Here is a 57,505-nt window from a genome sequence, read left to right as displayed (position 1 = left end):
TGATCGCCTGCCCAAGGTGATTGATGTCGCAATCGACTATCTACGCCCGGCACGGGCGGTCGACGTCTATGCCCGGGCCCAGGTGGCGCGCAGCGGGCGACGCGTCGCCAATGTCCGCGTCGAGGCCTGGCAAGGCCGCCGCGGCGCCCCGGTGGCCACACTGCACGGGCATTTCATGATCACCCCGGCCAGCAAAGGCACACGCTGAACCTGCGGCGCTGTGTCCACTGGTCTGATGGGCTGCGTGCACTAGCTTAAAGGCCATGAACACGCTTGGTCCCGTCATCGCCTATTACGACGCGCTGTGCCCGATGTGCCGGCGTGAAATGTCGCATTATTCCAAGTTCGGTGAGGAATATATCCGGCTGGAAGACTGCAATGCGCCGGACCTGGCCGAGGATGTCGATCGCGAGGCGGCCCTGGCAGCGATGCATGTCCGGCTACCCTCCGGCGAGATTGTCACCGGTGTGGCCGCCTTCATCGCTATCTGGGAACGGCTTCCGGGCTGGAAATACCTGGCCATGCTGACCCGACCGGCAATCATCCGCATTCCGCTGGATTTCATCTATCGCAAGCTTGCCCCGCTGCGCCCGCGTGACAACTGCCGAGACGGTGTCTGCAGCGTCGATTAAGACGCTTGCACCGCCAAGCCCTTACGCGCTAGCTGCGAGGCATGGACAAGCCCCTGACCCGGCTCGAGGTGCTCAATCGCGCCTGGCCGCTCATCTTCGCCAATGCAAGCGTTCCCCTGGCCGGTGTCATCGATACCTTCGTGCTGGGTCTGTCCGGTGATGCCAGCGATCTGGGCGGCGTGGCCCTGGGCGGAACGATTTTCTCCGTCTTCTACTGGAGCTTCTACTTCCTGCGCATGGGCACGACCGGGCTGACCGCGCAGGCGGATGGCGCCGGCAAGCTGGCCGAGACCCAGCGCATATTGATGCGCGCCATGGCGATCGCGGCTGTGCTCGGCTTCGCCGTTTTTCTGCTGCGCGACCTGATTGCCTGGGGCGGGTTTGCGATCCTGCAGGGCGAGGCCCAGGTCGAGAGCAAGGGGGCCGATTATCTCCTGGCCCGCGTCTGGGGCGCGCCCGGTGCACTCGCCGCCTTCGCCATTTCCGGCTGGCTGATCGGGCTCGGCCGTAATGGCGCAACGCTTGCCATGTATGCTGGCTTTTCCGCCATCAATATTATCCTCGATCTCTGGTTCGTGCTCGGCCTGGGCATGGGCCCCGGCGGCGTCGGCGCCGCTACGGCGATCGCCGAATGGGGGGCATTGCTGATCGGGATCGGCTTTGTCCTGCACCAGGTCCGGCGTCAAAACGGTCTGGCCGAGGGCGCGCTGGACCGCCAACGCCTGCTCGACCCGCAGGCCCTGGCGGAGATGTTCCACGTCAATTTCAACCTGATGATCCGCACCTGGACGCTGGTCATCGGCTTTACCTGGTTTGCCAATGCCGGCGCGCGCCAGGGCACGACAGCCCTGGCCGGCAATCATGTGCTGTTGCAGGTCATCACGCTATGGGCCTTTGTCCTCGACGCCTTCGCCTTTGTCGCCGAGACCGAAGCCGGGCGGGCCGTTGGCCGCAAATCCCTGGCGGCGCTGCGCCGGGCCGTCCGCATGACCGGTGAACCCATGTTTGCCGCCGGAGCGGTGTTTGCCGTGCTCACCTTCCTGTTCGGCGAGGCCGCTCTGACCCTGGTGATTGCCGATGAAAGCGCCCGTCAGGCCGCGATCACCTATTTGCCCTGGTGTGCCCTGGTGCCGCTTCTGGGCGCGGGGGCCTGGCTGCTCGACGGCGTGTTTATCGGCGCCACCTCGGGCAAGATCCTGCGCAATGCCGGCATCGCCTCGCTGGTCGTCTACCTGGTCGCGGATATGCTGTTGACCCCCAGCTTTGCCAATCACGGCGTCTGGGCGGCCTTCCTGATCTATTATATCGCCCGGGGCGCAGCGCTCGCGGTCGGCTATCCGGCACTCGAGCGCCGGGCCAGAGCCGTCAGCGCCTAGCCGGCACCGACAGCCTCGCCGATGCTGGCAAACCCGTCCGCCTTCAGCCGCTCGACCAGGCCGGTCTTGATCTGCTGGATCACGCCCGGGCCTTCATAGACAAGCGCTGTGTAGAGCTGGACCGCATTGGCACCGGCACGGATTTTCCAATAGGCGGTTTCCGCATCACTGACCCCGCCGACACCGATGATAGCCAGATCCGGACCGGCCGAGCGGAAATGCCGGATCAGCTCGGTCGAGCGTTCGAAGACCGGCGGTCCGGAGAGACCTCCGCCCTGCCCCATATGTTCGCTCTGCAGGCTTTCCGGGCGCTGGATGGTGGTATTGCTGACGATTATCCCGTCGAGTTTGAAGCGCTGGATCGCCGCCGTGATGTCGGCCGCGTCGGCATCCGCGATATCCGGTGCCACCTTGAGAAACAGCGGCGCTTTCGAGCGGACTGCGCTGACCGCTTCGAGCAGGCCATCAAGGGCCCCGCTATCCTGCAATTGACGCAGGCCCGGCGTGTTCGGTGAAGAGATATTGACGGTGAAGAACTGGGCCAGGTCCTTCAGCCGGTCGAGGCAGGCGACATAGTCGGCGACCCGGTCCTCGCTATCCAGATTGGCCCCCAGATTGACGCCCACCACACCGCCGCGGCTCGCCCGCGCCGCCAGCCGACGCTCGAATACATCCAGCCCCTCATTGGGGAAGCCCATGCGATTGATGATTGCCCGGTCTTCGGTCAGCCGGAAGACCCGCGGCCGCGGCTTGCCATCCTGGGCGCGCGGCGTCACCGCACCGCACTCGACGAAACCGAAACCGGCCGCGAGCATGGCGTCGGGTGCTTCGGCATTCTTGTCGAACCCGGCAGCGAGGCCGACCGGATTGTTCAGGGGAATGCCCGCCAGAGAGGTCGCCAACACCGCATCATCAGCACCGAACTGGCGCGGACCGAGGCCCCATTTCAGTCCGCGAATGGTCCAGCGGTGCGCCGCTTCCGGTTCCAGAGTGTGCAGCCAGCGCGCAGCGTGATCGTGGATCATGACGACTCCTTTGACGCGCGGGCGATCTCGTCGGGCAGGACCCAGTCGCCGTTTTCATCGCGCAGGATATGGCGCACGCCGCGCACGGCGCTGGCCGGGATATCGCCATAGACATGCGGGAATAGCGCGCCGCCACGGGAGACTTCCCATTTCACCGTATCACCCAGCACTGCAAGGTCGATTTCGGCCAGGACCAGGCGCGGATGCTCGCCATAATGCTTGAGTAATGTGCCTTCGACCTGGGCCGCTGCGGAAAGGTGGATAAAGCCGTCGGCAATATCATGCGGATCGCCCTTGAAGACGCCAGCGGTCATCACCTCAGCCCAGCGCTCGGGCGTTGCGAGTCGGAATGCAGTCATATCGGTCATGAGCAGCGGCGTATCCGCCTGAGGGCCTCGGCGCAAGCCCGACTCGCGCCGGGACGCATTTTCAGATAGCCTCACACACGCTGAGGGTTTGTTTGATGTTTACACACGCCGAAATCTGGCGGGGCATCGATCGCCTCGCTGCCTATGCCGAGACCAGCCCGTCCGGCCTGGCGCGACGGGCCGGGCTGGATGCGACCACATTCAACCCGTCCAAGCGGACATCCGCGGATGGCAGCAAACCGCGCTGGCCATCAACAGAGAGCCTGTCCAAGGCCCTGGCTGCCGCCAATCTCGACTTTCTCGGCTTTGCTGCGCTGGTACGGGACCGCGCCTCCCGGCCCGGCGCCTTGCGGTCTCTGGATCTGGCCGAGGCCGGAAACGGGACCGCATTCGGCTCTGACGGTTTGCCAGAAGGCTCCGGCTGGAGCTATGTGCCCTTCCCCGACTTCCCGCTCAAATCCGCCTTCGCCCTGAAAGTACCGGATGACCGCCTGGCACCGGTTTACCGGGCCGGAGACCGGCTTGTCATCGACCGCGCCCAAGCGGTACGGCCCGGCGACCGGGTCATGGTGGAAACCCGTACAGGCGGGCTGACCGCACATATTCTGCACGAGCAGACGGTGCAGCAGGTCTGGCTCAAACCGCTTGGAGAGGACGGACCGCTACAACGGATTGCGCTGGATCAAGTCACCTGGATGGCGCGGATCATCTGGGCCAGCCAATAAAAGCTAGCGGCGCATCCGGTCATCGGCCCAGGCCGTCGCCTGGCGCCGGTCATCAATCATGGCCCGCAGCACTTCTGCCTCGCCCTGAATACCGGTCTCAAAGGCATCGCGTGCCTCGATCTGCAAGCAGATCGCGACCTGTTCGCGCGCCATCTCGTAATAGGCCGGCTCGTCCAGGGCCAGAAGCGCTATCGCAAGAAAGAAACGCGGCGCCGGATTGTCCGGATCCATGGCGATGGCATGAGTGTAGAAGCCGATGCCCGCCTCAACCGAAGCATCGAGCGCATTCATGCCGCGCTGACCACCCCGGCGGGCCACCTCCAAATGCCAGGCCCCCAGCATGCCAATCGCCCAGGCATTGTCCGGCTCGGCGGCGACAGCCTCCTCGATGAGACGTTTGCCACGATGCGGCATGCGCTGCACATAAGCGCGAAAGCCGCTCATATACCGCCCGCGAAACCCGAGCGCACCGGCCAGCCGAAGCCGGGCCTCGACATGGTCGGCGTCGAGATCGTGGGCATATTCGGCCAGGTCCAGTGCCCGCCGGGCGAGAGCTTCACGATCGGGATGGTCCGGCTCGACCATGAGCTGGGCGATCAGCGACCCCGCAGCAAAGGCATAGCCATCGGCTCCACCAGCACGCTGGGCATGACCGGCCGCTTCCTGCCACAAACCCTGCTCATAAGCCGACCGCGCGGCGGGCATATCGGCCTGGGCCGGCGCCGCGAGAAGACAAAGCAAGAAAAACCCGATCAATCGCATGGTTTCAATCTAGGGCAGGATGAAGACGCCGCAAAGCGTGTGGCGCGACTTTTCTCGCGCGACCCCGGAATAAATCACGCCGCAGCGCATGTCGGAGCGCGGCAAGGTCCAGGGCCAAGAGCACGGCCGAAACGCATCAGCCGGTTGCCACACCAAGGGCAGCAACCGGCTGTTTGATCGCGTCTGGCGATGGGCGACGGCCCATTGAGGGCTTATTCACCGGGGTATTGGAAGACCGTCTCCAGCGGAGCCTTGAAGACCTGGGCGATCTTGAAGGCCACCTCGAGCGAGGGCGAATACTTGCCCTGCTCGATGGCCAGTATGGTCTGGCGCGTCACACCGACCCGCCGGGCCAGATCCGCCTGGGTCATCTCGTCCGCCTCGAAGCGAAGGCGGCGGATGTCATTGGTGATAGCTGTCGGCTTGCCCATGGCCTACACGCCCCGGCGATAATCGATCAGCTTGGAGATGCTCTTGACGCCTTCGCTGGCGACCAACCCGGCCAGGATCGCATTGGCGACCAAAACATTGGGATAGTCCGCCATGGCCAGGCCCATACCCAGCAGCGCAAACACCGCCAGGGCAAACCCGCCGCGCTGATCGCCACGCATATCGATCATCTTGTCGCGCTCATCCTGCTCGTCACTTTCCCGGCCCATGATGATGGCGGTGACGATGCTGGAGGCAATCATCAGCGCAATGAAAACACCAACGGCAAGGAACATCTTGTCATTGGTCGAAGCCAGCGCGGCGCCGGGCTCAAAACCGGCCATCAGCTCACCGCCAACCGTGGAGAAATACCAGCCATAGACCACGACCAGCGCCGCCAAGACCACGAGATTGATCCGTTCCAAAAAGCTCATGTCTGAATTCCTTGTCTTCGTGTATGTTATTTTTGACATGACCCGATGTAGGAAATCCTCGACCTGGTGTCAAATATTTTTAACGGGGGATTCTGACCCTAGCGGTTCCACCTGACGCGGATATTGAAGCTGGGCACGTTGTCGACATCGACATCGGCATAATCCAGCGCTGTCCCGTCGACATCGAAAACCTCGGTGAAGGCTTCGCGCGAACGTCCCGTGCGAACATTAAGGCGCAGATGCACCTCGTCGCGCAGCTCATACTCGGTCCACAGCGAGACGAAGGTACCGTTTTCGCGCTCGATCGTATTATTGAGCACAGGGCTGGCATCCGGCGTCCGTACGCCGTCAAAGATCTCGCGCTCTTCGCGGACCGTCTCGGGCAGGCGGGTCCAGAAACCGGTGCGCCAGCGATCAGAGTGGCGCCACTCGCCATTGATGCGCGCTTCCAGGCCGCGGTCTTCATGACGGATCTGGGTCAGCCAGTAGTGCGTTGACGGCGCATCCTTCTCCAGCTCGAGACCCAGAACGTATTTGCCGCCGGCGAACTCCTGACGCAGGCCGATCTCGATGGTGTAATCCTGGTGACCTGAGGTCTCGCGCACAAAGCCCTGCAGCGGGTCAATGCGCTCGGACTGGCGAACCACGGCGATCCCGTCGACAAAGAGGTCGCCCATGCCCAGCCGGCCAAGATCGAATTCGAAGGCGCTTTCCAGCGTATCGATCGTCTCCGCGCTGATATTGGCAGAGGTCACATCGCCGCCGGTCGTGAGAACACGTGAGATCGGGTTTTCAATCTCACGGCGCTGGGCGGCGAGGCGGATCAGGCCACGCTCGCCGAAACGGTGTTCCAGCTCGGCGCGATAGGTCCAATCCCGCTCCGGCTCCAGCGTCGCAGCGCCGGCCGTGTTGAGCGCGTTGTCCAGATTGGTCTCGGCCAGGAACAGGCCCAGCGGCAATTGCCCGACCTCACGCTCTGCGGACAGGCGCAGCACCCAGTCCATCGGCAGGTTCCAGGTCAGGTCCGCGCGCGGCACCACATCGGTCAGCGACAGCTCGCCCGGGGCATTGGAGGAATTCAGGCTGAACTGCTCGATCCGGCCACCAAAATGGGCGGATATGTCCGGCCGCGGCGTCCAGGTCACGACGGCCAGGCCAGCGGTCCGGGTTTCTTCCACCGACGCGGTTGAGCCATCGACATCCTGCACCACGCCGTCAATCGTCGCCGAGGAGGTGCCGTCCAGCGTATTCACCGCCCAGGTAGCGCCGCCTTCAACGGTCCAGGCCTCGTTCAGGCGCCAGCGCACCGTCGCCCGCGTCGCGGTTTCTGCGGTTTCATTACCGGAGGTGGAACGGCTGATCGAACCATCTTCCCGCAGGCTGGCGGAATTCTCATTCTCGCCTTCGCGGCGCGTGATGACCGCTCGCAGATCCATATTGTCGCCCAGCGGGGCGCTATATTCAGCGCCGAAACTGACATCGGTATTCTCGTACTCATTGGTTTCCTGCAGTGCGGCACCGCTTTCGACCTCTTCAGCGGTGGGGCGCTGGGAATTGGCGTAACGGTCAAAGGCACCGGACAGGATAAGCGTTTGCCCCCCCGCAAACGGGAGGGTGGCCGAGCCCTGGGCCTCACGTCTCGACATGGTGGTATTGCGATCTGGCGTGAGACGGGCGGTCGGATTGTCGGCATTGGCCGAGCGCACATCCTCATAGGCAATCAGTGCTTCGTCATAGACTTCCAGATTGCCTTCCAGGGAGAAGCGGCTGTTGGTGACGGAACCGCCCAGGCCGAGCTGGATTTCATCACCGCCATTCTCGCGCGGCTCGATCTCGATACGGCCATTGATGCGGCGCGCGGTCTGATCGCGCAGCACGAGATTCAACAATAGCGGATAGCCCTGCATGTCGACATCGCGGGCACCGGCCTCGATCAGCTCCAGCCGCACCACGTCTTCGACCCGGATTGTATTCAGGCGCGCGCCCAGCGAGCCGGAGCGCGGCGGCGGGCGGCGGCCATTGATCAGGACATTGCCCTGGGCGCCGGAAAGACCACGCACCTGATCGCCTTCATTGACCTGGAAGCCGGGCAGGCGGCGGACCAGATCATTGGCATTCTGGGGCAGGAATTCTGCAAAGGCTGACGGCAGATACACCTCGACGCCAATTTCCGCTCCGTCCATTGCGGCGTAAGCCTGGGCCGGGGAAGACAGAACCATAACGGACGACGCGATAAACGAAATCGCGACGCCCGCGCGAGCGCGGGATCGAGCCATAAACACGGAACTCCTAAACTTGTCCGAGGGGCGCCCTCATACGCCCCGGCGGTTACTGACACATTACGCATAGGGAACGCAAATGGATCAGCGGGGCGGGATCTAGAGCGGGCGAGAGAAATTGGGAGTTCACGACTGCGTGAACTCCTGTCTTCTCTGCCGCCGCCGGGATCACCTAGTCCAGCAGTTCTCCGGACAGCCCTTTTTCCACCAAGGCAATGGTCTCGTTGAGCCCGTAGATCGCCGCAAAAGACCCGAAACGCGGGCCCTGGCTCTGGCCGAGCAGGACTTCGTAGAGCGCCTTGAACCAGTCGCGCAGGTTTTCAAACTCCTGCGACTTGCCGGCCGAGAAGACCTCGGTCTGGATCACTTCCGGATCGCGCTCATCCGCATCGAGCGCTTTGAGACGGCTGACGAGGTCTTCCATCGCCGCGCGTTCCATATCGGTGGGCGCGCGGAACGCCTTGGTCGGCTCGACGAAATCGGTGAAATACTGCACCGCAAACTGCGCCAGATGGTCCAGAACCGGATGCGTCTCCGGCGTCGCGCCGTCGACATAGCGGCCGATAAAGCCCCACATCACGTCGGTATTGTGAGCGCTCGCTGCGGAGGCCAGGTTGAGCATGAGGGCAAAGGAGATCGGCGAACCGGCCTCCGGCGGATTGCCGCCATGGATGTGCCAAGCCGGGTTTTCCAGCTGCTTGGCTTCATCCTGACCGGCATAGGCGCCCAGGTGCTGAAGATACTCGTCTACGGCGCGCGGGATGACGTCGAAATAGAGTTTCTTGGCCTGCCGCGGCTTGACGAAATTATAGTAGCTCAAGCTTTCCTGCGGGGCATATTTCAGCCAGTCCTCGACGGACAGGCCATTACCCTTGGACTTGGAGATCTTCTCGCCCTTTTCGTCGAGGAAAAGCTCGTAGACGAACTGGGTCGGCGGCTCCATGCCGAGGATCCGGCAGATGCGCGAATAGATCGGCGCATTGGCCTGGTGATCCTTGCCGAACATTTCAAAATCAACGCCCAGCGCGGCCCAGCGCATGCCGAAATCCGGCTTCCACTGCAGTTTCACATTCCCGCCCGTTACCGGCAGGGTGGTCTCGGTGCCGTCGGCATCGTCGAAGGTGATCGTGCCCGCCTTGGCGTCGACCGACTTCATCGGCACGTACAGCACATGACCGGTCTTGGGCGAGATCGGCAGGAAGGGCGAATAGGTCGCCTGGCGTTCCTCGCCCAACGTCGGCAGCATCACCTTCATGATGTCGTCGAACTTCTCCGCCGCCTTCAGCAGCATCGCGTCGAATGCGCCGGAGGTGTAGAGCTCGGTCGCCGACTTGAACTCGTAGGAGAAGCCGAAACTGTCCAGGAAGGCACACAGGCGCGCATTATTATGCGCGGCGAAGCTGTCATGGGTGCCGAACGGATCGGGCACCTGGGTCAGCGGCTTTTGCAGATAGCCCTGCAGCATGTCCTGCTGCGGCAGGTTTTCGGGAACCTTGCGCATCCCGTCCATGTCGTCGGAGACGCAAATCAGATGCGTCTCATAAGCGCCACCGGTGAGCTCCTGGAACGCACGCAGCACCATGGAGGTGCGCACAACCTCGCCGAACGTGCCCATATGCGGCAGGCCGGACGGGCCATAGCCGGTCTCGAACACAACCGGGCCATCCTTGCGGCCAAGCTTGTCCAGACGCTTTTTCAGCAGGCGCGCTTGTTCGAACGGCCAGGCTTTCGCGTTTTGGGCAATCTCGGCAGACATGGGCAGAGGCTTTCTTCTCAAGGGGAAATGATGGACTGGCAGGTAGAGGGGATGGGGCGGGGCGTCAAGCGAAGGCGCCCGGCTGCAGAGGTATAGGTGCGCCACCGCTGCCCGGCCGGCAGCCCGCAGGTTATAATATATTAGATCGGCGAGGATTATGGTTAAGCAATTACGGAACTGCTCCACATAGTCTGCGTATGCAACTGATCCACAGTTTCAGCGGAGCTCCTCATGCTGTCCACTTTCTCCCTGCGTTCCAAGTTGATCACTCTTGTTTTGGCCGTGACCGCCAGTGCCATCTTGCTGGTGGCTGCATCAGCCTTCTTTATCATCGTCCGGTCAGTCGACGAGCGCGTCGCATCTGCGCAGGAACTGAACCTGCGGGTCGCAGCGACCACTATTCAGGCCGCCATGCCGGAGCTAGATGCAAGTTACGGACGCGATGGGAATATCCAGGCATTGCGTGCCCCCGGAATTCCCGACTTTGCTTCGCATGACCTGATCGACAGTGTCGCCCGCCAGACGGGTGAGACCGCCACAGTCTTCGTCTGGGATCCGGCCGAGCGTGACTTCTTCCGCCGCACCACGACCATCCAGCGGGCGGACGGGACCCGGGCCGTCGGCACACCGCTTGGAGCAGGCGCCGTTTATGATGCGATGATGCGGCGCGACGGTTTTCGCGGCCAGGCCACCATTCTCGGTATCGATTATTTCACGGTCTATCAGCCCATTCTTTCGACCAGCGGCGAGCCGATCGGGATCCTCTATGTCGGCGTGAAAAAGGCCGAGGTTCTGGCTGTCCGGAATAATCTTGCCGTGCTGATCGGCTCAGTGTCCCTGCTGGCCATGCTGGTCATCGCCGTTGCGGCATGGTTCGTAACCAGCCGCCTTCTCAACCCGCTCGACAAGGTGACCCAAGCGGTGGACGAGCTGGCCAGCGGTTCACGCAATATGGAGATCGACTTCGCCCAGCGCCAGGATGAGATTGGCCGGATCGGTTGCGCATTGACGCGGCTCGACACGGAACTGGCGTCCGCCGATGCCGTGCGCCAGGACGAAGCCGAGGCTAAGGCCACGGAGATTGCGCGCGCCCAACGCCTTGCCGAGGAAGTCGGTCAGTTCGAACGCATCGCCGAAGACGCTCTCGGCAGTTTCAAGTCTGTCACCGCCAATGTTCTGGATCAGATCACCCGTACCCGTGACACGGCATCGGATGGCCGTGAACGCAGCCAATCCATGCGTGACGCCGCGCGCAGTGCCAGCGCCGAGGTTGAATCCATGGCCGCCTCGGCGGAGGAGCTGAACGCCTCGATCAGCGAGGTGCGCAATGCCGCATCTCGCGTGGCAGAACTCAGCGAGGGTGCCGCAGAACGTACTCAGAGCAGCCAAGCCATCATGAGTGAGATGTCGGGTGCGCTGGCAGACATGACCGAGATCATTGGCGGGATTAACGGTGTCGCCGAACAGACCAATCTGCTCGCGCTCAATGCCACGATCGAGGCCGCACGGGCAGGCGAAGCCGGAAAGGGCTTCGCTGTCGTTGCCTCCGAGGTCAAACAGCTCGCAGAACAGACGACCAAGCTGACTGAGACCATCGCCGAGCATATTTCCGGGTTCGAGAACCGGGTGGAACAGGCCAGTCAGGGTGCTGATGCGATTGTCGATGAAATCAGCCAGATCACCGACGCCTCCATGCAGACCGCCGGCGCTATCGAGCAGCAGATCGCAGCTGTCTCCGAGATCAGCCGCTCCGCCCAAGCCGCGGCGCGTAGCACTCAAACAGTCGACGCCGACAGCGAAGCGGTGTCAGGCGGTGCCGAGGCGACGCTACAGGCCTCAGCCGAGGTTGCCGAACTCTCCCAGGAGCTGAACACCCGCTCCGGCGAGCTGTCGGATCGCATCTGCACCTTCATCAAGGCGGTGCAAGCCGCCTGAGGGCGACACCCCAATGGTTGTGGCCGGCAGCGCAAGCGGGGCCGGCCACAACCGTCACCCAAAAGACACACTGATGCGGGATAGAACCACACCGTGTCGTTTTCGCCTTGCGAGCGAATGAGAGCCCTGTCATCCTGATCTTTCTGTTTAACCCGCCCGCTTGGGCGCGAACCTGTGAGTGAATCCGATGCGCGTACAGCCGTGCACATTCGACCTCTACCCGGCAGCCATTTGGCTGACTGGCTTCGCGCGAGCGGAGGGTAACGTCTTCATCCGGTAAAGCTGCCGACACAGCCCCGGTTGAACCGCCCTCCCGAGCACCAGCTCCGGAGGGTTTTTTTGTTCCCGCCGCCGACCCTCTCCCCCTCACGGACGGCCGGAACACCGAGCGGGAGAGATCGTGATCCCCCCAAACGCGATCTCTCCCCACTCGGCCTTCGAAGCACAACACACGAGTAGGAAAGGTCCCCGGTCGAATAAGCGGCCGGGGATGCATGTGATGACGAGTAATTTTGAAGCGGTCGAAACCTCGACCGGACTGATCAAGGCCTGGATCAAGGGCGTGCCGGTGGAAGACGCAGCCATTGAACAGCTGCGCAATGTCGCCGGCCTGCCCTTTGTGCACAGCCATGTCGCCGCCATGCCGGATGTCCATTTCGGACGCGGTGCGACGGTGGGATCAGTGATCCCGACCAAGGGTGCGATCATCCCGGCTGCGGTCGGGGTCGATATCGGCTGCGGGATGATGGCGATGCGGACCAGCCTGACGGCGTCGCAATTGCCGGACACTCTCAAGCCGGCCCGCGATGCCATCGAAGCGGCGGTGCCGGTCGGCAACGGCAAGGGCGGCGATCATCGTATGAACCCGGCCTCGACCGAGACGCGTCTGAAGGCTTCCGGCCTGATGGACCGGCTCGATGGGATCAAGGCCAAGCACAAGAAGATCGGCACCCACAAGGTAGACGGTCAGCTTGGAACGCTCGGTGGCGGCAACCACTTCATCGAGATCTGTCTCGATGAGGCGGACCGCGTCTGGATCATGCTCCATTCCGGCTCGCGCGGGACGGGGAATATGATCGGGACCTATTTCATCTCGCGAGCGCGGGAGGAATTGGCCAAGCGGGTCCTGGATTTCCACGTCCCGGACAAGGATCTCGCCTTCTTCATCGAGGGTGAGCCGCTGTTCGACGACTATGTCGAAGCCGTGGGCTGGGCCCAGGATTATGCCCGGGAGAACCGCGAGGCGATGATGGAGCGCGTACTCAAGGCGCTGCGCAAGACGCTGGGCCGGTTCAAGACCGACAAGGCGGCCGTGAACTGTCACCACAATTATGTGGAGCAGGAGCATCATTTCGGGGCCGATGTCTGGCTCACCCGGAAAGGGGCGGTCTCCGCCCGCGAGGGCGAGCTGGGCATTATCCCGGGGTCGATGGGCGCGCGGTCCTTCATTGTCCGCGGCAAGGGCGCGGCGGAGAGCTTTTGCTCCTGCTCGCACGGTGCTGGCCGGACAATGTCCCGGACGACGGCCAAGCAGAGCTTCACCCTCGCCGATCACCGCAAGGCGACGGTGGGTGTGGAATGCCGGAAAGATGCCGGCGTCATCGATGAAACGCCGATGGCCTACAAGGACATCGACGCGGTGATGGCGGCTCAAAAAGACCTGGTCGAGGTGGTTCACACCTTGAAACAGGTGGTTTGCGTAAAGGGTTAGGGGCTTGGCCCCTGACCCGGCACGCGGGAGAACGACGATGCGCAACGACATGAACAAGGTCCTGGTCGAACGCCCCCGCCGCGGCTGGCGTACGCGCAAGCTGGCGCGTGGCAAGATCAAGCAGGCTGGGGAGGATTATCCCCAGCGCATCGGCGTGCGCAAACAGCGCAAGACCAATGGGACCGAGACCAAATATCTCAATGAGAACCTCGCCCCGCTCAAACGCTTCCTGGCCAAACAGGTCGGGCGCCCCTGGAGCACGGTCTATTCGGAGCTGCGCGAGAACGTGTCGCCGAGCAATGCGGTACAGATGCATACTCTCGAACATGTCGAGGATTTCGTCGCCAAACCGTCGATCGGCAAACAGGGCGAATGGATCTGGCCGCGCCGCTTTGCCTGGAGCCAGGGGCCGAAGACCGGACAGCTCTACATTCACCCCGGCGACGGCCTGGTGAAACGCTGGAAGCAACGCAACTGAAGTTTCTGCATATCACCGCGACGGAGTCGCGGCACCGGTGCGTTGAAGACGTGAAGGCACCCCGAACCGCCTTCACCTCGAGTATCCAGACGAAGCACTGGCCTGATTGTCCCCCCTCCCCCCAGGACAGGCCAGACAAGCGGGGAGACCGATTTCTCCCGAACCCCCGGTCTCCCCGCAACACTCGAACCGGACTGCGGGGATGTAAATCAACCAAACATTGATAAATGCACTCGCGCACCGGCATACTCTGCTGAGATCAGGAGACGGGCAGATGCTGCGCGGCGTATTCACCGGATTGGCCCTGCTGGCCGGTTTAGCGACAGGCTCGGGAGCGCGGTCGGAACTGCCACGCCCGACAACACACGACTATGTGTCCTGTCTGCAGGATCCGGAAGAGACCGTCTGTCTTCTTGAACTGGCAACGCGCAATACAACCCGGTCCATTCTGCAGGACAGCGAGCTCAATCGGCATCCGGACATCATCGGCCGCATTCAGGAGCGCCGCGGTACGGTTCCGGAGGTAGCCCCCATGCCCGGAGCCGAGGCACTGAACGAACCCAGACGGCTGGAATATGCCGCGCTTGATGCTGCCCAGGCCCTGATCGATAGCGGCGCCACTCCTGAAACCGCCCTGGAACCGGTGCGGCAGACAGCACAGGGCCGCGCCTCCCGTAGCCTCATGTTCGGGCAGGTTTACTTGAACTCCGGCGCCGAAATCCGCGCTCGCGTCTATCGCAGACTGGTCTTGCGTCATGCTGTCTATGAGGAGGATGCGGCGTTCACTCGTCCGTCTCAGGCGCACGCTCTCGCGGCCCTGCACGCCTGGGAAGGCGAACTGCAGCAAAGCAGCGACTTCAACGAACTTCATAACGGGCAATTATCCGCAGCCAACCTGTTCCCGTTCTACGCCCGGCTAGGCGATGAACAGAGCGCCCGGCGGGTCTATCACTTGGCACACGGCCCGCGCCTTTCGCTCGAGCGACGCATGATGCTGGAGTTCACACTTGGCAATCAGCAAGTAGCGCTGGACCTTCTCAATAGCGCCGATCTCGACGAACGGGAGCGGTTCGACGCTATTGTCGGGCTGCGCGAGCGGGCCATCCGGGGCGATGATGATGAGTTAAAGCGATGGGCGCTCACCGTTTCACTCGAAGACTGCGAAACGCTGCCGCCCCTCAGCCTTGACGATTTCGACGCGCTGGCACCCGCTGGCGATGACGCAGCGCTCGCCACCCTCGCGCACTGCTATTACAGCCAAGCCCAGGCACATCATCGCGATAGTCGCGGTTTTGCCCTCCAGGCCCTGGCGATGCTGGACCGGATTGGTGCTGCGGCTGAGGCAGACGCGCTGCTTGCGCGCTGGCAAGGCTATGCACAAGGCGAAGCAGCCGGCGAAGCCTGCCCGGGTGAGCGTGGCCAGCCAGGCCGCAATGGCCGGCCGGATCGCCCTGGTCAGTGTGCGATCCGGATTTATCAAACCATGCTTGCCCACCGAGACCGGCAGGTCGAAGCCTGGGATGTCGGTCATTATCAATTTGACATGGCCTTGCGCTATGACCTGTCAGCCGGGCGCGGCCTGCGCAATCTGGAGCTCTACCAGCCCTTCGCCCGTAGCCAGGGCGAGATCGATATCGCTCTGAACAGCTGTGTAAGCGAATACATCGGGATGAGAACCCTCAACCTGGATTTGGCGGAGATCTGCGCCCGCCGCTTGATCGACATGTCGGGCAATCGCGCCCTGAGCGAACACGAACAATATCTGGACTCGATCGGCGCGCTGGATCCACCGCGGCGGCAGAGTGGCCCCTACCGCGCCGCTGAAACCGCCATCGCTCTGGCCGGCGCAGCCGCGCGGCAAGGCCAGCAAGATCTGGCCGAGGAGATGCTGGCAGCGGCCCTCGAAATCTGGCGCAACCAACCGGTTTCGGCCCCACCTATCGGTGCGAGATTTGGCATCAAGCACGTGATTGTGGCGAGGCTAGAGACGGAAGACTAACCCGCCTCCTCATCATCAAAGATCTCTTCAATCTTCAGCTCGAACAAGCGTCCGATCTTGAAGGCGAGCGGTAAGGACGGGTCGTAGCGGCCCTTTTCCAGGGCATTGATGGTCTGACGCGAGACGTCGAGCTTTTCGGCCAGGGCTTGCTGGCTCCAGCCGCGCTCGCCGCGCAATTCCTTGAGCCGGTTATTCATCGCATGCGCCATTCCTGCCAGAGCGAGGCGGCGCTGTGGACGACGGCGGCGACAGGCAGCAACAGGGCGGTATTGACCGGTTCCATCTGGCCGTAGATCTCGGCGACGCCGGTGACCGCAGCCACAAATAACACCACCAGCGCAGCCACCGCAGTGGCGCGGACCTGCATCTGCGCCACCATCTCGTCGAGATGGCGGACATAGCGGATCGTCTCATAGCCCCACAGGGCCAGCGGCAGACAGGTCAGCGCTACCAGTGGCCAGGTCGCACCCGCCGACCAGTTATTGATCGACGGGTCGAGGATCTTGTCGATGGCGACGACAAGGCCGGTAAAGGTCAGGATGAGCACGACGGCCCGCCAGTGATAACGGCGGCTGGCGGGGTTGAGCTGTGTCCAGGTCATTCACTTGTCTCTTTGCCGAATCCCTTGGTGATCAACACCATAATCCGCGCTGCGGCGAGAACGGCAATAATGAAACTGGCCAGGACCAGACCTTTGAGCTCGAAGCTGAGGCTGGCGACGAAGTCACGCAGCGGGTCGAGCCAGGCAATCCCGCCGGACGCGAAGGCCCAGATGCCGAAGAAGACGACCGCAAACACGGCCAGGGATTTCAGGGTCGGGATATCATCATACTTTTCCATTTCAGGCCTCCTTGGTGGCTTTCTTGCGCCCGAACAGACGGGCAAACAGGGCTTTGCGATTGGCGAACATGCTCCAGCCGCCGATGATGGCGAGAGCCCAGATCAGGCCTTCGGTTGCCAGCGCGGCTATGGTGAGGGCGATCGTCTTGGTGGCGATGTCATCCGTTGTCTGGAAGGTCGCCACGACCCCGGCCCAGGCGCCGATGCAGACCAGTACGGCCAGGCTGAGCACGAGTTTGCGGACTTGTTTTCCCATCAGTTCATCTCCTCTTCGATGAGATTGTCGAGTTCAGTGCGGGTGAAGGTGCGGCCATTGCTGACCACGCGGTCGAGCTGGCGCAGGTTTTCAAGGTCGAGGCGCGGGTCGGCGTTGAAGAAGGCAAGGTCGGCCTCAAAACCCGCCTCGATCCGGCCTGTGGTTTCGCCCAGGCCCATGCCCTGGGCATTGCCGCTCGTGGCAAGCTCGAGGATGCGCCAGGGGTCGAGCCCGGCATCGGCGTGAAGCTGCAGCTCCTGCCAGTAGATCGAGCCGCCGCCCGGTCCATCCGTGCCGACCATCAAGGGCACTCCTGCCGCATCAAGATGGCGGACGAAGGCGAAGAGCTGCTGCATCGCGGCATCGGCGCGGGCATAGTCCTCATCGGTCCAGCCGACACCAGACGCGCCGAGGAAACTCATGGTAGCCGCTAGCGCCTCCGGATGGACGTAAAAGCGGTCATCGGGGCCGTAGAGCTCATTGAAAGCATCGCGCCGGTAGACGAGGAAATTGACCAACAGTGTCAGGTCCACCTCGATCTGACGCTCGGCCAGCTCGCGAAACAGATTCTGCATCAGCGGACCGTCGAAATCGGCGAGCTCGAACCATTGATAGTAGAATTTCGAGTTGGGACCGCGGCTGGCGAGGTATTGCTCGCGAGCCCCCGGCTCAAGCAGGTCGGCACTTGTGGGCAGGGCATGCAGCAGACCATCCACTCCGATCTCCACCGCGCGCATCCAGCTGACCTGGTCGAGATGAGCGATGACCTCGAGGCCATGCGCATCAGCGGCGCGCACCCCCTCGGCCAGCTCCTCCTCTGTGAGCGCGTGGTAAAGCTTGAAATAGGTCACACCGAGTTCGGCCTGGCGGGCCGCTTCCGCGTCCCACTCCTCCGGCGTGGTCGGATAGGCAAAGGCATTGCCGCCAAAGGGCGGCGGCTGGATCACTGCACCGGCATGCACAGCATCCGGGCCCAGCCATTCGCCCGAGGCGATATTGGCATCATAGCGGGCCCCGGCTTGCGGGTCGCCGCCGGGATTGCGCACCGTGGTGACACCAAAGGCGAGCGACGCCAGGGCGTGATAGCGCACAACATCGTCCCGGCTCTCAATGGTCACGGTCGGGCTGCCGTCGATGACCTCGACCGCATGCGGTCCGGCCGTGATATGCCCGTGCGCATCGATCAGGCCCGGCAAGCCGTAGCGGCCGGTGAGATCGTAGGATGCGCTATAGCTGCCGGCCGGCGGCGTGCCGCTACCGGCCGCGCGGATCAAGCCGTCCTCGACCACGACATAGCTATCCTCGATAGCCGTACGGGCAACCGGGTCGAGCCGGGTAAAGCCGAAATAGAGCTCGCCGGTCATCGGCTCGGGCTGGCTCGCCGCGCAGGCGGGCAAACCGGTGGCCAGCACCAGGCCGGCAACAGCGCCAAGCAATCGGGATCGGATCATCATTCATTCCTCGTGTGTCAAGCTTCCTTTCCAATATGTGGAAAGCTCGCTTTACGTCAAGGGTGCTTTACAAACTTTTTTGTAACTTGCTGATCCGTTGCGCTTCTTTAGCCTTTTCTCCATGGCGGACTGGGCAGAAATCCATAACGGAATCGAGACGCTGGAGGCGGGACTGGCCCTGCCGCGTCATCGTCATACCGCGCCCTATGCGGCGATTATCCTGGCCGGCGGCTATGTCGAGGCCGGGGCGACCGGGCGTGTTACGGTGGAACCGGGCGATGTCGTCGTCCATCCGCGCTATGCCACCCATGGCGACCAGATCGGCACCAAAGGCGCGCGCACGCTCAACCTCGCCCTGCCCGAGGATGCGGGCGAAGGGGTCTACCGGATCGAGGCGGCGATTGACCGGGTGGTGCAGCTGGCGCTGAACGGCGCAGCAGAGGCGTGCGGTGAACTGGTCAATGCCCTCGCCCGAGCCGAGATCCGGGCCGACGCCTACATGTCCGATTGGCCCGACCAGCTCGCCGCCGCGCTGGAGGCGGATCCCAGCCTCGCCCTGCAGGACTGGGCGCGCGCAGCCGGTCTGTCAGCGGAAAGCGTTTCGCGCGGCTTCAAACGCGCATTCGGGGTTTCACCCAAGGCCTTCCGGGCCGATGCCAAGGCTCGCCTCGCCTTCCGCCAGCTGCAGAGCGCACGGCGCCCCCTGGCCGAGGTCGCGCTGATCAGCGGGTTTGCCGACCAGGCGCATATGAGCCGGGCCATCAACGCCATGACCGGGCGCAGCCCAAGCGCCTGGCGCCGGTCAAGTGGATACAAGACGCGGCGCTCCGCATCCACCTAGCCTCAAGACTATCTGCCCTGCCGGCTGTGTTGAGGACCTCATGTTGATCGCAAATCTCTTCCGGTACCCGATTGCGGTGCTGATCCTGTTCTGCCTGGTTTTGCCCCTGCCGGGCCATGCCCAGAGCGAGAATGACTATTCCGCCGCCTTTTGGGGCCTCGATACGCAAGGGCGCGGTGAAGCCGCCCGGCTCTGGTATGAGGCGGAACCGCAGAGCGAACGCGCCATCACGGCGCATGCCCTCTATCTCTGGCAGATCGATACTGATCCGGTGGCGGCCCTGACCGTGTTGCAGGCTGCCTCTGACACGGCCCGGAACAGCGAACGCCTGGCCTTGCTGGAAGGCCGCATCCACCTCGCCGAGAACGCACCCGCGCTGGCCCTGGCGAGCCTCGCCCGCGCCGGCCATGCGCCCGCACAAGACCCGGACCTGGCCCAGACCGCAGCGCAGGCCCTGCTGGCTCTCGGACGCCGCGATGCAGCCCGTCAGCGGCTGGCGCGCTCCCTCGCCAATGCGCCGGGTCATTTGCACAATGCCCTGCTTGCCCACCGGCTTGCCGTCGAGGACAGCGACTACGCCGCCGCTGGGGAGATCTGGGCCATGCTCGGCGTGGTTGGCTTTACCCGTCCGGATGATGACCACGGATCAGCGCTGTACCAGTGGAACGCGCTCATTGAACAGGGCGGACGAAGCGCGCATTCGGCCCGCGCCGACCTGCTCGCCGCCTGGCATTTCTATGACGAGGCCGCGCTGGAATACCGCCGTGCCGGTCAGTCCGCCAAGGCGGGCGAGATGCAGGCGATTGCGGAATATGAGGACCAGGTCGCAGCGGTCATGGACCGCTATTATCACGCCCGCGCCCTCGGCGGTGACGAGGTCGAGGCCTCGCTCTGGGAGCGCCTGGCACCTCCGGTGAACCGGCTATCACGGGCCCTGGGTCTGGAAACAGCCGAAGGCGAGGATCTTGAAGCCTCAATTCGCGGGCAACTGGCCCAGTTCGATGCCCGCCTGCGCTGGATGGCGGTGATCGGGGAAACCAATGGCCGGCTCGACCTGCATTTCGGCCATATCGTCTCCTCTGACCCGCGTCCGATCGACCAGTGGGGCCAGGCCACCGATATTGATAGCGTGACCCTGTTCAACATGCCCTCGAACGGATTTAGCCGCTGGTTCTGGGATGATCACGCAGCCGATGGCGGCTGGGTCACCACGGGCGCGGACGGGCGTGCGGAAAGCCGCCGTTTCATCGATGTGCTCGATCCCAAATTCGGCGCCGCCCTGTCCCGCTCGGCAATGTTGATGGATCCCGCGCGCATGACCCAGATCGAAGCCGACTGGGCGCAGGCGCTGAACGAAGCCGAGCCCGGCGACACTGGCAGCTATGACCGCCGGGCTGACGACATGATCCGCCTGCTCGCCCTGGCCCCGTTCCGGCAAGGTTATGAGACCCCGCGTGACGCCCGCACGGCCGCCATCGGGGCTATTGTCGACCATTTCGTCTCGACCTCGACCGTGGTGCATGAGGGCCAGCACATCCTCGACACCCAGCATGGCTATGAGGGCGAACAATGGATGCTGGAATACCGCGCCAAGCTGACCGAGCTGGCTTATGGCGAACACCCGCTCTTCTCGCTGGCCGGCTTCTATTCGCCCGGCGCTGTGGCCAATCGCGGCGGCACACCGCACGCCGATGCGGAGGCCTATCTGATGCAGGCCATGGCGGCGGAGATCGCCGCCCACCCGCAGCGCTACCCCTCGATCGACCCGGAGATATCGCTCTGGGTGCAATTGCCACGCCTGAGCCTGGCCGAACTGCGTAGCCTCGCGCGCACCCTGTTCGAGGCTACACAGACCGGCTGATCCGTATCCGGTTGGGGACGGATACGAACAGGGCGGGCCGATCATCGGCCCGCCCTGTCCTGTTCTAGTCTGTTCCGGCAGCCAGAAGGCCGACCGGATTGGGAGCGGGCAGGGGAGACAGGCAATCTCCCAAACACCGCGACAAGCCGTTTTTACTCAGCCGGTTCAGACTGTTTATTGGGCTGTTTGGTTACCCGCAGATAAGGTTTGATGCGCTCATAGCCCGCCGGGAAAAGCTTGTCGGCTTCAGCGTCGGAAATGGACGGAACGACGATCACATCATCGCCATCCTGCCAGTTGACCGGGGTTGCGACCTTGTACTCATCGGTCAGCTGCAGGCTGTCGATGAGGCGCAGGACCTCGTTGAAATTCCGGCCAGCACTCGGCGGATAGGTGAAGGTCGCGCGGATCTTCTTGTTGTTATCGATGATGTAGACAGAGCGCACGGTCAGCTTCGGATCGGCGTTCGGGTGGATCATCTGGTACAGGTCGGACACGACACGGTCCGGATCGGCGATGATCGGGAAGTTCATCTGGACATTCTGGGTTTCCTCAATGTCCTTGATCCAGCCCTTGTGGTCCTCGACGCTGTCGACAGACAGGGCGATCGCCTTGGCATTGCGCTTGGCGAACTCGTCTTTCAGCTTGGCGGTGAAGCCCAGCTCGGTCGTGCACACCGGGGTATAGTCCGCCGGGTGGGAGAAAAAGACGACCCAGTCGTCGCCGATCCAGTTATGGAAATTGATCGGACCTTCATTGGTTTCAATGTCGAAGTCCGGTGCGGTATCGCCAAGCAAGAGACCCATTGTGCGCTCCTTGAAGTTTTACAGCGGGGGAAAACAGCGTAGACCTAGGTGCGCCTCCTGCCGGTCGTTTGCAAGGGGCGGACAGGAATGACGCAGAACTTTAAAGCAGATCGGCATTAGCGGGCCGGACGGGGATTATGGATCGACTTCTCATACTGATGCGCCACGCCAAGGCTGTGGACCGGCTCGAAGCCGAAGACGATTTCCAGCGCGGCCTGACCGGTCGCGGCCGTGAAGACAGTGAAGCCGCCGGGAAGCTGCTGGGCGAACAGGGGCTTGAAGTCGACCTCGCCCTGGTTTCCCCGGCCTGGCGGACGCGCCAGACCTTCGATCTGATCGCCCCCTTCCTGGGCTCGCCGCCGGTTGAAGATCCCATGGCGCTCTATCATGCCAGCGACACCATGATCGAGCGCGCGGTCAAGACCGCTTTCGACCAGGTCAGCCGTATCCTGGTTGTCGGGCATAATCCCGGTATTGGTGCTCTCGCCCACATGCTTGCCGCCAAGGCCGGCGCCAGCGGCCAGCTCCCGGGGGGCTATCCCACCGCCGCCGCAGCCGCCTTCTCCCTCAGCGGCGAAGGCCTGGACGAGCCCAAATTGGTCGCGCTTTTCAACCCCAAGGGTTGAGTGCCGTTTTACCTTTTCGCGCCTGGCGCTAAACTGACCTCCTCGAACCGGGGGGATCGAACATGCGCAGACCGCTTACAATCGCCTGTATCGTGCTCGGGTTAAGCCTGGCCAGCTGCGCATCCTTACCCTTTGGCGATAATGATGGCGCTTCCCAAGCACCATCGCGATACCCTTCAGCCACACCCCCTCCAGCCCCTGCGCCGCCGGAGGGCGCAGTCGAGCCCGCCGATCCCGCGGGCCCCGCCCCCAGCGATGATGTCGATTGGGATGCGATCCTCGGCGACACCTCCGGGGCGCCCGCCGAGGGCGGGGTCGGGGTGACCGGGTCCAGCCAAGGTGGCGGAGGCACCGGATTGGGAACGGGAATCGGTTCGATTGGTTCAATCGGATCGCTTGGCAGCGGTGCCGGCGAGAATACGCCCTTCGATGGCGAGCAATACCTCTCTGGCGATTGCTATTCGCGCTCCGCCGCCGACCTTGCCTCCGGTAACGGATATACCTGTATTACCTTGCTCTACGGCACTAACCGTGCACCGCAGAGCGATTTCGGCGCGTCGCTGGATGAACAGGAAGCCTATAGCGTCCGCCCCGATCCGAAATGCGAACCGGGCCTGGTCGAGGCCGGCGAGCGCTATTGTCATCTCGGCCTCATGACCATCACCGTACCGGACAGCCGCCAACGCGGCGACCGGATCAATGCCGTGCCCCGCGACGCCCGCGAGGTGAGTGACCGGCAAAGGCGGCGTCTGTTTTCCGTCTGGGACTATGAAGAACTCAACGAGGGAGCTTTTTCCGATCTCGCGACCCAGATGCTGGAAGACGCCGTCGGGGAGATGAATGGCGAATACGACAATCAGGCCATCATCTTTATCCACGGCTTCAATGTACGCTTCCGTGATGCCGCCTTCAGGGCAGCTCAGATGAAGTATGATCTCGATTTCCCCGGACCGGTCCTTTTCTACTCTTGGCCGGCCAATGGCTCGGTCATGCATTATCTCTCCGACATGGACGACGCTGATCTAAGCGTGGATGGGCTGGTTGATTTCCTGCGCCTGGCACGCCGGTCCATGCCCGACGCAGAGCTCAACATCGTCGCCCATTCCATGGGGACGCGGGTCTTTGCCCAGGCTCTGAACCGGCTGGCGGTGGTCGAGCCGGATCTGGAGATGAACCACGTCTTCTTCGCCTCCGGTGATCTCGACCGCAATCTCTTCGTGGAATGGGTACAGCCGGCAGCGCCGATGATGAATAGTCTGACGCTTTACACCTCCGGGTCGGACGTCGCTGTTGCCAGTTCGCAGCTGTTGCGCAATCTGTTCCCGGCCCGCGGTGAAGATAGCGACCGCAAATCGCGTATCGGCTTTTATCCAGAAAACGCCCATCCGCCGGTCTTCGGATTCGGCGTCGGCCCAGCCGGGATGCAGCCGCACACGATTGACATGACCCGCAGCCATTTCTCCTTCCTCGGCTTTGCCACGCGCTATCTCCTGCGCCGCGCCCGCCTCGGGCATTCCGACTATATGGAGCGCACCCCGATCATCGAGGATATGAGCTGTATCCTGCGCTTCGGCGCGGTCGATCCGGATGTACGTCATAGCGGTATGAATCCGGCCAGCGATGACGAGGCGGCTGTCTATTGGCACTTCACTGATCGCGGTGAGCCCTCACCGCAATGTCCGCCAACGCGAGAAACGGACTCGCCTTAGGCGTGCATTTTATTTATCTTCACCCCATTGGAGGTGGAGATGGCGAAAGAGGAGCCCCGGCGGCCGAAACGGACGGTGCCCGTTAGAACAGCCCGGCCGGCGGACCTGCGGAACACACGGGCCGGACTGTGGACGCGCGAAGCGGCCACCGGATTGGCACGCAAACGCCCCCGGGATAGCGCCCGCATCGGTCTGGAAACGGTCCAGATCTGGACGCTGACAGCCCTGATGGCGAGCCTTGTTGCTGTGATCACAACCGGTAGCACCCCGCTCTGGACAGCCCTGCTCGGCCTGGGTTTCGCCAGTGTTATCGCGCTGCGGCTCTATGCCTGTGCCATCCCGGCCGGCCCCGGCCCGGTGCCGCCCCTGCCGGACGCGCTTCTGCCCAGGGCGACCCTGCTGATTGCCGCCTATCGTGAAGCCAGCGTCATCGGCGCCCTGATTAACGCCCTGAAACTCATCGACTATCCGCGCGACCGCCTGGAAATCAAACTGCTGCTGGAAGCCGATGATACCGACACTTGGCTAGCGGCGTTGGCCGCCGGGCTGGATGAGCGCTTCGAACTGATCCGCGTGCCCCCGGGCCAACCGCAAACCAAGCCAAGGGCCTTGAATTTCGGCCTGCGTCATAGTCGCGGGGAGATCGTCACCATTCTCGACGCCGAAGACCACCCCGACCCAGGCCAGTTGCGCGAGGCCGCCGAACGTTTTGCGGCCGGCGGCAAACGCCTGGCCTGCCTGCAGGCACCATTGAACTGGTATAATCACCGCTCCTGCTGGCTCACCCGGCAGTTCGCCCTGGAATATGCCGCCCACTTCCTGGTTCTGCTACCGGCCTATATCCGTCTCGGCTGGCCAATCCCCCTGGGCGGCACCAGCAATTATTTCCGCCGCGATGCCCTTAAGGCGGTTGGCGCCTGGGACGCTTTCAACGTCACCGAGGATGCCGATCTCGGTTTCCGGCTATACCGCGCGGGCTATCGTTTCGGCCTGATCGCCAAACCCACGCTGGAAGAAGCTCCGGAACGCGCCTGGCCGTGGATCAAACAACGCACGCGCTGGCTCAAAGGCTATGCCCAGACCCTGGCCGTACACACCCGGCTGCGCGGCGATGGCAGAAGGCGAGTTCCCGCCCTGGCGCTTGGCCTGACCCTGGGCGCGGCCTTGATCTCGGCCTTTGCCCATCTGCCACTTGCGATGTTCGCGATCTCGCGATTGATCGGCCAGGCCTCTTACGACCTGCCGGATCTGGCCGCCCTGGCCTTCCTGCTCAGCGGCTATGGCGCCGCCATGGCCTGTGCCGCTCTCGGCATGCAACGGGCCGGTCACAAAGTCCGGCTGATCGACCTGGCCGGTATGCCGCTTTACTGGCCGCTGCAAACGATAGCAGCCCTTCGCGCAGTGTGGGAATTGATCGACCGTCCGTTTTACTGGGATAAGACCGAACACGGCCAAACGGACGCTCGCGCATGCATCTCGACCTCACGCCCACCCTGATCCTGCTCGCCCTGAGCATCGGCCTTTTTGCCCTGGCGCGCTGGAAATCGGCACAGCCGGCCCGGCCCGAACTCGGCCCGCGCATGGTCCCCTGGACGCTGGTCGCCGTTCTGTCCGGTACCGTGACCATGTTGATGCTGATCAATCTGGCCGTCCTCGGGGGACTGGATTTTAGCGAGGGCCGCCCTTTCTAGCCTTCTCTTCCTAGCCTGCTTTTCGGAGGCCGTCCCTTCTGGCGCGCCTCCGGTAAACCCTGCACCAGAGAGACGCTCAGTCCTGCTGAGCGGCGGCAAATCGGCGCAAGCACCGGTTTTTGTTTTGACGCGTTAGGCAACGGGTCTACCGTGATGGCGAGGCTTAAAACGCATCCAAGCTATGCTAGCAATAGGGGGGATCCCATGTCTTTTCGCCGACACTTCCACACTGGTCTCGCCGCGCTGATCATCTCGGCCGGCTTTGGCGCCAGCGCCGCTGCGCAGAACTTCACCCTGCCCCCGGCCTTTGGCTCGGTCCAACTGCAGGCCGGTTTCATCCCGGACCCGCATTATCGCAATCTGACCGCCGGCGGCTCTTTGCGCGCCCAGGACCGGTTCAGCAATTGCCGCGGTTACATCGCCAACGCACCGGATTATTCCCTCTACTACACTGCAGGCGCCCAAGACCTGTTCATCAATGTCGATAGCGATCGGGACACCACGCTGGTCATCAACGGCCCGGACGGCCGCTGGTATTGCGATGATGATGGCGCCGACGAGCCCCTCAACCCGCTGCTTTACTGGTCCAACCCGCAATCGGGGCGCTATGATATCTGGGTAGGCACCTATACCCCCGGCAGCGGTGTGCCGGCGACGCTCTTCATCTCCGAACTGGGAGAACAAACCATCGAGAATGCCGGCGTCGTGCGCCGCACCGCCACCCGGGTCGATATCAACCGCCCGGCCGTTTTTGGTACGGTCAATCTCAGTGGCGGTTTCCTGCCCGATCCGCACCGCGTACCGCTCACCGCCGGTGGGCCGGTCCGCGCCAATACCATCGATTCCAGCTGCCGCGGCTATATTACCAGCGGCCCGAGTATCGAGCTGAGCTATAACGGCTATGGCTCCATGCATATTTACACCGAGGGCAATAGCGATACGACGCTCGCGGTCAATGGCCCGGACGGTCGCTGGTACTGCAATGATGACGGCGCCAATGGCGTCAATGCTGGCCTCAGCCTGAGCGGAAGCGGCATTTATGACGTCTATGTCGGCACCTTCAGCCAGGGCCGCGCAGCAACGACTCTGATGTTCTCGGAAGTCGCGCTGGGCTATAATCCGAGCCCGAAATAACAAGCGCGTCGCTGGGCGCCCGGTTCAAGAGAGTCGGGCGTCGAGCCAGCTTTCGGCGCTGGCACGATCGTCGAATATCTCGACATCCTGTCCCCAATCGCCCGCTGCAGCACGAATGGATTTCTCGCGCGATTCCCGAAATCCGGGCGGCGCGACATAGGCGATCGGAAAATCGTCGGGAAGTGCGGCTAGGCTGTCGACCCAGAGATCAAGCGCGAAGTCAGCACTGTCATAAAGGCCCGCCTCGCTGGCATCGAGCACCACGCCGCGCAAGACACCGCGCTCGATCATCTCCCGCGCCGCCACGATAGCGGCCGCCAGATCCGTGCGCCCCACCTCATTGGTCCAAACGGCGAGAAACGCGCCCTTCTCGCCGATCTGATTGAACTGGATCGCCAGCATACCCTTAAATCCGCTTGCCTTTATTGTCGGGCGGACACTGCCTTCAACATAGTCTTTAAGAACTGAATCAAACGCCGCTTTTCACACTTTATGCGACTAATTCGCAGTATGGTAAATACCTCATTCGCGGTACTCGCGCATGAGTTGCAGCGAGACAAAGAGGTTGGAGCGGGTGAAGGGAATCGAACCCTCGTCTTAAGCTTGGGAAGCTCCTGCTCTACCATTGAGCTACACCCGCCCACGCGCTGATCCGGCCAGCGCCTCAAAGGCGACGATAGGCAAGGCCCACCGCCTCTGTCCAGCCGGGTTGCTCAGCACAGCCGGCTTCGTTCCAGCAGCTACTCGCAGCGCCAAAGCAATGATGGGAACGATGAGGCCGCCCAAACGCAACGGGCAGCCCTGATCAAAAACCAGAGCCGCCCGCATCACGTCATTGCCGCCAATCTACTGGACCGGCAGATGTTCAGCCAGAAAGGCTCCGCTCTGGCTCAGCAAAGCCTGTCGCACTGCAGTATTGCCGAGATAGTGGTCCTCGCCTTCCAGAACCACAAAGGTGGCATTGCGGCGACCATCCATGGCGCGTTCCAGGCGCTCCATCTGGTCGATTGGTACGGTGGTGTCTTCGTCACCATGGAGCACCATCATCGGCAATCTCAGCTCACCGGCCCGGCGCGCCGGGGTAATCTCGTCACGATAATCCCGATCGGAGAAACGGCTGCCCATATACTCTTCCCACCAGCGCACGAAGAGACGGTTTTCGATATCCTCACCCATGAAGGCGAAGGGCGCCGTGACCGGAGAGACGGCCACCAGACAGGCCACGTTATCCGGATCGCGCAAAGCCATCATCAAGCTGGCATAGCCACCATAGCTGGCACCGACGGCGCAATAAGCCCCGTCGCGAGCATAGCCTTCAGCCTGGACCGCACGGGCACCGTCGATCATATCGTCGATCATCCGGGTCCCGAAACCGCCGTCGCCGGCGTCGATAAACTCGCGACCATATCCGGTCGAACCGCGGAAGTTGGGCTGCATCACAAGATAGCCCTGCGACGCGTAATACGCTGCCCACCAGTCAAACGCGCCAGTATCGTGCGCCCGTGGTCCGCCGTGCGGCATGACCAGAAGCGGGAAAGGCCCGTCTTCAAGCGTCCGGCCCGGCGGCATGGTCAGCCAGGCACCGATCTCCAGCCCGTCCGAGGCTGCGTAGGTATAGTAATCACGCTCACCAGCCCGGGTGCCCTCAGGAAGCAGGTATTCTTCCTCCAACATGGACAACGTACCTTCGCTCCAGTCGAGCAGGTAATAGTATGACGGTTGGCCCTGATCGGTCGCCCGCACGACGATACGGTTGTAATCCTCGGACCAGGAAATGATCGACATGGCGTCTTCGGCGAGAATTTCGCGCAGGGCATTATACCGCGCCTGCAGGGTCTCATCGAAGAAGTGGATTCCGTCCGGAGCCGTGCGCAGGCCTGCCGAAACAATGCGATTGCTGCGGCGGTCACGGCGCAGCCCCCCGGTGACAGCCTGACCGTCAATCTCGAAGGCGGTGCGTTCCCCGGTGCTGGGGTCGAGCAATTGCAGACCATGATCCGGGAAACGGATAGCAATCAGATCGCTGTCGCCGACGCGGCCATGGATATAGGGAAGCTCAGAAAAGTATTGGCCGCTGAAAACCTCCCCGCGGCTGCCATCAGGGCCTGATTGCAGCGTATAGACCCCCGAATCCTGCTCGTAGATCACCTGCAGGAGAATCTCTCCGCTCTCATCAAGATGATAGCCATAGGTGGACGTCATCGAGCGGTGCAGAATGTCATCGAGCTCACCGGTCTCCAGATCCACCTCATAAACGACAGAACGGACCGATTCACCGCGAGCCAGACGCGACCCGGTACGCTCCTGATCGCCGAAATCCAGGGTGAGTTCCATGGCAATCCGGTCCGGACTCTGGACCATGGACGAGGTCACACGATCGAGGCCGGTGACATTGCCGATATCGCTTAACAGCAGCGAAACCTGACCCGTAGCCGCGCTCCAGGAAACGGCCCGAGTGAGCGTATATTGCTGACCCTGCGACCCGTATGTGTTGTCGACAAAGGTTTCAACCCAGTAGACGAGATAGTCATTGCTCGGCCAGTAGAAACCGAGAATGGACCCCTCATCCGGCTGCACGATCAGGCGGGTGGCGACCTCGCCGTTGAGATCAATGACGCAGATCTCCCGCGCCCCGCGCGGTGTGCATCCGGTCGCCAGCCAGCGACCATCCGGCGACAATTCGGCATCCCAGACGCGCGGCAGGGGCGCATAGACGTCAACCTGGGCCGTGACGGCACCCGGCATCCAAGCTGAAACACACAACGAAATTAAGGAAATGACTAGAAAACGCATAACTCTCCCCACAGGTTGAGGCGACGTTAGCGCGTTCTCAAAATCACGCAATCTGGAATATTTGTATTCAGATGCTACACGTGACTAGGCGCTGAAGAATTTTGATAGTTTCAGGCCCTGCGCCTGATAATTCGACGCCACGGCCCCATAGGCTCTCGACGGCGGCGCGCGCATGGGCTCATAGACCAGGCGTGCAATCGGCTGCCCATGTTCAAGGATGAAGGGGACATCGCGGCCGCGCACTTCGAGCACGGCCCGGGAGCCGGAACCACCGGTTTCCGACACGCCGAAACCGGGATCGAAAAAACCCGCATAATGGGCCCGGAACTCACCGATTTCGGTGGCAATCGGGGCCATCTCCGCAGCTTCATTGAGCCCGATCGAGACCGCTTCCTGCGATGCGAGAATATAGAACTCGCCCGGGTCGAGCACCAATTGCCCGTCCGGCGCATTGAGCGGCTCCCAATAGCGTTCCCGCTTGTGCTCACCGATACGCGCCAAATCGACGAGGCCGGAATGGCGCCGGGCGCGATAGCCGACAATACCATCGTCGAAGCCCTGCAGATCAACGCTGACGGTCAGATCGCGCACCGGCTGGTGCACACCGCGACGGAAACGGACCTGGCTCAACCGGTCGCCCTCACGGGCCAGGATGGAGAAGGTGCGCGGTGACACCTCGGCATAGAGCGGACCACGATACCCGTCTGGGGCCTGGTCAAAGGCGACACCATTATCGGTGATGACACGGGTGAAAACATCAATACGCCCGGTCGAGCTTTTCGGGTTCATCGCCGCGCTCAGGCCTACGGGCAGGTTGAGACTCTCCTGAAGCGGCACCAGGTAGACACACCCGGTCTCCAGCACTGCACCAGCGGTCAGATCGACGGTGTGCATGACCAGGTCGGCATCCAGGCGCGCGGTCACCGACCGGGCCGAACCCGGCAGGAAGCTGGCCCGCAGGCGGTAGGCCTTGCTGCCCAGCCGCAGATCGATACTGGCCGGCTGGATCTGGCCCTCTGCAGGCGGGCGCTCCGCGCTGACGATCCCGTCGCGGAACAGGCTTTCGAGCTCGTGATCGGGTAGAATTCCGTGTGCGGTCATGGGTGGGCTTATCTTCAAGGATGGGCGCACCACATCTCTCCCATCACAGCCGCTATGTCCAGCAAAGCTGTCGGCAGGGCTTGAGCAAGCACAAGATGGAAGGGATTATAGCCCCGCTCGGGCAGCATCGCCGGGGCGAGGGGTGAGGCTCAGGCCATGTATGAACACGATACTGACGGCGTCATGGTACGCGTCGAGCCGGACTATCTGGAGGAGGAATCCTCCCCGGATGATGGACGGTTTGTGTGGTCCTACACGATCGAGATCGAGAACCATACCGATCAGCCGGTGCAACTGGTGTCGCGCAAATGGGTCATCACCGACTCCATGGGCCGGACCGAACATGTGCAAGGCCGGGGCGTGGTGGGCGAACAGCCTGTGATCCAACCCGGCGAGCGTTTCCGCTACACCTCCGGCGCCCCCTTGCGCACGGCCTCAGGTTTCATGCAGGGCAGTTATGAAATGCGCCGCCAAAGCGGTGAGGTTTTCGCCGCCCTGATCCCCGGCTTCTCTCTCGACCGGCCCGATGATCGTGCCAGCCTGCATTAATCCCGGCCATAGCAACGGCGGACCGCGCCCGTGACCGGCTCTTTGCGTCCGGTATTCTTCGCCATCGGCATGATGGTAACGGTTCTGGCCCTGGCCATGCTGATCCCGGCGGCGATCGACACGGCCGCCGGCCAGCGCCAGAGTGCCAGCGCGTTTTTCCTCTCAGCGGTGGTCTGTTTCTTCTTCGGCGGCGCAGTCGCCCTGGCGACACGGAGCCAGGCTACATCGCTGTCACCGCGAGCGGCCTTCATCCTTACCGTCGGCTCATGGCTGGCCCTGGCGGCGGCGGCAGCCATTCCCTTGCGGCTCGCCGGACAGGGCATGGACTGGACCGATGCGATCTTCGAAAGCGTCTCCGGCCTGACGACAACCGGGTCCACAGTCCTGACCGGCCTGGACACGCGCCCGCCAGGCTTCCTGATGTGGCGCGCCATTCTGCAATGGATCGGCGGTATCGGAATCATCGTCACCGCCATGGCATTCTGGCCGATGCTGGGGATTGGCGGCATGCAGCTCTTCCGCATGGAGAGCTCTGATGCGTCCGACAAGGTGCTGCCGCGCGCGACGGAGATCGCGGCCGCGATTTCGCTGATCTATCTGGCACTCACCGGTGCCTGTGCCATCGCCTACGGGCTCACCGGCATGGGCTGGATCGACAGTATCGCCCACGCCATGACGACGATCGCAACAGGCGGATATTCCACGTCCGATAACAGCCTCGGGGCCTTCCGCGCCAATGGCGCCGACCTGGTCGCCATGGTCTTCATGCTGCTCGCCGCCCTGCCCTTCGGCATGTTCCTGCTCGCCCTGCGCGGCAAGCCCGGCGCGGTCTGGGGCGATGCCCAGGTCCGCGGCTTCTTCTCGGTAGTGCTGATCGCCTGTGTGGCGCTGACACTGCTCCTCGTCCTGACCGATCCGCACGAGGATGTCGCGGCCTGGCGTCTGGCCAGCTTCAACGTAATCTCCATCATCACCGGCACCGGCTACGCCACGACCGATTACGGCACCTGGGGTCCTGCGGCCAGCGCCGCCTTTTTCCTGTTCATGTTCATCGGCGGCTGTGCCGGTTCGACAACCTGTTCGGTCAAGATTTTCCGCTACCAGATCGCCGGCATCGCCTTGCGCCGCTACATGGAAAACCTGCTGCGGCCGAGCGCGATTATTCCGCTGCGATATAATGGCCGCATGGTGCCCGACAGCGCCCTGCACTCTGTCTTCGGCTTCTTCTTCGTTTTCTTTGCTGTCTATGTGATCAGCGCCGCCCTGCTCTCTTCGATCGGACTGGATACCACCACCGCCTTGTCCGGAGCGGCCACCAGCCTGGCCAATGTCGGCCCGGGCCTGGGCGAAATGATCGGCCCCGCAGGCACCTTTGAGGGCTTGCCGGACCGCGCGAAATGGGTGCTGACGGCCAACATGCTGATCGGGCGCCTCGAGGTCCTCGCTGTGCTGGTATTCCTGAGCCCACGCTTCTGGCGGGGCTGAAACATCCAATCCATCTGGGCTTTACCGCCATTTCGTGCCATGCACATCCTGTCGAACACGCAATCCAAACTGTCCCCCGGAGAGACCAGACATGCACCCTTCATCGATGGAGAACATGCAGCGGTGTGTGGATTGGTACGGACCTGAATCGCCGTCGAAAATCGTCGATCTGGGCGCCTCGGACGTGAACGGCTCCTACCGCCAGCTCTTTGCCGGCCACCACGAGTTTACCGGGGTCGATCTAGCCCCGGGCCCCGGGGTCGACCTCGTGCTTGAGGACCCTTACGTCCTGCCTTTTGAAGATGGCGCCTTCGATCTCGTCCTGTCGGGTCAGATGCTGGAGCATTGCGCCCATTTCTGGCGCACATTCGCGGAGATCGCCCGCATCATGAAGCCGGGCGGGCTTGCGTTCATTATCGCGCCATCCGGCGGTCCCATTCACCGGTATCCGGTTGATTGCTACCGCTTCTACCCGGACGCCTACCAGGCCCTGGCAGACTGGACCGATTTGCGCCTCGTGCATTGCTGGATGGATGATCGCGGCCCCTGGCGCGACCTCGTCGGCGTGTTTCAAAAGGGCGGCGATTTACAGGCGATACAAGCACCGCTGGCCCAAACCGTTCTGCCGGTTAAGACCACACCGCATCCAGACCCGGCCGCGGAGCGGACCGCGGGGGCGCGGCCCTATCTCGACGTCCTGCGCGAGATGCACGACATCCTCAAGCCGCAGCTCTATCTGGAAATCGGCGTCCGCCTCGGCCACAGCCTGGAGCTGGCGCAATGCGAAAGCATTGCCATTGACCCCAGCCATGATCTCGAACAGGTGCCCGAAAACACCCGCTTGTTCGAGACCACCAGCGACGATTTCTTCTTCTTCCACGCCGAAGACGCGATCACGAAACCGGTCGATCTGGCCTTCATCGATGGCATGCACCTGATCGAATTCGCCTATCGCGATTTCATGAACCTCGAGGCTTTCATGAGCGCCGGCGGGACTGTGATCATTGACGATATCCTGCCCTGCCACCCCTTGCAGGCACGCCGGGACCGTCAGACCCAGGTCTGGACGGGCGATGTCTGGCGGCTCCTGCCATTGCTGGAACGCCTGCGGCCGGATCTCGAGCTGACGCTGTTTGACACCGCCCCGACCGGCCTGTTGATGATCCGCAAGCTGAAGCCCCGCAATCCGCGGCTCAAGGACCGCTACAACCCCGAGCTCCGGGCCATATTGGGCGAACCGGCAGATCCGCCAAGAGACCTGATCGACCGCAGCCAGGCCTTGGCTCCGACCAGCGAAAATCTGCGCCGTGTCCTCGGGGTGGCATAATGGCTGACGAGACGTCGCTTGATCTCAGCGTTGTCGTCTGCGCCTACGACATGGAGCGTGAGCTACCGCGCACTATTTTCACGCTGAGCAAGGCCTACCAGCGTGGCGTCAAGCAGATCGATTTCGAAATCCTGGTCGTCGATAACGGCTCCCCCATAGCCGTTGACGAAACGGCCCTGCGCGAGATCGAACCGCGGGTCCGCGTTGTACGCTTCGCGCCGGGCAATCCCTCGCCGCTCAAGGCCATCAATGAAGTCGCGGCGCAGGCCAAAGGCCGGCTGCTCGGTTTGTTCATCGATGGCGCCCGGCTTGCCTCACCGGGCATCTATCGCAATGCACTCGACGCGCATCGCGCCGCACCGAACCGGGTGATCGGTACTATCGGCATGCATCTGGGCCCCGATGTGCAGATGCGGTCGGTTCTGGCTGGGTATGATCAGGCGGCGGAAGACCGGTTGCTGGCCAGCCAGCCCTGGCGCAAGGACGGCTACAGACTGTTCGATATCTCCGTCCTGGCCGGCTCGTCCGCCGGAGGCTGGTTCCGGCCGATCGCGGAATCCAATGGCGTTTTCCTGAGCCGTCAGCTCTGGCAAAGCCTCGGCGGGCTCGACGAGCGCTTTGTTCAACCGGGTGGCGGCGTCGCCAATCTGGATTTTTGGAAACGCGCAGTAGAAAAATCTCATGGCGAGCCGTGGATGATGCTTGGAGAGGCCACCTTCCATCAAGTGCATGGTGGCGCCGCGACCAATGGCCCCCAGGAAGCCCGCAAGGCGATGTTCGCCGAGTATGAAAAACTGACCGGCGCTCCGCTCGCGCCGCTCGACTACAAAGCGCGCTATATCGGAACGCTCCGGCCCGGCCAGGCCGAGCTTGCCGGGGAAAACCAGCACGCACACGAGCAGAAACGCCGGGCAGGCTCGATTGGTACACGCCCTTTCAAAGCCAATATCCCGACCGGTTTCCTCGATCAGGTCCAGGCCGGTTGCCTGAAGACCCGCTATAAGGGCCGGCGCTTCGCTAAGAACCCTTTCGACGCCATTCTCTACTTGCAACTGCTGGAGAAATTGCGGCCGCAATCGATCATTGAGGTCGGAACATCAGAGGGCGGCAGCGCCTTGTGGTACCGCGACCAATGCGGAGCCCTCGGTTTCACCCCGACGATTATTTCCCTGGATATCGAGGATAATGCCGCTCCGGTGGACGGCGCCACCTTGCTGCTGGCTGACAGCACACGTCCGGCGGAAACATTCCCGCATGAACTGATTGCCAAGGCTCCGCGGCCCTGGCTGGTCGTGGAAGACAGTGCCCACACCTATGACAGCGTCTCTGCCGTCCTTGACTATTTCCGTAACAAGCTTCTGCCCGGGGACTACCTCGTGGTGGAAGACGGGATCGTCGCTGATCTGCAGGGAGAGGTCTATCGCCGCTATGAAGACGGCCCGAACCGCGCGGTGCAGGAATTCATGCTGGCGAGCTCTGATCTCTACCAAATCGACACCGCGCTATGCGATTTTTACGGGCATAATGTGACCTATTGCCCGAACGCCTGGCTCAAGCGGATTTAGCGGCCGAGATATCGTCCAGGGTGAAGTCCCAGTTCTTGTTGCAGTATTCGCAGGTCATCACGATCTTGCCATCGACCAGCATATGGTCCTGATCATCTTGCGGGAAACGCGCGATGATACGCGCCAGGCGCTCACGTTCGCAGGAACAGCGGCGCGGAAGACTGACCGGCTCGAACAGGCGCACACCGTCCTCATTGAAGAGGCGATAGAGCAATCCACCGGCGGATAATTCCGGATCGAGCAACTCTGCGTCTTCAACCGTATTGAACAGGGCGAGGCAATGTTCCCAGTCGGCACCAGGGTCGCCACGGGCTTCATCACCGGCAAAGGATTGCAGCATGGCGCCGCCACCGCGCCAATAGCGCTGCCCTTCACCATCCCAATGCTCGCCGACCGCGACACGGATGCGGGTCGGCAACTGTTCTGACTGGGCGAAATAGGTTTCGGCGCTGTCGACCAGGCTATCGCCTTCAAGCGGCACCACACCCTGATAGGGCTCCATATTCGGGCCATGGTCGATGGTCATGGCCATCACGCCTTCACCGAGAAGGGTCTGGACCCAGCCCTCCCCCTCGGCACGCCCGGCAATCGCCGCCTCGACCCTATCCGGATCGATCTTGGCATAGCCACGCACACCTTCGCCGGCGGTGTATTCAGCAACAATGAAAGCCACAGGCCCGCTGCCCTGGGCCTGAATGATCAGACGGCCGTTGAATTTGAGGGCATTGCCGATGAGGCCGGCGACCAGCACAGCCTCACCCAGCATGCGCGCAACCGGCTCGGGATAGTCATGCGCCCCGAGGATGAGGTCGATGGTCTCACCGAGCCGGGAAATGCGGCCACGCACGGCCCGGTCTTCGACCTGGAAGCCGGCAACAATATTGTCCTGCTCCCCGAGGGGATCGCGCGTGGTCTCGCTCATTGTCTAGCCAGCGCCCTGCAGCAGGCCGAGCGCCTCGTCGAGTACTTTGACCGCCTCGCTGGCATCATCACGGGTGATGATCAATGGCGGCGCCATGCGGGAGACATTATCGCCCGCAGCACCGACCAGGAGATGGCGCTCGCGGCACAGGCCGGCGAGCTTTTTCGGATCGAAACCGTCTTTCAGCTTGATGCCGATCAACAGGCCCTTGCCGCGCACTTCCACCACCTTGTCGGCATGACGGTCAGCAAGACCGTGCAGCTGCTGGCGCAGGAAGTTGGAAACGTCGACGACGTGATCCATGAACCCGTCGGCGGTCAGCTCGTCGAACACGACATTGCCGACAGCCATGGCAAGCGGGCCGCCGCCATAGGTGGAACCGTGCGTACCGACGACCATGCCGGCGGCCGCTTTTTCCGTCGCCAGGCAGGCGCCCATCGGGAAACCGCCGCCAATCCCCTTGGCCGTGGCCATGATGTCCGGCTCGGCTCCATCGGTCCACTGATAGGCGAACAGCTTGCCGGTCCGTCCGGCGCCGCACTGAACTTCGTCATACATCAGGAGCAGGCCATGCTCGTCGCACAGCTCGCGCAGGCCGCGCAGGCAGGCTTCAGGAAGCGCGCGCACACCGCCTTCGCCCTGGACCGGCTCCACAAGAATGGCTGCGGTTTCCTCGGTAATCGCCGCCTTCAGAGCGTCGTGATCACCGAACTCGACCTGGTCGAAACCTTCCATCGCCGGGCCAAAGCCCTCAAGATATTTCGGATTGCCGCCAGCATTGATGGCGCCATAGGTGCGGCCGTGGAATGCACCGGTGAAGGTGATGATGCGATAGCGCTGCGGATTGCCGTTCACATAGTGATAGCGCCGCGCCGTTTTCAGCGCGCATTCGATGGCCTCGGCACCGGAATTGGTGAAGAAGACACGATCGGCAAAGCTCGCCTCGGTCAGCTTGTTGGCCAGTTCAATCCCCTTGGGGACCTTGAACATATTGGACAAGTGCCACAGCTTGCCAGCCTGCTCGGTGAGCGCTTCGACGGCCTTCGGGTGGGCATGCCCCAGGCAATTCACCGCAATGCCCGAGATGAAGTCCAGATACTTGTCACCGGCTTCGGTATATAGCCGGGCGCCTTCGCCACGGTCAAAGACCAGATCCGGCGGGGCATAGGTATCCATCATCGGTGCGGGCATGGGACATCTCCTCGAAAAAGGGGCGCGCCGCGACGGCGCAAAGACCCCACACCCTCTAGGCTGACCGGCTCAGCTCTTCAAGCGCCAGCCTGCACGAAGCACACCATAGCAGCAGATCGCGAGGGCGATGTTGATGCCCAGCGTCATCACTACGCCGACCGTGATAGAGCCGTCTGCATGGCCGGTGAAGCCGTAGCGGAAACCGTCAATCATGTAGAAGAACGGGTTGAAATGGCTGATCGTCTCGATGACGCCGCGCCCGGCGACTGAGTAGAAGGTGCCGGACAGGAAGGTCAGCGGCATGATGATGAAATTGGTGACCACGGCGAGGTGATCGAACTTCTCGGCCCAGATCCCGGCGATGACGCCAACCATGGCGAGCATGGCGGCGGCGGACAGGCCGTAATAGACCACCGCCCAGACATTCTCCGGCCAGAGCGGCACAAAGAAGGCCATGGCGGTCCCGCTGGCCAGCGCCACGATAAAGCCGCGGGTCATGGCGCCGCCGACAAAGGCCAGGAAAAGCTCGAGCGCGCTCAGCGGGGGCATCAGGAAGTCGACGGTGTTGCCCTGCACCTTGGAGACGAGGAGCGTGGACGAGGAATTGGCAAAGGCATTGTTCAGCACACCCATCAGGATCAGGCCCGGAGCAATGAACTGAGCGAAGGGAATACCGGCAATATCGGGCCGCGCCTCGGACAGGACCATGGCGAAAATCACCATGAAAAGCAGCACGGTAACGACCGGTGCCAGGACCGTCTGGAAGACCACTTTCATGAAGCGGCGGACTTCCTTCTTGTACAATGTCCACAGCCCAAGCCAGTTGATGAATCCGAACTGACGGGGCGCGGTAACCTGTCTTAAGTCTAAGTTACTCATATCGAATTACCTTTAACCTCTGGGTAACCATCCCCGTTAACGATTGACGTGGCAAGAGAGCTTTCCACAGGCTTCGTCATACAGACATCTTGTGGCAAGCGCTCCGTCGGATACAATATCTAGTGTAATTAAACATGAATGGATATATGCGCTCATTAGCTTCATCAAAGTTAAGAGCGCACCACCGGGAGATCGAGTGAGATGGCTTGGACGGATGAACGTGTAGAACAACTCAAGAAGCTCTGGTCGGAAGGCCTGAGTGCGAGTCAGATCGCCAAACAGCTTGGCGGTGTTACCCGAAATGCCGTGATTGGCAAGGTGCATCGTCTGGGCCTGTCTGGCCGTGCCACCCCGTCCCGCCCGGCTCGCCGTACGGTCAAGCCAGCCCGGCCGCGCACTACAACGGCTACCACCGCGCCGGCGGCGCGCGCACCGCGCCCCTCCCCCTCAGCGCCCTCCGCACCGACGCCGGCGCCGGTGGAGCCTGCCGTACTGCCTTCTGGCGAGTTTGCCACTGTCCTGACCCTCCGGGACAGCATGTGCAAATGGCCGATCGGCGACCCGGCCTCGTCCAGCTTCCGCTTCTGCGGCCGCAAGACCGGTACCGACGACACCTATTGCGAAGCCCACGCCGACATGGCGTATCAGCCGAGCCAGAAACGTCGTCGCCGCAATTCCGATGCAGCCGCTGCACTCGACGCGATCGCCGCCACGCGGCGCTATAATTTCTAACCGGACATCCCCCCTCTCACCCCCGTCCGGTAGAATAACGGCCGCCTCTCCCCCGAGGCGGCCGTTCTTTATTGCGGGTAGTGAGGGCTTCCCGACGAAGCCGAGCAGCTGCGCTAGCTGGCGCTCACGTCAAAGGAATAACCCGCCGAACGTACAGTGCGGATCGGGTCACGCTCTTCCTTGGTATTGAGGGCCTTGCGTAGCCGGCCGACATGAACGTCGACGGTGCGGGCCTCGACATAGACATCGGAACCCCAGACCGCGTCGAGCAATTGCTCACGCGAGAACACCCGGCCGGGATGCTGCATGAGATAGTCGAGCAGGCGGAATTCGGTCGGCCCGAGATGGATCTCACGGTCAGCGCGTTTCACCCGGTGAGCCACGCGGTCCATGGTGATGTCACCAGCCTTGATCACATCCTCGGCCAGGCCCGGACGGATGCGGCGCAGAACGGCCCGAATGCGGGCGAACAGCTCGGTCATGGAGAAGGGTTTGACGATGTAGTCATCCGCCCCGGTATCGAGCCCGCGCACACGGTCGGTTTCCTCACCGCGCGCGGTCAGCATGATGATCGGCACATTGGCAGTCTCCTGGCGCGAGCGCAGCCGGCGGCAGACCTCAATGCCGGAGACTTTTGGCAGCATCCAGTCGACCAGAACCAGATCCGGCGTTTCTTCCTCGGCCATGATCAGGGCTTCTTCGCCATCAGCCGCGGCGGAGACATTATAGCCCTCCTTCTCCAGATTATACTGCAGCAGGGTCGCCAGGGCGTCTTCATCTTCTACAACGAGGACATGCGGGTTCATCGCCTCACTCCTATTTCCCGGTGGACGTGACGGTGGATTCAATTTGTTCGAGATGCTGGCCGGTGACCATGAAATGCACCGCCTCGGCAATATTGGTGGCATGATCGCCAATGCGTTCGAGGTTCTTGGCCACAAACAGGACGTGGTGGCCCGGACCGACGAAATTGCTGTCGATCTTCATGCCGTTGAGAACGTCGGCGATCAAAGAATTGTAGTGCTCATCGACCTCGTCATCGCTGTGCCAGACGCGCAATGCCGGTTCGACCTGGAAAGAGCCCAGAGCATCGAGCACCTCATGCAGCTGGCCGGTGACAATGGCACCGAGGCGCTCGACCTGGCCCAGGACAGGCGGCGGTGCGAATTCGGCCATATCCTCGCCGCGATAGGCGATATTCTTTGCCAGATCACCAACCCGCTCGAGATCGCTGGCGATCTTCAAGGCGGAGATCGTCATGCGCAGGTCTGTCGCCATGGGCTGACGCAGGGCGAACAGGCGAATGACGCTCTTTTCGATGTCGCCATACATGGCATTGACCTGTTTCTCCCGGGCCCGGACCTCCGCCGTGGTCGCGGCATTGCGGCGGACAAAGGCAGACAGCGCCTCGGTGAGCTGGGTTTCCACCAGACCGCCCATGCGGGCGATATCATCGGCGAGCTGGTCCAGCTCGGCGCCATAGGCGGATACGATATGTGCGCGTTGCGACAGGGTCATAGAACGCTCCTGAGCCGGCCTAGCCGTAGCGGCCGGTTATGTAATCCTGGGTACGCGGATCACGGGGATTGGTAAAAATCTCTTCCGTCGGGCCAACCTCGACCAGCGAGCCAAGGTGGAAGAATGCGGTTTTTTGCGACACGCGAGCGGCCTGCTGCATCGAATGGGTCACGATGATGATGCAGTAGTTCTCGCGCAGCTCGTCGATCAATTCCTCGATACGGGCCGTCGCAATAGGATCGAGCGCGGAACACGGCTCGTCCATCAAGATGACTTCCGGCTGCACCGCAATGGCGCGGGCAATCACCAGACGCTGCTGTTGGCCGCCGGACAGGCTGGTGCCAGGCTCCAGCAACCGGTCCTTGACCTCGCCCCACAGCCCGGCCTTGTTGAGGCTTTCCTCAACCATGGCATCAAGCTCCTCGCGCGTGCGGGCGAGGCCGTGGATACGCGGGCCGTAAGCGACATTGTCGTAGATGCTCTTGGGGAAAGGGTTGGGCTTCTGGAACACCATGCCGACGCGGGCGCGCAAGACGACCGGGTCGACCGATTTGTCATAGACCTCACGCCCATCAATGCACAGCGAACCGGATACGCGTGCCTCCTCGATCGTGTCATTCATTCGATTGAGGCAGCGCAGGAAGGTCGACTTGCCGCAACCGGACGGGCCGATAAAGGCCATCACGCTACGGTCGGGAACATCGATCGATACATTCCTCAGCGCGTGGTTGTCGCCATAGAAGACGTCGATCCCGCGCGCGGCCACCTTGATCGGGCCTTGAGCACCGGGTAGCGGCGCTGCCTGCTGGGGTGAAGCTTCAATCATGGGGTTACCATCTCCGTTCGAAACGGCGGCGCAGATAAATGGCCAGGGCATTAAAGCCGATCATCAGCGCAAGAAGGACGAGAATGGCCGCAGCCGTGCGGGCCTCGAAGGCTCGTTCAGCGGCATCGGACCAGAGAAAAATCTGCACCGGCATGACCGTTGCGGGCTGCGAGAAACCCTCCAGCCCGAGCGAGGGCGCATCGGCGATGAAGGCGACCATGCCGATCATCAGCAGCGGCGCGGTTTCCCCCAGCGCCTGGGCTAGACCGATAATGGAGCCTGTCAGAATACCCGGCGCCGCCAGGGGCAGGACATGGTGGAAAACCGTCTGCGTCTTGGAGGCCCCGACCGCCAGCGCCGCCTGCCGGATCGAGGGCGGCACGGCCTTCAAGGCTGCACGGGTGGAAATAATCACGGTTGGCAGGGTCATCAGCGACAGGACCAGACCGCCGACAATCGGTGTTGATCGCGGCAGGCCGAAAGCATTGATGAATACGGCCAGGCCGAGCAGGCCGAAGACGATGGACGGCACCGCTGCGAGGTTGTTGATATTGACTTCGATCATGTCGGTGAAGCGGTTCTTCGGCGCGTACTCTTCCAGATACAGCGCCGTGAACACACCAATCGGCACCGACAGGAACATGGTGATGATCATGGTCAGGATGGAGCCGAACAAGGCGCCCCTTACCCCGGCCAGTTCCGGTTCACGGCTGTCGGCATTGGCGAAAAGATAGTGGTTGAAACCGCGTTGGATCCGGCCGCGGTCTTCAAGCGCACGGGTCCAGGCGATCACCTGGTCGCTGACACGACGCCGTGTTTCCGGCGTATCCACGACGTAAAGCGACCAGTTCTGAGCGACCTCGACATTGCCGCTTCCGAGCAGATAGGCTCCGCGCACCTGGCGGCCATCTACCGACAGAGCGGACAGCTTCATTGTGTGCCCGTCTGCGTCCACCAGAATGCTGGGCAGCTCACCTTCAAGCTCGATCCAACCGGTTTCAGCCCGGGCCGCATCCAGCAGGGCCTCGGCTTGGCGCTGCGCGCGCGCTGCGTCGGAGGCCAGCCGATCCCGCTCATCCTCGCCGGCGACATCCATGGCGCGGCGCGAGCTCTCCGCCCGAAGCAGAAGACGATCGGCCTCGAGCTCGATGGACCGGCGCATTTCTTCCGCGAGATCGGCGAAGGCATTGGTCGAGCTGGAGGCGAGGACAACCCCGCCCTGCTCGCTCATGCCCAGCGTGCCCGTTGTCGGCAAGATGCGGTCCTGCACCAGGCGCCCTTTGAGATAAAGGTCGAGCTCGTCGGCGATCGGCATGCGGAAGACGTGTGTCGAGCCAACCAGTGCAGGATCGGCCAGCACCTCGTCCATCAGCCGGGTCGAATTGAGCGGCGTATAGAGCCCGAACAGGGCGCGCAGTTCGCGGCGCCCGCTCACCTCCGGGAATTCCTCACGCATGGCATTTTGCAGCACGGCGCTATAGCGGCCCCGGCGCAGCGATGCCTCAGTGCCATCGCCCTCCTGATCAACCAATTCGCGCTCCAGCGACACCGGCAAAACAAGCTGGTGCACGGTAAAAGCCGGCAGGCCTTCGCTGACGATGGACAGGATCAGGACCAACAGGATCGCTACCGCCGAGATCACCGCTCCGAGCCCGGCAGCACGGAAGCGCAACTCGGCCCGGTAGCGCCGCGGCAGGCGTTCGGCGAGCGTCTCGCCAAGGGAAGTTTTCGGAGCCTGATCAGTCATATTTTTCCCGGTAGCGCTGGACCACGCGCAGGGCGATCATGTTCATGATCAGGGTCAGGACAAAGAGCACAAGACCGAGTGCGAAAGCCGACAGGGTCTTGGCACTGTCGAAGTTCTGGTCACCGGTCAGCAAGGTGACGATCTGGACCGTGATGGTGGTCACCGACTCCAGCGGGTTGGCGGTCAGGTTCGCGCCCTGGCCAGCCGCCATGACAACGATCATGGTCTCGCCGATCGCCCGGCTCACGGCCAGCAGCACGGCGCCGATAATACCCGGCAGTGCGGCGGGCATGATCACCTTGGAGATCGTTTCCGACTTGGTGGCCCCCATGGCGTAGGAGCCGTCACGGAGGGATTGCGGCACCGCATTGATCACATCATCGGAGAGCGAGGAAATGAAGGGTATGATCATCACCCCCATGACCAGGCCGGCGGAGAGCGCGCTCTTCAGATCGACATCCTCGATCCCGATGGCACCAAACATGGCGCGCAGGGCCGGCCCTACGGTGAGCAGGGCGAAATAGCCGTAAACGACGGTGGGAATGCCCGCGAGGATTTCCAGGACCGGTTTAGCCGACAGGCGGAAACGCGAACCGGCATATTCCGACAGGTAGATGGCCGAGAACAGTCCGATCGGCACGGCAACCAGCATGGCAATCAGGGTGATCAGTGCGGTTCCGGCAAACAGGGGTACGGCACCAAAGACGCCGGTCTGGCCGATCTGCTCCTCGCGAATGGCGATCTGTGGCGACCATTGCAGCCCGAACAGAAACTCGTGCAGCGGCACCTCGCCGAAAAAGCGCAGGCTCTCAAACAGGAGCGAGGCGACAATGCCAACGGTCGTCAACACGGCGAGACCAGAGGATATGAACAGGACCGTGGTGATCAGCCGCTCGACACTGTTCCGCGCCCGGAATTGCACATTGACCCTCATGTGGGCGCGGGCCAGACCGGCAAAGCCGAGCAACAAGGCCGCCACGGCAACAACATTGCGGAAATTGGCTTGGTAGGCGCTGATTACGGCTCCGGCAGCGCGCAATTCTGGCGTATCGCGGCTGGCCAGCTCGCCTTGGGCCAAGCGGCGCGCATCAGACAGGAAGAGCTGCCGGCGTTCGCGAGGGGTTTGCTCCAGTTCAAAACCGGCCAACGCGACCAGGCCAACACCTTCAGCCCGCCCCGCTTCGCTGACCTGCACGGCCACTTGTTGAGCATACAGGCGCAAATCCTCTTCCGCGCGTGTCGACTGATTGAGTAGCTCCACCGCCCGCTGGCGCAGGACCACGAGCTGCTCAGCATTCTCGCGATCACTCCGGCGGGCGCTGTCCAGTTCCGCATTGATCGTATCGACGCGGCTACGCAGCAGGATCACCGCCTGTTCCAGCTCGCGATAATCGGGATCGCTGGATATCCGTTGTTCGTAGCGCGCATTCAGACCGACAGCCTGGGTATGCAACTCTATCGCGGTCAGCCGGTCTACGATCGGTCCGGAAAACATTGCGAACGCTGCGATCAGCAGGAAGGCGGGCAGCCCTGCCCAGATCCCGGCGTAATATCCGTGATAATTCGGCAATGAGTGGAGCAGCGCGGTATCGCCATCGGCGAGCCGGATCGCGCGGCTACGCCCGTAGTAAAACCCGGCGGCCACCAGCACCAACAGAATAAGGGCAATGAAGGAAATGACCGACATTCGGGCTCGCCTTGCATCACGCCGGACGCCCGGCATGACTGGGATTAATCACCACCCCTAGCGGGTGTGGTCGGCCCCTTTATGACATTTGAGCTACAGTTTTGTGACACTGCCCAGTCCAGGCAGGTCGATCAGCTATCCTGATCCACTGTTTCATCGACCGAATCTGCGGCTTGTTCTCGCGCCATTGGCAGAAAAACCGAGAAGACCGAGCCGTGCCCGGGTGAGCTTTCAACGGTAAAACCGCCCCGGTGCCGGTTGATGATGTGCTTGACGATGGCGAGCCCCAGCCCGGTTCCCTCTTTCGGTCCGCTTTTCTGACCGTCCACCCGGTAAAATCGCTCTGACAGGCGCGGCAGATTGGGGCGCTCAATACCCTTACCCCGATCGCGCACCCGGACGACGACATAACGCTCGCCGGGATCGGAGGGCGGCATCGCCAGGGACAGGCGGCTGCTTTCCCCCTCCAGCGTCAACTCGCGCTTCTCCGCTTCCTCTCGCGGCGCATCGGTAATCAGTTCGAGCGAGATAAGTGTTTCGCGGGGCGAATATTTGATCGCGTTTTCGACTAGGTTGATCATCACCTCGGTCAACTGGTCCCGGTCGCCTGTGGCCACGGCGCCCTTGACGATATCGGTTTCCAGCTCGATCGATTTCGCCGCCAGCTGCGGCCGCAGGAAATCAATCACGTCCTCTGCCACCGCCGAGATATCCGCCTCGCCGCTCGGTTGGACATGTTCGTCCATTTCAATCCGCGACAGCGAAAGCAGGTCATTGATCAGCCGCTGCATGCGTTCGGTCTGATCGAACATGATGCCAAGGAAGCGCTCGCGGGCCTCTTCATCCTCGCGGGCATGACCGCGCAGCGTCTCGATGAAGCCCGCTAGAGAGGCCAGCGGCGTGCGCAATTCATGACTGGCGTTGGCGAGGAAATCCGCGCGCATGCGATCCGCCCGTTTGATCGACGTCTCGTCAGTGAGGACCAGCATGGCGCGCCAGGGCAGGACCGGGTCGCTGTCGATCTTCAACGGCGCCACGAAAGCGCGCACATGGCTTTCGACCGGCGCCATATTGGAATACTCAACCGGTTTGACCGGCGTGCCGCGGAGTGCGGCGCTTACGGCTTCAAGGACTTTGGGCTGCCTGAGCACGGCAGACAGATTGCCACTGGTCGAACCCAGCCCGACAAATTCTCGCGCTGCCGGGTTGGCGCTTTCGATCCGACCGCCGGCGCCAATCATCAAAACCGGAATGGGCAGGCTTTCCAGCATGGCATCGGCGGGCACGCGGTCCGCAGGCCGTTCTTCCGGCTCCGGTTCAACCGGAGCAGCAAGGCGCGGATTCAGCGTGGTTGAAACGGTCAGATAGTAAAACACCGACAGGGCGCCGACCGTCGCGATCGCGACGAACGCCTGCACAAACCCGAGCTCGCCGAAAATCCACAGCAGCAGGAGAACCGTACTTCCAAGTGCTGCAACGGCCGCGGTGTCGCGGCGCCGGATGCGAATGGAGGGCTGTGTTTCGCTTGCGACCTTTCTCAAAGTTCACTCGCCTTGTTAGCGCGAGCAAGGCATAGGGGCCGCTGGCGCGTTGCGGCGGGACTGATCCCGCCAACGGACTGTCGTCTCTATGGCACATACCGGCGATAAGGTGAAACGGCCGCGGGCAGAGCGCTTGCGGGACTGTCGCATCTCGAATTTCGACAACTATTTCATGGAAATCGATAGGCATTTAGTGTTTTTCGATAAATTTATGTTGACTTTCGCTAAGGCGGCCATAGGATGCGCTATCGGTAGAGCTCAAGACGTGCGGGGACAACGCATGCGTAAATCATTGTTAGTACTGGCGACGGCCCTCACCACGGTCTCCTGTGCCAGCACGCCGGCCTTCCAGCCCGAGACGGTCCTGCCGGAAGCGCCCGCGCGCTTCACATCGGAACCGGCCATGCTGGGCCAGACGGCGGCTGAGAACTGGATCACCGCGATGGGCGACCCGGCCCTGACCGGCCTTGTTGAAGAAGCCTTCGGCGCCAATCCCTCCCTTGCCCAATCGCTGGCCCGCTTTGACGCGGCACGCGCATCGGCCCGGGTTGCCGGTTCCGACCGGCTGCCCTCGCTGAGCGGATCGCTCGGCGTGGAACGGACCGAACCCGGGGGCACGGACAGCTATTCCTTCGGCCTCTCCTCCTCCTGGGAGGTCGATCTGTGGGGCCGGGTGCGCAACACCGCCAATGCCGGAACGCTGGACGCCGAAGCCGCCGCGGAAGATCTGCGCGGGGCGCAATTGTCGGTCGCCGGCCAGGTCGCCAAAGCCTGGTACGCGCTGATCGAAGCGCGCCAGCAAACCGAACTCGCAGAACGAGACCTGCAGACCCGCCGCGACACGCTGGCCCTGACCGAACGGCGCTTTGCCCGCGGCCTGGTACGCAGCTCCGACGTCCGGACCGCACGCAGCTCGGTGGCCTCTTCGGAAGCCGCCGTCGCATCGCGCCGCCGCTCCGAAGCCTCTTCGGCGCGGACGCTGGAAACCCTGCTCGGCCGTTATCCGGCGGCGCGCATCGCCCATGATGGCGATTTCCCGGCGCTTGATGCCCCGGGCGGACTGGGTTCGCCGCAAGATCTTCTGACCCGCCGGCCGGATGTGCTGGCGGCGGAACGCCGTCTGCTGTCTGCCGGCCTGCGTGCTGATGCGGCCCGCGCGGCCTTGTTCCCGAGCCTGTCCCTGTCCGGTTCCACCGGCGGTGGCGGCGTTTCGCTGGAAGACGCGCTCGATGTTGATGATTTTATCTCCAACATGGCCGCCTCGCTGACCGCCCCGATCTTCCGCGGCGGGCAGTTGCGGGCCCAGCGCGATCAGGCCCAGGCCAATGCCGAACTGGCGGTCGCCTCTTATGCGCAGACGGTTTTGAGCGCCTGGCAGGAAGCGGAAAACGCGCTTTATGCCGACACCATCCTCACCGAACGTGTGGAAAGCCTGCGTCAGGCCTTTGAAGAAGCGGCGGCTGCGGAAGAACTGGTCATCCGCCAGTACGCTCGCGGCGTATCCACCATATTCGCGCTGCTCGACGCCAATAGCCGTCGCATCAGCGCGGAAAGCCAGTACATCTCGGCGCAGCGCGAGCGCGTCACTAATCGTATCGATCTTTATCTCGCCATTGCTGGCGATTTTGCAGTCGCCGGTTCGTCTGAGCCGGCCATGCGGGCAGGAGAATAGTCATGGGACCCCTCGTCGCACGAATTGTTGTCATCGCTATCGTTATCGTGCTGTTCGGCCTGGTCGTTTCAGCCATTATGAGCACGGGGCCACAGCCTGAGCGCGCCAATCCGACACCGCGGCCGATCGCGGTCTTCGTTGAAGAAGCCCAACGCGAAACCATTGCCCTGACGGTGAATTCGCAGGGCCAGGCCCGCCCACGCACCCAGATCAACCTGGTCCCCCAGGTCTCCGGCCGCATCACCTTTGTGAACCCGGATTTCATCGAAGGCGGTTTCTTCGAGGCCGGTGAGACGCTGGTCCGCATCGAAGACGCGGATTATCGCCTCGCCGTGACCCGCGCCGAAGCCCAGGTGGCCCAGGCCACTCAGGCTCTGGCCCGCGAGCAGGCGGAAAGCGACCTGGCCCGTTCGGAATGGGAAGAGCTTGGCGAAGGTGAAGCCTCGGCCCTGACCCTGCGTGAACCGCAGCTGGCTGAAGCCCGCGCTCAACTGGCCGCCGCCCGCGCTACCCTGCAGGACGCCCGTCTGGACCTGCAGCGCACCCGGGTTTCCGCACCGTTCACCGGTCGCGTCCGCTCCAAGGCCGCTGACCTCGGTCAGTTCGTCAATGCCGGCACGCCGCTGGGTGAGGTCTTCTCCACCGACACCGTTCTGGTCCGCCTGCCGCTGACCGATTTCGAACTTGGCATTCTGGGCATCCCGGTCGCTTACAGCGCGGGTGACGAGGCCGGCATCCCGGTGACGCTCACCGCCACCCTGGCCGGTGCCGAGCAGACCTGGCAGGGTCGTATTACCCGCACGGACAGCGCCATCGACCCGCAGACGCGCGTTCTCTACGCCATCGCTGAAGTCGATGACCCTTATGGCGCAGCTGCTGAAGGCGGTGCTCCGCTGGCTGTTGGCCTGTTCGTCAATGCCGAGATCGTCGGCCGTGAAGTCGAGAATGCCTACATCCTGCCGCGCGCAGCGCTGCGCGGCGAGAATAGCGTCTATGTCGCAGAGCCCGGTGGGCGCATGTCCATCCGTACTGTCGACGTGGTGACGTCTTCGACCGAGCGCCTGGTCGTGTCCTCCGGCGTCTCTGCCGGCGACATGGTGGTGGTCTCGCCGGTTCGCGGCGCCTCTGACGGCATGCGTATCCAGTCGCTGGATGAAGCGGGTGAAGTCCTCTCCGCCTATTCCGCGACCATTGAAGCTCCGGAAGACGCCGAAGAAGGCATGGCCGAAACTGAAACCGGTGACGCCGATGGCGAAACCACTGCCGCCAATGCCGGCTAATCAGATCTACCGCTAACGAGGAGGCGGTTATGACCGATCCGAACGAAACGCACCAAGAAGCGCCCAAAGGCATCATCGGCTGGTGGGCCCGCAATTCGGTCGCAGCCAATCTGCTCATGCTTGTCGCCGTCATCGGCGGTCTGGTGGGCTATGGCCAGCTGAACCGTGAGGTCTTCCCGACCATCGCCGTCAACGGCGCCACCGTTTCGGTGGCTTGGCCGGGAGCCTCACCGCAAGAGGTCGAGGAACAGATCATCGTCCGTATCGAGGAAGCGCTCTCGGATATGGACGGCATCGAGACCATCACCTCGACCGCACGCGAAGGCTCCGGTTTCGTGAATATCGAAGGTCAGCGCAATGTCGATATCGGCGAGTTCATCGACCAGATCAAACTCGAGGTCGACTCGGTCAACAATCTGCCCCCCTCGGCCTTCCGCCCGGTCGTCAGCCAGTGGCGCTCACAGGACCAGGTGATCGGTTTTGCCGTGCACGGCAATGTCGACCGCCGGGGCCTGCAGCAAATTGCCCGCGAGATCCGTGACGAAGTCGCCCAGCTTCCCGGTGCGTCGGTCGTCGATCTGTGGGCGACGCTGAATGAGGAAGTTTCCATCGAACTCTCCGAGGAAAACCTCCAGCGTTACAACATGACGTTCGACGAGATCGCCCGTGCGGTCCGCGCCAGCTCGCTCAACGCTTCTGCCGGCAGCGCTCGCACCGCGCTCGGCGATATCAATTTCACTGCGCGCCAGCTTGCCGACACCCAGGCCGAGTTCGAGGAAATCATCGTCCGCCAGACCGCTGATGGCGGTACGCTGCGGCTGCGTGACATCGCCCGCGTCAATGATGGTTTCGTCGACGCCAACCTGGCCGCGACCTTCAACGGCGAGCCGATGGCGCTGGTCGTCGTCCTGACGACACCGAATATCGACGTCGTCGAGGTTTCGGCCGTCGTCCGTGAGTATATTGACCAGAAACAGCTGGAACTGCCCGATGCAGTCAGCCTGTCGCTGTGGTGGGACAACTCCGAGCTCTATGAGGGCCGGATGAACACCATCCTGAACTCCGCCCTGATTGGTGGCGGTCTGGTTCTGATCGTCCTGTTCCTGTTCCTGCGCCCGGCCGTGGCCTTCTGGGTCACCATCGGCATCTTCATCGCCTTTGGCGGCGCCTTCCTGCTGCTGCCGATGATGGGCGTGACGCTGAACATGCTGTCGCTGTTTGCCTTCCTCTTGGTGATCGGGATCGTCGTCGACGATGCCATTGTCGTCGGGGAGAATATTCACGACAGGGTGGAACGCGGCGAACGCGGGCTGACGGCGGCTGTCGTCGGTACGCAGATGGTCGCCAAGCCGGTGATCTTCGCCGTCATCACCACCATCATGATGTTCTCGCCCTGGATGCTCCTGACCGGCCCTGAGGTTCAGTTCACCAAGCAGATCTCTCTGGTCGTGATCGCGACGCTGACCTTCTCCCTGATCGAGTCCCTGCTCATCCTGCCGGCGCACCTGTCGCACCTGAAACCGCAGTCGAACAAGGGCTTGTTCGGGCCGCTGATCGCTATCCAGCGCGGCATTGCCTTCACCCTGGTCGCCGTCGCGCGTTACGTTTACCGCCCGTTCGTGAAAACGGCGATCCGCAACCGCTATGCGACCCTGTTCGCCTTCCTCGGTATCTTCGCGATCGCGATCTCGCTGCAGGCCTCCAACCGCGTCGGCAATGTCTTCATGCCGAACATCGAGAATGAGACGGTTCAGGTCAGCATCACCCTGGCCCAGGGCACGCCCTGGAGCCGGACCGAGCAGGTCCGCATGCAGCTGGAAACCGCTCAGGATGAAGCGCTGCAGTACTACCGCAATGAATATCCGGGCCAGGTGGATATGATCGAGAGCCGCTCTACGCTGGCGACCGATGGCCGTATCCGCGCCTGGATCACGATTGCCGATCCGGAAGAGCGGCCGGGCAACCTGCCGACGGCGGACGTCGCCCAGACCATTCGTGAGTTCATGGGACCGGTGCCCGATGCAGAAGAAGTCCGCTTCGACTCCACCATCAATAATGGCGGTAGCGGCATCAGCTTTGCCATCAGCCACCCGGACCTCTACGTGCTACGTGAAGCCGCTGACGCTCTGAAGGACCAGCTGCGCAGCTATGACACCTATGATGTGGTCGACAGTCTGCAGACCTCGACGGAAGAACTGCGCTTCACCCTGCGCCCGGATGCCCAGGCCCTTGGCCTGACGCTGCAGGACGTCACCCGTCAGGTTCGCCAGGCTTTCTATGGCGAGGAAATCCAGCGCCTGCCGCGTGACGGCCAGGATGTCCGCGTCATGCTGCGTCTGCCGGAAGACAGCCGCCGCTCGCTCGACACGCTGCGCGATGTGCGCATCCGTACGGCGGACGGCCGCGAGGTTCCGCTTTCCGCTGTCGCGGAAGTCGAGTTCGCTCCAGGCCTCAACCAGATCCGTCGCCGCAACGGCATGCGGACCACCACCGTCAGTGCCGAACTGTCTGATCCGGCAGCGCGCGCCGAGATCAATTCCAGCCTCAATGAGGAGTTCTGGGAGAGCTGGGAAGACCGTTTCCCGGGTATCAGCCGCGATGAAGTTGGCCAGGCTGAGGGCGAGCAGGAATTCATGCAGGAAGTCCTGATCCTGACCCTGATCGCCCTGGGCGCCATGTATATCCTGCTGGCAGTGGCCTTCGGCTCATACTTCCAGCCGCTCTTGATCATGGTGGCGATCCCGTTCGCCTTCGCCGGGGCCGTCTTCGGTCACGCCTTGTTCGGCATGCCGATCGCGCTTTTCTCCTACTTCGGTGTGGGTGCGGCCGCGGGGGTTGTGATCAACGACAACCTGGTCCTGATCGACTTCGTGAACCGCCTGCGGGCCAATGGCGTCGGGGCTTTCCAGGCCCTGGTTGATGCCGGTGTGCAGCGTTTCCGCCCGATCCTGCTGACCTCGGTCACCACCTTCCTCGGCATCTTCCCGATGATGGCGGAGCAGTCGACCCAGGCACAATTCCTCAAGCCCATGGTCGTCGCCCTCGGCTTCGCCGTGATCTTCGCCCTGTTCCTGACGCTGATCCTGGTTCCGGCCATGTACGGCATCGGGGTCGACATCGCCCGCTTCGCGCGGACGGTGGTGTCGGGCAAGAAACAGCCGTCGCTGGGCCATGATTACTCCGACACGGACTTCGCCCATGGCGAATTGCCGGGTCACCTCGACAAGGCTCCGGCCGAGTAAAACTGGTACACCACCAAGCCCCCGCGCTGTCACCGGCGCGGGGGCAAGCATTTGAGAAGGGGACAATTATGAGAAAACTTCTGATGAGTTCGGCAGCCCTGCTGCTGCTGGCCGCCTGCGACCAGGTCCAACTGCCCTCAAACGGCAGCGACACCGTCGTCGAGCAGATCGCCGCCGATATCGGCACCTGGGGTTTCGATACCGAGGGGATGGACCTCAACTATCACCCCGGCGACGACTTCTTCCGTTATGCCAACGGCATCTGGCTGGATACCACTGAGATCCCGTCCGATCGCTCCAATTACGGTATGTTCACCGAGCTTTCGATCGAAGCAGAAGAACAGGTCCAGGACATCATCCTTGATCTCGCAGGCCGCAGCAGCGACGCCGGCTCGGTCGAGCAGCAGGTCGGCGATCTCTATGCCAGCTGGATGGACACCGAGACCGTCAACAGCCTCGGCATAACTCCGGCCCAGCCCTATCTCGACGAGATCGCGGCCGCTGAGACCCATAGCGACATCACGGCCTTGTTCGCGACGATTCATCACCAGTCGCCCTTCGGCGTCGGCATTATCCCCGACCCTGCCGATACGACCCGCTACACCGTCTTTGTCGGCCAGGGCGGCCTCGGACTGCCGGATCGCGAATACTATCTCGATGAAGAGAACGAAGCCTATGGCCGCTATCGCGAAGCCTATGTCGCCTTCATTGCCGAGATTCTGACCCTGGCCGGTGCAGCAGATGCCACCAGCAGTGCCCAGGCCATCATGGACCTGGAAACGCGCCTGGCCGAGGTTCACTGGACTCAGGCGCGCTCGCGCAACATCCAGGAAATCTACAATCCGATGCCGCTGGATCAGCTCAATGAGCTGGCTCCGCAGATCGACTTCCCGGCCGGCATGGCACAGCTCTCGCTCGATAGCGTGGCCACCTATCTCGTGGCCCAGCCCAGTGCCATTGAGGGCACGGGTGCGATTTTCGCCGAAACTGCCGTCGACACCTGGAAGGACTACATGACCTTCCACTTCCTGCGCAGTAATTCCGGCGCCCTTTCAGCGGAGTTCGACGAGGCCAATTTCCGTTTCTACAGCCAGACGCTGAATGGGATTGACGAGCAGCGTCCGCGTGACCGCCGCGGCGTCAACCTGGTTGGCGGCCAGCTCGGCGAAGCGGTGGGGCAGGTTTATGTCCAGCGCCATTTCCCGGCCGCCTCAAAGACCGCAATGGAAGGTCTGGTCGCCAATCTGACCACGGCGTTCGAAGGCCGGCTGCAGAATCTGGAATGGATGGATGAAGAGACGCGGGTCAATGCGCTGCGCAAACTCTCCACCTTCGAACCCCGCATCGGCTACCCGGACGAGTGGCGCGACTATTCGGCCCTGGAAGTCCGCGGCGATGATCTGTTCGGCAATATGATGCGTATTGTCGAGTTCCAGTGGGCTGAACAAGTGGCCGACCTGGACGGCCCGGTTGATCGTAATCAGTGGCCCTATCCGCCGCAGACGGTTAACGCGTCCTATAACCCGCTGATGAACCAGATCACCTTCCCGGCCGGCATCCTGCAGGCGCCTTTCTTTGACCCGGCTGCCGATGCGGCGATCAATTACGGTGCGATCGGCGCTGTGATCGGGCATGAGATCGGGCACGGTTTCGATGATCAGGGTCGCCGTTTCGACTTTGACGGGTCGATCCGCGACTGGTGGACGGAAGAGACCAATGCGCGCTTCCTCGAGCGGGCCGACCGTCTGGGCGCCCAGTACAGCTCCTATTCGCCGGTCGAGGGCATGTATGTGAATGGTGAGTTCACCATGGGTGAGAACATCGGTGATCTCGGTGGCGTGCAGATGGCCTACACCGCCTATCGCAATTATGTCGCCGAGACCTATGAAGGCGGCGAAGCGCCCGTGATTGACGGGTTTACCGGCGATCAGCGTTTCTTCCTCGCCTGGGCCCAGGTCTGGCGCCGCCTCTACACCGAGGACAATCTGATCTCACGCCTATCGACGGATCCGCACAGCCCGTCACAATACCGCACCAATGGTGTCGTCCGGAATCTGGATGAGTGGTATGAGGCCTTCGGCATTACCGAAGACCACGCCCTCTACCTGCCGCCGGAAGAGCGCGTGAAAATCTGGTAGTTGGGACACAGACACCCGATACGACGGCCCGGCGCGCAAACGCCGGGCCGTTTTGTTTGTACATATACTGCAACGAGTCCCTATTCTAACTGAGGCTTAAGTTGCCAAGGCGTCTGTTCCCACTAGTGTCTAGCGCCAAGCTGTCTGGGCTTTCGTATTTTTTGGGGAGAGATCCATGCGTAAATTCCTATTGGCCGGCGCGAGCCTGGCCCTTCTTGCGGCCTGTACCCCGGCGACCGAAGCGCCGGGCGTCGAGGAAACCGCACAAGTCAGTGTCGGCGATCCGTCCGCCGGTCAGCCGCGTCTCGGCAGCTGGGGTATCGAAACCCAGCACATCGATGACAGCGTCCATCCGGGCGATGACTTCAATCGTTATGTCAATGCCGGCTGGCTTGACGGCTCCGAGCTGCCGCAGGGCTTCTCCCGTTTCGGTGCCTTCACCGAACTGTTCCTGCTGTCGGAAGAGCGTATCGATGCGATCATCGCGGAAGCGTCTTCGGCCAATGCCGAAGCGGGCACGCCGCTGCAGCAGATCGGCGACCTGCACGCCTCCTTCCTGGACCAGGATACGCGGACCGAGCGCGGCTTTGACCCGGTTCGCCCGATGCTCGACACCATTGCCGGCGCGTCCAGCCATGACGATATCGCCGACCTGATGGGCCGTCCGGGCACCTCGTCCATCTTCGGCGCCGGCGTCACCCGTGACCAGGGTGATCCGAGCCGTTACATCGTCGGCGTCAGCCAGAGCGGTCTCGGCCTGCCGACGCGCGACTACTATCTGGAAGATACCGAGCGCTATCAGGGCTATCGTGACGCCTATGTCGAGTATATCGGCGATGTGTTCGGCCTGATCGGCATGGATGGCGGTGCCGAGCGTGCTCAGCGCATCCTCGATCTGGAAACCATGATCGCCCAGGTCCACTGGACCCGCCAGGACAGCCGCGACCGTACGCGCACCTATAATCTGATGAGCACGGAAGAACTGGCCGAATACGCGCCGGGCTTCAACTGGACCGCCTTCATGGAGGCGCTGGACTTTGCAGATCAGACTGAAGTCGTGATCCGCCAGAACACGGCGATCCAGTCGCTGGCCACCATGTTCACCGAAGTACCGGTGGAAACCTGGCAGGACTGGCTGACCTTCCGCTTCGTCTCCAGCAACCGCAATGTGCTGACGCCGGAATTCTACGATCGTTCCTTCGCCTTCTACTCGACGACCCTGTCCGGTGTCGCCGAGCCGCGTCCGCTGGACGCGCGCGCGATCCAGTTCGTCAACGGCAATGCCGGTATGGCCCTGGGCCAGATCTATGTCGAGCGTCACTTCCCGCCGGAATACAAGGAGCAGATGGAAGTCCTCGTTGACTATCTCGGCCGCGCCCTGCGCGAGCGCCTGGAAACGCTCGACTGGATGGATGAAGAGACCCGTGAAGGCGCGCTCTACAAGTTCGAGAATTTCACGCCGAAGATCGGTTATCCGGACCAGTGGCCGGATTACTCCTCGGTCGAGATCCGCGCTGACGACCTGTTCGGCAATGCCGAGCGTATGGCAGCCTGGTTCCGTGCCGACAGCCGTGCACGTCTGCGCGGTCCGATCCGCGAGTGGGAATGGGGTATGACGCCGCAAACCGTCAATGCCTATTACTCCCCGACCGCCAATGAGATCGTCTTCCCGGCCGCCATCCTGCAGGGGCCGTTCTTCGACCCGCATGCGGACCCGGCTGTGAACTTCGGTGGTATCGGCTCGGTGATCGGCCACGAAATGGGCCACGGTTTTGACGACCAGGGCTCGCGCTCTGATGGCGACGGTGTGCTGCGTGACTGGTGGACTGAAGACAGCCGCGCCAATTTCGACGCGCTGACGGATCGTCTGGCAGCCCAGTACAGCGAATTCTCCCCGATCGAGGGCGAGTTTGTGAACGGCCGCCTCTCCCTGGGTGAGAATATCGGTGATGTCGGCGGCCTCTCCATGGCCTACCGCGCTTACCAGCTCTACCTGGAAGACCATGGCGGTGAAGCCCCGGTTCTCGACGGTTTCTCCGGCAATCAGCGTTTCTACATGGCCTGGGCCCAGGTCTGGCGGAACCTCTACACCGAGGAAGCCATGGTGCAGCAGCTGCGCCGCGGCCCGCACTCCCCGCCGCAATACCGCATCAACGGTGCGCTGCGGAACCAGGATGGCTGGTATG

General features: G+C 62.5%; 50 protein-coding genes and 1 tRNA gene (2 of these 51 running past the window's edge). 25 read left to right on the top strand and 26 right to left on the bottom strand.

Annotated elements, in window-relative coordinates; genetic code table 11:
* The 3 genes in view from Q1V57_RS02500 to Q1V57_RS02490 are tightly spaced (at most 55 nt apart) and all read left to right on the top strand, a layout consistent with a single transcriptional unit that may run on beyond the window.
* Positions 1–208, top strand: partial view of a PaaI family thioesterase gene (locus Q1V57_RS02500; protein ID WP_300527350.1) — the end only. Its footprint begins 212 nt before the window's first position; only the last 208 of its 420 coding nucleotides appear in the window; the start codon falls outside the window, past its left edge; it ends in the stop codon at positions 206–208.
* A gap of 55 nt (positions 209–263) precedes the next feature.
* Positions 264–632, top strand: coding sequence for a thiol-disulfide oxidoreductase DCC family protein (locus Q1V57_RS02495; RefSeq protein WP_300527349.1), 369 nt, complete (start codon positions 264–266; stop codon positions 630–632).
* Between the two features lie 41 nt (positions 633–673).
* The gene (locus Q1V57_RS02490) at positions 674–2,008 is read left to right on the top strand and encodes an MATE family efflux transporter (RefSeq protein WP_300527347.1); all 1,335 of its coding nucleotides are present in this window, start codon (positions 674–676) and stop codon (positions 2,006–2,008) included.
* Here Q1V57_RS02490 and Q1V57_RS02485 read toward each other — a convergent pair.
* Positions 2,005–3,033 carry a quinone-dependent dihydroorotate dehydrogenase gene (locus Q1V57_RS02485; RefSeq protein ID WP_300527345.1) on the bottom strand — a complete coding sequence of 343 codons (1,029 nt, stop codon included), beginning with the start codon at positions 3,031–3,033 and terminating at the stop codon, positions 2,005–2,007. The genes Q1V57_RS02490 and Q1V57_RS02485 overlap by 4 nt on opposite strands.
* Positions 3,030–3,401 carry a DUF952 domain-containing protein gene (locus tag Q1V57_RS02480; protein ID WP_300527344.1) on the bottom strand — a complete coding sequence of 124 codons (372 nt, stop codon included), beginning with the start codon at positions 3,399–3,401 and terminating at the stop codon, positions 3,030–3,032. Before Q1V57_RS02480 ends, Q1V57_RS02485 begins: the two co-directional genes overlap by 4 nt.
* Positions 3,402–3,496: 95 nt before the next feature.
* On the opposite strand from Q1V57_RS02480, the gene Q1V57_RS02475 reads away from it, so the two are divergent.
* Positions 3,497–4,126 (top strand): helix-turn-helix transcriptional regulator, encoded by a 630-nt coding sequence (locus Q1V57_RS02475; protein ID WP_300527342.1) that lies wholly within the window; start codon positions 3,497–3,499, stop codon positions 4,124–4,126.
* Between the two features lie 3 nt (positions 4,127–4,129).
* Here Q1V57_RS02475 and Q1V57_RS02470 read toward each other — a convergent pair whose 3' ends face one another.
* From Q1V57_RS02470 to Q1V57_RS02450, 5 genes are all read right to left on the bottom strand, one after another.
* Positions 4,130–4,867 (bottom strand): hypothetical protein, encoded by a 738-nt coding sequence (locus Q1V57_RS02470; RefSeq protein WP_300527341.1) that lies wholly within the window; start codon positions 4,865–4,867, stop codon positions 4,130–4,132.
* Positions 4,868–5,100: 233 nt separating this feature from the next.
* A complete protein-coding gene (locus tag Q1V57_RS02465; protein WP_300527340.1) occupies positions 5,101–5,319 on the bottom strand; it encodes a helix-turn-helix transcriptional regulator in 219 nt (72 codons plus the stop codon).
* 3 nt (positions 5,320–5,322) lie between these two features.
* Positions 5,323–5,751 (bottom strand): hypothetical protein, encoded by a 429-nt coding sequence (locus tag Q1V57_RS02460; RefSeq protein WP_300527339.1) that lies wholly within the window; start codon positions 5,749–5,751, stop codon positions 5,323–5,325.
* A gap of 98 nt (positions 5,752–5,849) precedes the next feature.
* Positions 5,850–7,970, bottom strand: coding sequence for a TonB-dependent receptor (locus Q1V57_RS02455; protein ID WP_300527338.1), 2,121 nt, complete (start codon positions 7,968–7,970; stop codon positions 5,850–5,852).
* Positions 7,971–8,202: 232 nt separating this feature from the next.
* Positions 8,203–9,786: a lysine--tRNA ligase gene (locus Q1V57_RS02450; RefSeq protein ID WP_300527337.1), complete on the bottom strand. Its 1,584-nt coding sequence runs from the start codon at positions 9,784–9,786 to the stop codon at positions 8,203–8,205.
* Between the two features lie 231 nt (positions 9,787–10,017).
* Here Q1V57_RS02450 and Q1V57_RS02445 point away from each other — a divergent pair, with 231 nt between their 5' ends.
* The 4 genes from Q1V57_RS02445 (at position 10,018) to Q1V57_RS02430 (ending at position 15,909) form a co-directional block, all read left to right on the top strand.
* Positions 10,018–11,721 carry a Cache 3/Cache 2 fusion domain-containing protein gene (locus Q1V57_RS02445; protein ID WP_300527336.1) on the top strand — a complete coding sequence of 568 codons (1,704 nt, stop codon included), beginning with the start codon at positions 10,018–10,020 and terminating at the stop codon, positions 11,719–11,721.
* A gap of 490 nt (positions 11,722–12,211) precedes the next feature.
* Positions 12,212–13,432: an RtcB family protein gene (locus Q1V57_RS02440; RefSeq protein WP_366145058.1), complete on the top strand. Its 1,221-nt coding sequence runs from the start codon at positions 12,212–12,214 to the stop codon at positions 13,430–13,432.
* A gap of 37 nt (positions 13,433–13,469) precedes the next feature.
* Positions 13,470–13,910: a hypothetical protein gene (locus tag Q1V57_RS02435; RefSeq protein WP_300527334.1), complete on the top strand. Its 441-nt coding sequence runs from the start codon at positions 13,470–13,472 to the stop codon at positions 13,908–13,910.
* A 274-nt stretch (positions 13,911–14,184) separates the two neighbouring features.
* Complete coding sequence (locus Q1V57_RS02430) at positions 14,185–15,909, top strand: hypothetical protein (RefSeq protein ID WP_300527332.1); 1,725 nt, start codon at positions 14,185–14,187, stop codon at positions 15,907–15,909.
* Here Q1V57_RS02430 and Q1V57_RS02425 read toward each other — a convergent pair.
* The 5 genes from Q1V57_RS02425 to Q1V57_RS02405 are packed head-to-tail and all read right to left on the bottom strand — an operon-like array spanning position 15,906 to position 18,459.
* Complete coding sequence (locus Q1V57_RS02425) at positions 15,906–16,106, bottom strand: helix-turn-helix transcriptional regulator (RefSeq protein ID WP_300527330.1); 201 nt, start codon at positions 16,104–16,106, stop codon at positions 15,906–15,908. The genes Q1V57_RS02430 and Q1V57_RS02425 overlap by 4 nt on opposite strands.
* On the bottom strand, positions 16,103–16,510 hold the full coding sequence (locus tag Q1V57_RS02420; protein WP_300527329.1) for a hypothetical protein: 408 nt from the start codon (positions 16,508–16,510) through the stop codon (positions 16,103–16,105). The genes Q1V57_RS02425 and Q1V57_RS02420 overlap by 4 nt, the downstream gene beginning before the upstream one ends.
* A complete protein-coding gene (locus tag Q1V57_RS02415; protein ID WP_300527327.1) occupies positions 16,507–16,749 on the bottom strand; it encodes a hypothetical protein in 243 nt (80 codons plus the stop codon). The genes Q1V57_RS02420 and Q1V57_RS02415 overlap by 4 nt, the downstream gene beginning before the upstream one ends.
* A 1-nt stretch (position 16,750) precedes the next feature.
* Positions 16,751–17,005: a hypothetical protein gene (locus tag Q1V57_RS02410; RefSeq protein WP_300527326.1), complete on the bottom strand. Its 255-nt coding sequence runs from the start codon at positions 17,003–17,005 to the stop codon at positions 16,751–16,753.
* Positions 17,005–18,459: an amidohydrolase family protein gene (locus Q1V57_RS02405; protein WP_300527325.1), complete on the bottom strand. Its 1,455-nt coding sequence runs from the start codon at positions 18,457–18,459 to the stop codon at positions 17,005–17,007. The genes Q1V57_RS02410 and Q1V57_RS02405 overlap by 1 nt, the downstream gene beginning before the upstream one ends.
* 118 nt (positions 18,460–18,577) lie before the next feature.
* Between Q1V57_RS02405 and Q1V57_RS02400 the strand changes: the two genes are divergently transcribed.
* Both Q1V57_RS02400 and Q1V57_RS02395 read left to right on the top strand, forming a co-directional pair.
* The gene (locus Q1V57_RS02400) at positions 18,578–19,297 is read left to right on the top strand and encodes a helix-turn-helix domain-containing protein (protein WP_300527323.1); all 720 of its coding nucleotides are present in this window, start codon (positions 18,578–18,580) and stop codon (positions 19,295–19,297) included.
* A gap of 40 nt (positions 19,298–19,337) precedes the next feature.
* Entirely contained in the window at positions 19,338–21,158 is a 1,821-nt protein-coding gene (locus tag Q1V57_RS02395) for a hypothetical protein (RefSeq protein WP_300527322.1), read from the top strand.
* Positions 21,159–21,310: 152 nt separating this feature from the next.
* Here the strand turns inward: Q1V57_RS02395 and Q1V57_RS02390 are convergent, their stop codons facing one another.
* Complete coding sequence (locus Q1V57_RS02390; RefSeq protein WP_300527321.1) at positions 21,311–21,964, bottom strand: peroxiredoxin; 654 nt, start codon at positions 21,962–21,964, stop codon at positions 21,311–21,313.
* Between the two features lie 137 nt (positions 21,965–22,101).
* Here Q1V57_RS02390 and Q1V57_RS02385 point away from each other — a divergent pair, with 137 nt between their 5' ends.
* The 5 genes from Q1V57_RS02385 to Q1V57_RS02365 all read left to right on the top strand — a co-directional run bounded on the left by Q1V57_RS02385 (position 22,102) and on the right by Q1V57_RS02365 (position 27,124).
* Positions 22,102–22,590, top strand: a complete 489-nt coding sequence (locus Q1V57_RS02385; RefSeq protein ID WP_300527320.1) for a histidine phosphatase family protein — start codon at positions 22,102–22,104, stop codon at positions 22,588–22,590.
* A 62-nt stretch (positions 22,591–22,652) separates the two neighbouring features.
* The gene (locus Q1V57_RS02380) at positions 22,653–24,299 is read left to right on the top strand and encodes an alpha/beta hydrolase (RefSeq protein ID WP_300527318.1); all 1,647 of its coding nucleotides are present in this window, start codon (positions 22,653–22,655) and stop codon (positions 24,297–24,299) included.
* Positions 24,300–24,452: 153 nt separating this feature from the next.
* Positions 24,453–25,796, top strand: coding sequence for a glycosyltransferase family 2 protein (locus Q1V57_RS02375; RefSeq protein WP_300527317.1), 1,344 nt, complete (start codon positions 24,453–24,455; stop codon positions 25,794–25,796).
* Entirely contained in the window at positions 25,769–25,990 is a 222-nt protein-coding gene (locus Q1V57_RS02370; RefSeq protein ID WP_300527316.1) for a hypothetical protein, read from the top strand. Before Q1V57_RS02375 ends, Q1V57_RS02370 begins: the two co-directional genes overlap by 28 nt.
* A 204-nt stretch (positions 25,991–26,194) precedes the next feature.
* Positions 26,195–27,124, top strand: coding sequence for a hypothetical protein (locus tag Q1V57_RS02365; protein ID WP_300527314.1), 930 nt, complete (start codon positions 26,195–26,197; stop codon positions 27,122–27,124).
* Between the two features lie 24 nt (positions 27,125–27,148).
* Here Q1V57_RS02365 and Q1V57_RS02360 read toward each other — a convergent pair whose 3' ends face one another.
* The 4 genes from Q1V57_RS02360 to Q1V57_RS02345 all read right to left on the bottom strand — a co-directional run bounded on the left by Q1V57_RS02360 (position 27,149) and on the right by Q1V57_RS02345 (position 31,018).
* On the bottom strand, positions 27,149–27,526 hold the full coding sequence (locus Q1V57_RS02360) for a hypothetical protein (protein WP_300527312.1): 378 nt from the start codon (positions 27,524–27,526) through the stop codon (positions 27,149–27,151).
* A gap of 164 nt (positions 27,527–27,690) precedes the next feature.
* Positions 27,691–27,764, bottom strand: a tRNA-Gly gene (locus Q1V57_RS02355).
* A 206-nt stretch (positions 27,765–27,970) separates the two neighbouring features.
* Positions 27,971–29,869 carry an alpha/beta fold hydrolase gene (locus Q1V57_RS02350; protein WP_300527311.1) on the bottom strand — a complete coding sequence of 633 codons (1,899 nt, stop codon included), beginning with the start codon at positions 29,867–29,869 and terminating at the stop codon, positions 27,971–27,973.
* A 132-nt stretch (positions 29,870–30,001) separates the two neighbouring features.
* Complete coding sequence (locus Q1V57_RS02345; protein WP_300527310.1) at positions 30,002–31,018, bottom strand: 2'-deoxycytidine 5'-triphosphate deaminase; 1,017 nt, start codon at positions 31,016–31,018, stop codon at positions 30,002–30,004.
* Between the two features lie 156 nt (positions 31,019–31,174).
* Here Q1V57_RS02345 and apaG point away from each other — a divergent pair, with 156 nt between their 5' ends.
* The 4 genes from apaG (at position 31,175) to Q1V57_RS02325 (ending at position 35,944) form a co-directional block, all read left to right on the top strand.
* The gene (apaG, locus tag Q1V57_RS02340) at positions 31,175–31,567 is read left to right on the top strand and encodes a Co2+/Mg2+ efflux protein ApaG (protein ID WP_300527309.1); all 393 of its coding nucleotides are present in this window, start codon (positions 31,175–31,177) and stop codon (positions 31,565–31,567) included.
* 30 nt (positions 31,568–31,597) lie between these two features.
* Positions 31,598–33,052, top strand: coding sequence for a TrkH family potassium uptake protein (locus Q1V57_RS02335; protein ID WP_300527307.1), 1,455 nt, complete (start codon positions 31,598–31,600; stop codon positions 33,050–33,052).
* 91 nt (positions 33,053–33,143) lie between these two features.
* Positions 33,144–34,379, top strand: coding sequence for a methyltransferase domain-containing protein (locus tag Q1V57_RS02330; protein ID WP_300527306.1), 1,236 nt, complete (start codon positions 33,144–33,146; stop codon positions 34,377–34,379).
* Complete coding sequence (locus Q1V57_RS02325; RefSeq protein ID WP_300527305.1) at positions 34,379–35,944, top strand: CmcI family methyltransferase; 1,566 nt, start codon at positions 34,379–34,381, stop codon at positions 35,942–35,944. Before Q1V57_RS02330 ends, Q1V57_RS02325 begins: the two co-directional genes overlap by 1 nt.
* On the opposite strand, the gene Q1V57_RS02320 is transcribed toward Q1V57_RS02325, so the two are convergent.
* The 3 genes from Q1V57_RS02320 to Q1V57_RS02310 form a co-directional block, all read right to left on the bottom strand.
* Entirely contained in the window at positions 35,931–36,866 is a 936-nt protein-coding gene (locus tag Q1V57_RS02320; protein ID WP_300527304.1) for an Hsp33 family molecular chaperone, read from the bottom strand. The genes Q1V57_RS02325 and Q1V57_RS02320 overlap by 14 nt on opposite strands.
* Before the next feature lie 3 nt (positions 36,867–36,869).
* The gene (locus Q1V57_RS02315) at positions 36,870–38,057 is read right to left on the bottom strand and encodes an aspartate aminotransferase family protein (RefSeq protein WP_300527303.1); all 1,188 of its coding nucleotides are present in this window, start codon (positions 38,055–38,057) and stop codon (positions 36,870–36,872) included.
* Between the two features lie 69 nt (positions 38,058–38,126).
* A complete protein-coding gene (locus tag Q1V57_RS02310) occupies positions 38,127–38,936 on the bottom strand; it encodes an ABC transporter permease (protein WP_300527301.1) in 810 nt (269 codons plus the stop codon).
* 201 nt (positions 38,937–39,137) lie between these two features.
* On the opposite strand from Q1V57_RS02310, the gene Q1V57_RS02305 reads away from it, so the two are divergent.
* Positions 39,138–39,668: a GcrA family cell cycle regulator gene (locus Q1V57_RS02305; protein ID WP_300527300.1), complete on the top strand. Its 531-nt coding sequence runs from the start codon at positions 39,138–39,140 to the stop codon at positions 39,666–39,668.
* Between the two features lie 113 nt (positions 39,669–39,781).
* On the opposite strand, the gene phoB is transcribed toward Q1V57_RS02305, so the two are convergent.
* The 6 genes from phoB to Q1V57_RS02275 form a co-directional block, all read right to left on the bottom strand.
* Positions 39,782–40,474 carry a phosphate regulon transcriptional regulator PhoB gene (phoB, locus tag Q1V57_RS02300; protein ID WP_300527299.1) on the bottom strand — a complete coding sequence of 231 codons (693 nt, stop codon included), beginning with the start codon at positions 40,472–40,474 and terminating at the stop codon, positions 39,782–39,784.
* A 10-nt stretch (positions 40,475–40,484) separates the two neighbouring features.
* Positions 40,485–41,186, bottom strand: coding sequence for a phosphate signaling complex protein PhoU (gene phoU / locus Q1V57_RS02295; protein ID WP_300527297.1), 702 nt, complete (start codon positions 41,184–41,186; stop codon positions 40,485–40,487).
* A gap of 19 nt (positions 41,187–41,205) precedes the next feature.
* Complete coding sequence (gene pstB, locus Q1V57_RS02290; RefSeq protein WP_300527295.1) at positions 41,206–42,012, bottom strand: phosphate ABC transporter ATP-binding protein PstB; 807 nt, start codon at positions 42,010–42,012, stop codon at positions 41,206–41,208.
* Between the two features lie 4 nt (positions 42,013–42,016).
* Complete coding sequence (pstA, locus tag Q1V57_RS02285; RefSeq protein WP_300527294.1) at positions 42,017–43,759, bottom strand: phosphate ABC transporter permease PstA; 1,743 nt, start codon at positions 43,757–43,759, stop codon at positions 42,017–42,019.
* Positions 43,752–45,446, bottom strand: a complete 1,695-nt coding sequence (gene pstC / locus Q1V57_RS02280) for a phosphate ABC transporter permease subunit PstC (protein WP_300527293.1) — start codon at positions 45,444–45,446, stop codon at positions 43,752–43,754. The genes pstA and pstC overlap by 8 nt, the downstream gene beginning before the upstream one ends.
* 131 nt (positions 45,447–45,577) lie before the next feature.
* Positions 45,578–46,987, bottom strand: a complete 1,410-nt coding sequence (locus Q1V57_RS02275; RefSeq protein WP_300527292.1) for an ATP-binding protein — start codon at positions 46,985–46,987, stop codon at positions 45,578–45,580.
* Between the two features lie 280 nt (positions 46,988–47,267).
* Between Q1V57_RS02275 and Q1V57_RS02270 the strand changes: the two genes are divergently transcribed.
* From Q1V57_RS02270 to Q1V57_RS02250, 5 genes are all read left to right on the top strand, one after another.
* A complete protein-coding gene (locus tag Q1V57_RS02270; RefSeq protein ID WP_300527291.1) occupies positions 47,268–48,659 on the top strand; it encodes an efflux transporter outer membrane subunit in 1,392 nt (463 codons plus the stop codon).
* A 2-nt stretch (positions 48,660–48,661) separates the two neighbouring features.
* The gene (locus Q1V57_RS02265; RefSeq protein WP_300527290.1) at positions 48,662–49,939 is read left to right on the top strand and encodes an efflux RND transporter periplasmic adaptor subunit; all 1,278 of its coding nucleotides are present in this window, start codon (positions 48,662–48,664) and stop codon (positions 49,937–49,939) included.
* 29 nt (positions 49,940–49,968) lie between these two features.
* Positions 49,969–53,181, top strand: coding sequence for an efflux RND transporter permease subunit (locus Q1V57_RS02260; RefSeq protein ID WP_300527288.1), 3,213 nt, complete (start codon positions 49,969–49,971; stop codon positions 53,179–53,181).
* Between the two features lie 68 nt (positions 53,182–53,249).
* Positions 53,250–55,319 (top strand): M13 family metallopeptidase, encoded by a 2,070-nt coding sequence (locus Q1V57_RS02255; RefSeq protein WP_300527287.1) that lies wholly within the window; start codon positions 53,250–53,252, stop codon positions 55,317–55,319.
* A gap of 175 nt (positions 55,320–55,494) precedes the next feature.
* On the top strand, positions 55,495–57,505 hold the 5' portion of the coding sequence (locus Q1V57_RS02250; RefSeq protein WP_300527286.1) for a M13 family metallopeptidase. It continues 68 nt past the right edge of the window; only the first 2,011 of its 2,079 coding nucleotides appear in the window; it begins with the start codon at positions 55,495–55,497; its stop codon lies off the right edge, out of view.

The organism is Maricaulis sp. (assembly GCF_030149425.1).
GTDB lineage: Bacteria > Pseudomonadota > Alphaproteobacteria > Caulobacterales > Maricaulaceae > Maricaulis.
Note: the sequence above shows the minus strand (reverse complement) of the source record. Positions and strands in the feature narration are given on the sequence as shown.

Excerpts from the sequence above, each read along its gene's own strand:
- Q1V57_RS02450 (WP_300527337.1), bottom strand. The coding sequence starts at position 9,786 with ATGTCTGCCGAGATTGCCCAAAACGCGAAAGCCTGGCCGTTCGAACAA.
- Q1V57_RS02270 (WP_300527291.1), top strand. The coding sequence starts at position 47,268 with ATGCGTAAATCATTGTTAGTACTGGCGACGGCCCTCACCACGGTCTCC.
- Q1V57_RS02475 (WP_300527342.1), top strand. The coding sequence starts at position 3,497 with ATGTTTACACACGCCGAAATCTGGCGGGGCATCGATCGCCTCGCTGCC.
- phoU (WP_300527297.1), bottom strand. The coding sequence starts at position 41,186 with ATGACCCTGTCGCAACGCGCACATATCGTATCCGCCTATGGCGCCGAG.
- Q1V57_RS02360 (WP_300527312.1), bottom strand. The coding sequence starts at position 27,526 with ATGCTGGCGATCCAGTTCAATCAGATCGGCGAGAAGGGCGCGTTTCTC.
- Q1V57_RS02465 (WP_300527340.1), bottom strand. The coding sequence starts at position 5,319 with ATGGGCAAGCCGACAGCTATCACCAATGACATCCGCCGCCTTCGCTTC.
- pstB (WP_300527295.1), bottom strand. The coding sequence starts at position 42,012 with ATGATTGAAGCTTCACCCCAGCAGGCAGCGCCGCTACCCGGTGCTCAA.
- Q1V57_RS02370 (WP_300527316.1), top strand. The coding sequence starts at position 25,769 with ATGCATCTCGACCTCACGCCCACCCTGATCCTGCTCGCCCTGAGCATC.
- Q1V57_RS02415 (WP_300527327.1), bottom strand. The coding sequence starts at position 16,749 with ATGGAAAAGTATGATGATATCCCGACCCTGAAATCCCTGGCCGTGTTT.
- Q1V57_RS02255 (WP_300527287.1), top strand. The coding sequence starts at position 53,250 with ATGAGAAAACTTCTGATGAGTTCGGCAGCCCTGCTGCTGCTGGCCGCC.
- Q1V57_RS02460 (WP_300527339.1), bottom strand. The coding sequence starts at position 5,751 with ATGAGCTTTTTGGAACGGATCAATCTCGTGGTCTTGGCGGCGCTGGTC.
- Q1V57_RS02345 (WP_300527310.1), bottom strand. The coding sequence starts at position 31,018 with ATGACCGCACACGGAATTCTACCCGATCACGAGCTCGAAAGCCTGTTC.
- Q1V57_RS02390 (WP_300527321.1), bottom strand. The coding sequence starts at position 21,964 with ATGGGTCTCTTGCTTGGCGATACCGCACCGGACTTCGACATTGAAACC.
- Q1V57_RS02325 (WP_300527305.1), top strand. The coding sequence starts at position 34,379 with ATGGCTGACGAGACGTCGCTTGATCTCAGCGTTGTCGTCTGCGCCTAC.
- Q1V57_RS02400 (WP_300527323.1), top strand. The coding sequence starts at position 18,578 with ATGGCGGACTGGGCAGAAATCCATAACGGAATCGAGACGCTGGAGGCG.
- Q1V57_RS02380 (WP_300527318.1), top strand. The coding sequence starts at position 22,653 with ATGCGCAGACCGCTTACAATCGCCTGTATCGTGCTCGGGTTAAGCCTG.
- Q1V57_RS02490 (WP_300527347.1), top strand. The coding sequence starts at position 674 with ATGGACAAGCCCCTGACCCGGCTCGAGGTGCTCAATCGCGCCTGGCCG.
- Q1V57_RS02495 (WP_300527349.1), top strand. The coding sequence starts at position 264 with ATGAACACGCTTGGTCCCGTCATCGCCTATTACGACGCGCTGTGCCCG.
- Q1V57_RS02320 (WP_300527304.1), bottom strand. The coding sequence starts at position 36,866 with ATGAGCGAGACCACGCGCGATCCCCTCGGGGAGCAGGACAATATTGTT.
- pstA (WP_300527294.1), bottom strand. The coding sequence starts at position 43,759 with ATGACTGATCAGGCTCCGAAAACTTCCCTTGGCGAGACGCTCGCCGAA.
- Q1V57_RS02330 (WP_300527306.1), top strand. The coding sequence starts at position 33,144 with ATGCACCCTTCATCGATGGAGAACATGCAGCGGTGTGTGGATTGGTAC.
- Q1V57_RS02480 (WP_300527344.1), bottom strand. The coding sequence starts at position 3,401 with ATGACCGATATGACTGCATTCCGACTCGCAACGCCCGAGCGCTGGGCT.
- Q1V57_RS02385 (WP_300527320.1), top strand. The coding sequence starts at position 22,102 with ATGGATCGACTTCTCATACTGATGCGCCACGCCAAGGCTGTGGACCGG.
- Q1V57_RS02410 (WP_300527326.1), bottom strand. The coding sequence starts at position 17,005 with ATGGGAAAACAAGTCCGCAAACTCGTGCTCAGCCTGGCCGTACTGGTC.
- Q1V57_RS02420 (WP_300527329.1), bottom strand. The coding sequence starts at position 16,510 with ATGACCTGGACACAGCTCAACCCCGCCAGCCGCCGTTATCACTGGCGG.
- Q1V57_RS02440 (WP_366145058.1), top strand. The coding sequence starts at position 12,212 with ATGCATGTGATGACGAGTAATTTTGAAGCGGTCGAAACCTCGACCGGA.
- Q1V57_RS02265 (WP_300527290.1), top strand. The coding sequence starts at position 48,662 with ATGGGACCCCTCGTCGCACGAATTGTTGTCATCGCTATCGTTATCGTG.
- phoB (WP_300527299.1), bottom strand. The coding sequence starts at position 40,474 with ATGAACCCGCATGTCCTCGTTGTAGAAGATGAAGACGCCCTGGCGACC.
- Q1V57_RS02455 (WP_300527338.1), bottom strand. The coding sequence starts at position 7,970 with ATGGTTCTGTCTTCCCCGGCCCAGGCTTACGCCGCAATGGACGGAGCG.
- Q1V57_RS02310 (WP_300527301.1), bottom strand. The coding sequence starts at position 38,936 with ATGAGTAACTTAGACTTAAGACAGGTTACCGCGCCCCGTCAGTTCGGA.
- Q1V57_RS02350 (WP_300527311.1), bottom strand. The coding sequence starts at position 29,869 with ATGCCGGGTGCCGTCACGGCCCAGGTTGACGTCTATGCGCCCCTGCCG.
- Q1V57_RS02395 (WP_300527322.1), top strand. The coding sequence starts at position 19,338 with ATGTTGATCGCAAATCTCTTCCGGTACCCGATTGCGGTGCTGATCCTG.
- Q1V57_RS02435 (WP_300527334.1), top strand. The coding sequence starts at position 13,470 with ATGCGCAACGACATGAACAAGGTCCTGGTCGAACGCCCCCGCCGCGGC.
- Q1V57_RS02485 (WP_300527345.1), bottom strand. The coding sequence starts at position 3,033 with ATGATCCACGATCACGCTGCGCGCTGGCTGCACACTCTGGAACCGGAA.
- apaG (WP_300527309.1), top strand. The coding sequence starts at position 31,175 with ATGTATGAACACGATACTGACGGCGTCATGGTACGCGTCGAGCCGGAC.
- Q1V57_RS02260 (WP_300527288.1), top strand. The coding sequence starts at position 49,969 with ATGACCGATCCGAACGAAACGCACCAAGAAGCGCCCAAAGGCATCATC.
- Q1V57_RS02425 (WP_300527330.1), bottom strand. The coding sequence starts at position 16,106 with ATGAATAACCGGCTCAAGGAATTGCGCGGCGAGCGCGGCTGGAGCCAG.
- Q1V57_RS02305 (WP_300527300.1), top strand. The coding sequence starts at position 39,138 with ATGGCTTGGACGGATGAACGTGTAGAACAACTCAAGAAGCTCTGGTCG.
- Q1V57_RS02445 (WP_300527336.1), top strand. The coding sequence starts at position 10,018 with ATGCTGTCCACTTTCTCCCTGCGTTCCAAGTTGATCACTCTTGTTTTG.
- Q1V57_RS02430 (WP_300527332.1), top strand. The coding sequence starts at position 14,185 with ATGCTGCGCGGCGTATTCACCGGATTGGCCCTGCTGGCCGGTTTAGCG.
- Q1V57_RS02405 (WP_300527325.1), bottom strand. The coding sequence starts at position 18,459 with ATGATGATCCGATCCCGATTGCTTGGCGCTGTTGCCGGCCTGGTGCTG.
- Q1V57_RS02315 (WP_300527303.1), bottom strand. The coding sequence starts at position 38,057 with ATGCCCGCACCGATGATGGATACCTATGCCCCGCCGGATCTGGTCTTT.
- pstC (WP_300527293.1), bottom strand. The coding sequence starts at position 45,446 with ATGTCGGTCATTTCCTTCATTGCCCTTATTCTGTTGGTGCTGGTGGCC.
- Q1V57_RS02365 (WP_300527314.1), top strand. The coding sequence starts at position 26,195 with ATGTCTTTTCGCCGACACTTCCACACTGGTCTCGCCGCGCTGATCATC.